We start from the raw sequence: 57,671 nt of genomic DNA on the forward strand, positions 1-57,671 counted from the left end.
GAAAAGAAAAAAGGGATTGAGCGTGACGAATTACTGTTTATGACAGACGATGAAGTAGAACATATTTATAATGTAACGTACTTTTTATATGAGGAAATTGCAGAGTAGTATAATAATCCCCACCTTATTAAAAATATAAGGTGGGGATTATTTCGTTATTTAGCCCACTATTTACAGGCAGTAAAACTCCCACCTTAAAATTCAGGTGGAGCAAGAAGTTAAGTTGAAGTCGCGCTTTCTATAAAGCTCAATTGCTTCAACTTTATACATGAGAATCATTTTCATGTATAATACTGTAAGATTGGAGGAATTTTACTATGAGTTCGTGGCTCTTATTTGCACTATTATCAGCAATTGCTGCTGCCCTTGTATCGATTTTTGGAAAGTTTGGTTTAGACGGCATCGATGCAAACGTTGCAACAACAATTCGATCTATTATTATGGCATTATTTATGATAGGCGTTATTATCATACAAGGTAAATTTCAAAATATCGGCGACGTACTGCTAAATAAAAAAGCACTGCTATTTATCACATTAAGTGGGGTTGCAGGTGCTTCGTCATGGCTATTTTATTTTCTTGCCCTCAAAACAGGAAAGGTTTCACAAGTAGCTCCTGTCGATAAATTAAGCGTCGTATTTTCTATCATTCTCGCTATGATTATCCTCGGTGAAAAGTTAAACTTTATGACCGGTGTTGGTGTAGTCTTTATTACAGCTGGTGTATTATTTATTGCTTTCAGCTAAAAAAACCGCTATTAGCGGTTTTTCTTTTTCTTTATGTACAACCATACAACACATGTAACAACTGCTGAAATTAATAAAATCCATATTCCATAATGATGTAAACTATACTCAACGAAGCGCCACTTCTCGCCTAACTTCCAGCCAAGCCCAATAAAAACACTTATCCAAATGAGCGCACCACCGTAAGCGTACAAACAAAAACGCCAAAGTGTCAAATTTGATACCCCAGCAAAATATGCCGTTAAATGACGTACTCCCGGTATAAAATAACCAATCATTAAAAGAAATGGCCCATATTTTTCAAATAAAATATGTGTTTTTTCAATGTGATGTTCTTTAATTCTAATTTTCGGCCCATATTTCTTTAAAACAGGGAGCCCAAGTTTTAAACCTAATATGTAGCTTAACGTGATCCCTAACATCGCACCAGCCATCCCACTTAAAAAAGCAGCAGTTCCTGACATAACTCCTTTTGAAACATTATAACCAACAAAGGTCAATAAAAACTCGTCTGGTATCGGTAATCCGACAATCCCACCAGCCAAAGCTATAACAATTCCAAAATAGCCATAATGCGCGATTAACTCGCCAATATGTTGTTCCATTCGGAAGACACATCCTATGCACGGTCGTTATTCCACATTGTACCCTTTCTATCTTTAAGGCAAACATGGTATACATATTCACTATACATTGTTTTTATAATGAACTCTACTTCTATTCTTTCCTTTAACAGAGATAAAGTAAAACTTTACTCAGTGGGAGTTTTGTTCATCCTCTACTAATTATTAACCTATGCCAATCTTACTTTTACAGACATCCCGACTCCCACATAACTCACTTACATTCACCAATTTTGAGATTAGATTCTTACTGCCCGCAAATAACCCGATAAAAAATAAAAATTCATATGCGTGTTTTTTTGTTACAATAAAGGAAAGTTACTTTTCGCAACGGTTTAACTCTCAAGAAAAATGATATATCTAGCAAAAACATAGTTTGGTCTATATAATGAAACTTTTACCTATTAAAAGAACATACACCCTTTTACATACAACATCATTTTTCTAAATTATACAGGGGGGAACGAACATGACCATTGAAAATCAATTTATTCAAAAAGTTTACTATAAAACATTTTTAACAGAAGAAACTTCTACTCCTGCATCGGAAGTACTCGGTGAAGCATATATAAATGAATCTAAAAATGAATTCTCCAACATTTCTAATATTCGATTTGCTCAAGGTGAATTTTATTATCAAAATAAAGATTTTGAAGCAGCTATATTTAAATGGGAAAAAGTAAATAATGCTCTTGCACTTTGGGCGACAAAAAATATTGCAGATGCTTATTTTGAACTAGGATTCTTACCAAAGGCAGAAGAAATTTATCAATCTATTCAAACGGAAGATACGACTCTTACGATGGAGGTTTCCTTACAACTTCTTTCTCTTTATATCGAACAAGATCGTTTAGGACTCGCTTTTAAGACGATTAGTGAAGCTGTTGCATTCCAACCGGATTACCCAAATATTACTGCAATTGCACGTTCTTTCTATGAAAAACAAGAAGATTGGAACAACGCTATCGAACTAGCTGTTCAAGAAGGTATCCGAACACAATCTTTACACTGGTTTGATACGTTAATAACTTACATAAACAAAGGATTTACAAAAAACATTAAGCCTGAATATTTCTATGAGTCTTTAAAAGCTCTATATGCTGTTGATCAAGCTCAATTTAAAGAACTTGTTATTGCTCTTTGGAATAGCTATCAACATGAATCCTTATACCTTCCTTGGATTCAAAGTATTAATCATTTATTCTTGCATATTGAAACAGACAATAATGACGATTGGAATGAAATTTCTACTCGCTACCAAGAAACATACTTTGCATTAATTACCGGAAATCATTTTATGCATGAATTAAACGGACTTGTACCAAATCTATTAACAAATTGGTTCAGTTTAACGAAAGCAAAAGATTCTCTAGTTGTCTCTGCAGCAGTGTTAGCATGGAATGAAGTCTCACCTACAACTTTAGAATCATTACTCGTAAAAAGTGCTGGATCCTTACTTTCTAATACATCAGCTGAAGCAGATGTAAATATGGAAACAGTTTCTCATTTATTCGAAACAATCGCTGTATGGGCTGAGAAAAATGATGTAGATTTAAGTCATCAATTTACGCTACTCGTCCATGAACTATGTGATTTAAATGTCACACCAATACTAATAGCTGGAACTAGTGACCATGATAAAACATCATTTGTTAATTCAATATTAGGAGAGAACATCTTAACTGAAAATTTAACAACTCCTATTCTATTTAAAGACGCTAGTCAAACTGAAATAACAGAATTTACCGAGTTAGATATAAGAAATATCCCTAACCTTGATGAATTCCATCAAATAACGACTACATCTGCTCAGTCAGAACTTGAGAAAAAATGTATAGAAATTAAGCTACCAAGTAGGTTTTTAAGAAAAAATAAGTTTACATTTCTTATTACACCATCCATTCAAGAACAATTGGATAAAAACAATGCATACTTTGAATACTTACAAGCAGCAGATAGCCTTGTATACGTATTAAATTCTTCTTCACCATTGCATAGTCAAGAAATTGATACGTTAATTTATTTACGTGAACAAGTACCAAACTTACAAATTCACTTCGTATCACACACAAATAATACGACTACTAATGAAAAACTAATTAGTAAACTTAAAGTACATTTTCCAGATGCACAATTCTTCCCATACTCTCCTTCGCAAGAGAGTAGCCAGCAACTTGGAGATGTAACAGAATCTATTCTTTCTAATCTTGCAAAACGCGATATAGAAAAAGAACGTATAGAAAAGCTAATATGGTTTACGCAAAAGACAATTGCTTATCTCATAAATGAACGTGTGGAATTAGAAAATACATTAGTAAAATCCGTACGCTGGAATAAACACATCTCAGTGAAACTTACTGGATTTATTAATAACCTTACTGCTCTTGAAAAAGATAAAATTCGCTCTATTACCGAATCCTATCTTTTAACGAAAGAAGAAATTACACGAGATATACATTCTCAAATCCCTGAATTATTACAGAGCTGCTCTGATCTTGTTCAAGAAGATAGTGATTTCAAACTAGTTCATGAAGAATTAAATGCTGCAATGAATGAACGAGTTCAAAAGCATGTACAACAGGTACTTCTTCCTAAATTTACTGGGTCTATTCAAGAATGGATTGAAACAGCACATAATGAATTTATTCAAGCTCAAGCTTATTTAGATGAAATGAGTGAAACGTTTAATAAATTATATAAAGAAGAACGTATGAAACTTCCTTGCGATTTCAAATTATTAGATGATTGGAATCGAGATGTTGTACGAATGACAAATCGAATTACAGTAACGAACATCAATATTTTATTACGCTTTACACCGACACAGTTTTTCTTAAAAAGTGCCGGAAAATTATTTGGTAATATGCAAAAAAACCAATCTATGCTCGCCAACAAATATAAACAATATATTGAAACAGAAGACTATACAGAAATTGCTCACACAATTTCAAAACAATTCTTCCTTCAATTTGAAGTATTTGAAGGTGCATTAGAACGTGATATCATGATGTTCTTCAAAGATCCACTTAATATATTGAAACAAAATGTAGATGCAGCTCAACTTGAGATAAAGGAAGACGAGCAAACATTAGCAACGCTAAGAAGCAATCCAGAAACATATCATGATCCTTTGGCGTTATTTAAACTACAATTGCTACAACATAAATTCGTTTTAAGTACTACAAAGAAACATGAAAATATGTTCGTATCTAACGAATCTTCTACTGTTTAACAAAAAAACCAAGCAAACTAAAATTTGCTTGGTTTTTTACTTTATTATTTTCATATGTTCAAACGGATAATAAATGCCTGCTAACTTTCCTAACACATCTTCTCTATCAATAAAACCTAAACCATTTCTACTATCTTTACTTATTAAGCGATTATCTCCCATAACAAAAATCTTATTTTTAGGAACTGTAATCGGTCCAAAGTCCTCTGTTAAATTCATAAGTTTTTTTTCTGCTTGTTTTTTATTACTATCCAAATACTCTTCATCTTTCACTTCAGAATTTACATATAATTGATCATTTCTCATCTCAATTATATCTCCAGATAATCCAATCACTCTTTTGACATAAAAATTATCTGTTTTCACAACAATAATGTCTTCTCTCCCATAGCTTTCAAATTGTTTTGCTAACTTATTAACAATTACCTTATCTCCATCTTGCAACGTTGGCCTCATAGATGCTCCTTTTACAGTCGTAGGGAAAAACACAAAAATTTTCGCCAAAAACACCAATAAACATGCAATTGCAATAGTTCCAAAGAATTCACGCCAACGTTTTTTCTTTTGCATCATTTCACCATCTCATCATCTTTTTACTTTTATTATAAATAATACAACCGATATTTTTCTACAAAATTATGAATTATAAAATTATAATATTAGAAATTTCAAAATGGTAATACTGATCAAATTAAACAAGCAAAAAAGATACTCTCAAAATAGTCTATCCACTATTTTGAGAGTATCTTTTTATAATCCCACATATACAATACACATTTGAGCAGCTACATATGTAAACCAAATCCAAAGTGGCTCATACTTCAATTTACGCCCTCCGATATCTGTCACGCCAATAATAAAATCAGAAATCACAAACAGTAAACCACCAAACGCTGGTATCCACCATATTCCTGTATTTTCATAATATAAGGCGAATGCAAAGCAAGCCATTCCTCCAACCCACAATCCGTAAATTAGAGCTCCTATCGTAAACAATTTATCCTGTTTATCATTTCGGATAAAGAAGAACCATCCTACAATTAGAAAGAGCCCATATACGAGTAAACCAATCCAAAAACCATTCCACGAAATTCCTGTTTGCAAAAATGCTTTTACATAAAAACAATGAGCAAGAGCGAAAGTAACCATCCCTCCAATTAACCTGTGACCAATTGGAATCAGCCCAGCCATAAACAAATCTCCCACAGTCGATAAAGTCATACCAAGTGCAACCCACGTACTATACTCTACAGATGGATCTTGTAACCATATCCAAATTGCACTACCTGTTAAAGAAAAACTAAGAATAAGACGGATTGCTAAAGGTAACGGCATATTATCTTTCGTTCTTTTTGTCTGCCGCATTGCATAAATTGCACCAATTAAAAAAAGAAGTATTTGCCCAATTAACACCACGTAAAGTAGATTCATAATATGTTCTCCTCAATAAATGCTTTTTGTATCTTTTTTCGTTACACTTAGTCTATTATCCTTTTTCTATAAAAAAAGAAGAACAGTACTGTTCTTCCATTGTAATCGCTTTTCTGCTTTCTATGCTACTTGTTTTTCTTTCTCTATTTTTTGCTTAGCTGGCGTCCGATTTACCACAATAATTCCCGCGGCTACACATGCTAAACCGAGTAGCACAAATGAATGAATTGCTTCACCTAAAATCATGCTCGATAATAACACACCAAATACGGGTATAAAGAACATATACATAGATACTTTTCCAACCTTGTTGTACTTCATAATTGTATTCCAAATGCAAAAACCAGCTGCAGATAAGAAAGATAAATAAATCAGCATAAGTAGTGCATGTAGACTAAATGTAAATGGCATGACTCCAACTTGTAAAGCCCCTATACATAATAATCCTATAGAACCAAACATCATTTGGTATGCTGTCATATAGCCAACATCTAATGTTTTACTACCTTCTTTTGCTAATATGTTTCCATATGAATACAGCATTGCTGCACTAAGAAGTAATAAGCTTCCGATTCCAAAATGAAATGATAAGCTACCATCACTCGGCACATTTACTAAAACGACGCCACAAAAACCAATCGATACCCCAATTATTTTTCTTATATTGAGAGCATCATCTTTATATAAAAAATGGGCGAGTAAAATTTGAAAGAATGATGATGTCCCTGAAATGATAGCTCCTTCAATTCCTGAACTATAACTCATTCCAATGTAAAAACAGATATATTGAAGAAACGTTTGGAATAAACCAATTTGTATTAACTGTTTCCCCGTTCCTTTTTTGAAGCTCATATCTTTTCCTAACACTTTAAAGAATAATAAGAGCATGACTCCAGATAACAAGAAACGATAACCGGCAAATAATATTTGTTCTCCAACTTCTTGTGGTTGAATTCCAAGTTCAGCATAACTTAACTTAATAAAAGGAAATGCGCTTCCCCATAAAAAAGTTGCTACTATTGCAGCAATAAATACGCCAATCGGATGGGTAAAAAATTTCTCTGTCTTCACTTGTTGTCTTCCTTTCCGACCTTTTTATGAACAATATTCATATATACCAAAGGAATTGCGAAAACACAAGTTTTCCGTTTATACTTGAAACAAAACCGTACCATCTCATAAAAACATATGATATACTATAGAATAATTACAACATAATAACTATTAAAAACAGATTCAACAGAAATGCTGCTATCCATTATGGATGGCAGCTTTCGTCGTTTTATAGGGGTTTCGATTTTGATTATTTTTCTCAATAAGAATTCGGAAGGAGCGAGTAGTAATGAACTCAGAAGTAAAAACGTTACACGCAAAAGAAACAATTTCTCATCCCTCTTTATGGGATACATTAAAAAAACATTATGAACTTGTATTTGCATTGGCATCTGGTATTTTTATTTTAGCTGGCTGGCTATTCACAAAGAACGATGCAATGAATGCAGGTATTACTTGCTATATCCTTGCTTATATAGTTGGTGGATATGCAAAAGCGAAAGAAGGAATTGAAGATACGATTGAAGAAAAAGAGCTAAATGTTGAAATGCTAATGCTCTTTGCAGCTATCGGTGCTGCAATTATTGGCTACTGGGCAGAAGGGGCTATTTTAATCTTCATCTTTGCGCTCAGCGGTGCTATGGAATCTTATACATTAAGTAAGAGCCAAAAAGAAATTTCCGCTCTTCTTGACTTACAACCCGAAGAAGCATTACGCATTTCCAACGGAACAGAGGAACGTATTCCTGTTGGAGAGTTACAAATTAACGACATTATTTTAATTAAACCAGGTGAACGTGTTCCTGCTGACGGTACGATTCATAACGGTGAAACAAATATCGATGAAGCAGCAATCACGGGAGAACCTATTCCAAATGAGAAAAGACATGGCGATGAAGTATTTGCAGGTACTGTAAATTTACGTGGTGCTATCGAAGTTAAAATTACGAAGCCGAGCGATCAAACATTATTCCAAAAGATTATCCGTCTCGTACAAAGTGCACAAAGTGAAAAATCACCATCACAACTATTCATCGAAAAGTTTGAAGGAACATACGTAAAAGGTGTACTACTCGTTGTTGCGCTTATGATGTTCGTTCCTCATTTCTTACTTGACTGGAGCTGGAATGAAACGTTTTATCGCGCTATGATCTTACTTGTAGTCGCATCTCCTTGTGCGCTCGTTGCTGCCATTACACCAGCAACGTTATCTGCAATTTCTAACGGAGCAAGAAATGGAATTCTCTTTAAAGGTGGCATACATTTAGAACGCCTCGCTTCAGTAAAAGCAATCGCCTTTGATAAAACAGGAACATTAACAGAAGGAAAACCTACCGTAACAGATATATATGTTCGAGAAAATATGACAGAAAAAGAAGTACTTTCTATTACAGCATCAATTGAAAGTCACTCTACACATCCTTTGGCTGAATCTATTGTTAAATATGCACAACATGCGTACGACATTACATTAAAAAAACCAGAAAAGGTTGAAGATGTAACTGGTTTTGGGCTAAAAGGAATATTCGAAAACAACGCTTATAAAATAGGTAAAGCTGATTTTATCGGTGAAGAAACAAAAACATTTCATAATGGTATTTCTGCCTCACTTGAAAAGGAAGGTAAAACTGTCGTTTATATTAGTGATGAGGGAGGCATTCTTGGACTTATCGCTTTAAAAGATACGCTTCGCCAAGAAACAATAGCTGCTATTCGTGATTTACAAAGCATTGGTGTCGAAGCAATTATGATTACTGGAGATAATGAAGAAACGGCAAAAGCAATTGCCTCTGAAAGTAATATAAAGGAATATTACGCATCATGCTTACCAGAAACAAAAGTTGAAACGATTAAAAAGTTAAAAGAAAAATACGGTACAGTAGCAATGGTCGGAGACGGTATAAATGATGCACCTGCACTAGCTACTGCTAGCATTGGTGTCGCAATGGGAGAAGGAACAGATGTAGCTTTAGAAACTGCGGATGTTGTACTGATGAAGAACGAACTATCTCGTCTTTCTCAAGCAATCCGTCTATCAAAACGAATGAATCGTATTGTGAAGCAAAACGTAATCTTTTCGCTAGCCGTTATTGCCATGCTAATTTGTTCAAACTTCTTGCAATTTTTAGCTCTTCCATTCGGTGTTATTGGCCATGAAGGAAGTACGATTCTTGTCATTTTGAATGGCTTACGATTATTAAAAGGAAGCAAATAAAACGGGTCCCTCATAGAGGACCCGTTTTTTTTAATGATAGCTATTATGACCGTTCGCACTGCTACTCGTTTTATGCTTTGGATGCGAACTGCTCTTTTGTTTATTATTACTTTTATTATTATGGTTCTTTTTATTATTACTCATGAAATATCCCCCCTGTTCCTTTTTATTATGGAACAAGAGCTCATTATTCATTACGGGAATTATTGTCACCGGTTCTATAATGGTGGAGTAAACCATTAATTTCACCGCCAAGTAAAATTACCCATCCAGTTAAGTAAAACCATAACATTAAAATAATGATACCACCGAGACCACCATATGTATTGGCGTAATTCGCAAACTTATCTACATAATAAGCAAATGAGTACGATACCACAATCCATCCTACAGTAGCAAATAACGCCCCTGAAATAACTTCTCTTCTTTTTAACTTTCGATCTGGTGCAAATGTATATAAGAAACTAAACAAAGCAAATAGCACGAAGAAACTCGCTACTAATCGTGTAATGCTCCATACGAAAGAAAAACTATCTGATAAACCGAGTGCTTTAAACACTGCTGCTCCAATAACTTGTCCGAATACCGGAACAATTAACGCAAAGACAATCATAAAAATAATAGCTAATGTAAACACAATTGATAACGCTCTTGTTGTAATAAAAGAACGTGTTTCCTTCACGTCATAAGCGCGGTTAAAAGCATTCATAACCGCATTAACACCATTTGAGGCAAACCATAACATGGATAATAAACCAAATGATAATAAACCACCATTTTGCTGGTTTACAACTTTATCTACATTTACCTCAATTAAGTTCATTGCATCATCTGGTACATAAACCTCTAATAAACTAAGCACATCCTCTGTTTGAATGGGAATAAATCCAAGAAGCGTAATTAAGAAAACGAGCCCAGGAAAAATTGCAAGCAAGAAGAAATAAGCGAGCTGTGCTGCCAAGCCCGCTACATCATCGCGCATCGTCCGGTCATATAAATCTTTACCAAACGAATAAGTACGATTTCTTCTCACCTTTTCTAAAATTTTTCTCATATATGTTTAAACGCTTTTCTTCTCTTCTTTATCTTGCTTTAACTCAATGTACGCTTCAGTTTTTTTTTCCACTGCATTTGAGTCTTTTATAAATAATTCACGCGCTTCTTTCATACCACCATCTTCAGCAACTACTGGCTCTTCTTCTGCTTTCAGCTCATCTACCTTTGGAGATACAGCTTGAATTTCAATCGTTTCTGGCTTTTCTTCTGGCTCAACTTTTTTCTTACTAAAAATTTCTTTCGTTTCTTTTAACGTCTCTACAACAGATGGCGTTAATTTTTTAATTTCTGCTACTTTCGCTTTTACCACATTGAAATCAGCAAGTTCGCGTCCTTTATCTGTAACAGTTTGCACTTTTTCTTTGATCTTTGCATTTTCGCCAATTTCAATCATCTTTGTTTTTGCTTTTTCTGCTGTATTTTTTACTTTTTCACGATTTTCTTTCTTCAACATAGATACAGCTACACCTGCAGCTACACCAATCGCAATGTTTCGAGCAATATTATTTTTCTTTGCCATATTCCTTCACCCTTTCATTTCTTATGTTAGAAAGTATTTCTTTCTAAGCTTCCTCATATTCCTTGTTCATTTCGAATGAAAGCTAATAGCTTTGCACACCCTTCTGTTACAAGGTCATATACTTCTTGGAAATTCCCTGTATAGTAAGGGTCGGGAACGTCTGTCCAGCCACCGTCTGGAACAAAATCGGACAGCCTACCAATATAGCCTCCAGTTTTACCTAAACTTTTTAAATCTGCTATATTCTTGTTGTCCATGGCAATAATATAATCAAACTTTGTTAAGTCTTCTTTTTCTACTTGCCTTGCTTTAATTCCTTCAAAAGTGACTGCATTTTCTTTTAAAATTTTTTGTGTTCCTTTATGTGGCGGATGGCCAACATGCCAATCTCCAGTTCCTGCAGAATCAATGACAATTTTCTCTTCGAGTCCCTCTTTTACGACAAGATCTCGAAAAATCGCTTCTGCCATTGGAGAACGGCAAATGTTCCCAAGACAAACAAACAATACTTGAACCATGTTTTTGTTTCTTCCCTTCTTGGTGCATTTCTTCATATATACTTATAGTATAAACAACCAATTATGAAATATAAAGGAAATCCCTACTAATTTAATAGGATTGAAAAGATTCATTAACGAAAATGATAAAAAATGTTAAGATAGCCTTATGTTATTTTAAAGGGGGACACTTCGGTGGATTTATCCGTAAAGTCAGAAGAAAACGTTGAATACATGGTCGAAGCTATTAAAGAAAAATTACGTATGGTTAATGCTGGAGCGATGAGAGCTGCTAGTTTTAACGAAGAAATGTACGAAGATTTACGTGACATTTATGATCATGTTATGAAACGTGAAACATTCAGCATTAGTGAAATGCAAGCTATTACAGAAGAATTAGGTACATTAATTAAAAAGTAAAAAAGCCTCTCTTATATGAGGCTCTTTTTTATTTCCAACAAATTCATGACAACTCTTCTCTTTCCCTCAACCAACTGTAAAATATTGTACAATAGAAGTAGAACCTCACCTTAGATTTTTTCTCCATACATACTACTCACAAATAATAGCAACACTACCATTGCTAACTGTTTTTACTGGAGGTGCTTACTTATGAGCAATTGGTACAGTAAGACGAAAGATCAAACATTAATTGACCTAGAAACAAACGAACAACACGGTTTAACAGATGAAATTGTAAGTGAACGTTTAAAGCAATACGGTTCTAATGAATTAGCTACAAAACAAAAACGCACTTTATGGCAGCGTATTTTCGCCCAAATTAATGACGTCCTCGTATATGTCCTTATTATTGCTGCCCTTATTTCTGCCTTTGTAGGTGAATGGGCGGATGCCAGCATTATCGCGCTCGTTGTAGTTTTAAATGCTGTTATCGGTGTTGTCCAAGAATCGAAAGCAGAACAAGCTTTAGAGGCATTGAAAAAGATGGCAACACCTAAAGCTATCGTCAAGAGAAATGGTGAACTAAAAGAAATTCCATCTGAGCACGTCGTTCCAGGGGATATCGTTATGCTCGACGCCGGACGATATATCCCATGCGATTTACGCCTTATTGAAACCGCAAATTTAAAAGTTGAAGAATCTGCTCTAACTGGTGAATCTGTCCCTGTTGATAAAGATGCAATCTACCACCCTTCCATGCAAAGTGATGAGCAAGTACCACTCGGCGATCAAAAAAACATGGCATTTATGTCCACTCTTGTAACATACGGAAGAGGCGTCGGTGTTGCTGTTGAAACTGGAATGAACTCACAAATTGGTAAGATTGCTACCCTTTTACATGAAGCAGACGATGATATGACACCACTTCAAAAAAGCTTAGCACAAGTCGGAAAATATTTAGGCTTTGTCGCTGTAGCTATTTGTATCGTTATGTTCCTCATCGGTTTTTTACAAGGCCGGGATACGTTAGAAATGTTTATGACTGCTATTAGTTTAGCCGTTGCAGCTATTCCAGAAGGCTTGCCAGCTATCGTTTCCATCGTTCTTGCAATTGGTGTGCAACGTATGATTAAACAAAACGTTATCATTCGGAAACTACCAGCTGTTGAAGCCCTCGGTTCTGTCACAATTATTTGTTCAGATAAAACAGGTACGTTAACGCAAAATAAAATGACCGTTACTCACTTTTATAGTGATAACACATACGATCGCTTAGAAAGTTTAAATGTAAATAATGATGCGCAACGTCTATTGTTAGAAAATATGGTGCTATGTAATGATGCTTCTTACAATAACGAATCACAAACGGGAGACCCGACTGAAATTGCACTTCTCGTTGCTGGAACCACTTTTAACATGCAAAAAGATCATTTAGAAAAAATACATGAACGTGTTAACGAAGTACCTTTCGATTCAGATCGTAAAATGATGTCAACCGTACATACATACGATGAAAGCTACTATAGCATGACGAAAGGCGCTATTGATAAGCTCTTACCTCGATGTACCCATATTTTTAAAAACGGCAAAATCGAGATTTTAACTGATTCTGATAAAAATCAAATATTAGAAGCTGCCGGAGCAATGTCTCAAGAAGCTTTAAGAGTACTTTCATTCGCATTTAAACAATACAATTCAAACGATGTGGATATAAATCATCTTGAAGAAAATCTTATCTTTATTGGTCTTGTCGGTATGATTGATCCACCACGAACTGAAGTGAAAGATTCAATTACAGAATGTAAAAAAGCCGGTATTCGCACAGTTATGATTACTGGTGACCATAAAGATACCGCCTTTGCAATTGCCAAAGAACTTGGCATTGCTGAAGAAATATCGGAAATTATGATTGGAACTGAATTAGATAACATTTCTGATACAGAACTAGCTAGCAAAATTAATCATTTAAATGTATTCGCTAGAGTCTCTCCAGAGCATAAAGTGAAAATTGTAAAGGCATTACGCGCGAAAGGAAATATCGTTTCTATGACTGGTGATGGCGTCAATGATGCACCATCTTTAAAGCAAGCCGATGTCGGCGTAGCGATGGGCATTACAGGAACAGACGTTGCAAAAGGGGCAGCGGATGTTGTGTTAACAGATGATAATTTTTCATCTATCGTGAAAGCTGTTGAAGAAGGTAGAAATATTTATCGCAACATAAAAAAATCAATTCTCTTCCTACTCTCTTGTAACTTCGGAGAAATTATCGCTTTATTTTTAGCAATTTTACTCGGCTGGGCAACACCACTACGACCTATTCATATTTTATGGGTGAATTTAATTACAGATACACTGCCTGCATTATCACTTGGGGTTGATCCTGAAGATCCAGATGTGATGAAGGAAAAACCACGACATGCAAAAGAAAGCTTATTTAGTGGTAGCGTTCCTTTCCTGATTTTCAATGGAGTTATCATTGGACTTTTAACGCTAATAGCTTTTATCGCCGGAGCAAAATTCTATACTGGAGATACAAATTTATTCCCTCTTTTCCCAGAGCGAATTGATGACGATGCTCTATTACACGCTCAAACGATGGCATTTGTCGTTCTTAGTTTTTCTCAGCTCGTTCATTCATTTAACTTGCGTTCAAGAACGAAATCAATTTTTTCAATTGGGATCTTTACAAATAAATATTTAGTTTTCTCCCTTCTTATCGGTGTTCTTATGCAAGTTTGTATCATCTCCATCCCGCCCCTTGCAAATATATTCGGTGTACATGCATTAACGATGCGAGATTGGGGATTCGTTCTCTTATTAAGTATCATTCCACTTGTTGTGAATGAGATTATTAAATTAGTGAAGAGAAACTAAAAAGGCAATGAGGAATATTCCTCATTGCCTTTTCATTTATCCTTGTAATTCTTTTTTGATGTTCTCTGTTAATGTAGCCATACGTTTGCGGCTTTCTTCACGCTCACGTTTGTTTTGCTCTTCAATTTGTTGTGTTTCTTGCATACCTCTTGAAATAATGTTCCAAGTTTCCTCAAGTGTTTCCATCTTAATACTAGAAGAACCTGATAATCTCGCTACTTCTACACTTTGCGTTGCGATATTTTGTGCATTTTTCTTAAGTAATTCATTTGTACGGCGATCCAGTTCAGCCATAGAATCCGCAACAAGCTTTTGACGCTTGGCATTTACCGCTTGAATGATACCATTTTTAAAGATAGGAATCGTTGTAATAAATGCTGTATTGATTTTACCAATTAATTTATTATTACCACGTTGAATCATACGAATTTGTGGTGCTGTAAGTAACGCAACCATACGTGCTTTTTCTAAATCGTCAATACGCTGTTCTAAAATTTCAACAGAGTTTTTAAGCGACTCTAATTCAATACCTGCTAATTGATCATTATTACGTACACGCTCTTCATACATCGGAACTAACTCTGTATTTAAACGCTCTAATAACATTTCTCCTGCTACTACGTACTTCTCTAAGTCTAGATAATATTTTAAGTTTTGCTCATACAAGCCATCTAACGTACCAATTGATTTTTTCATCTCATCTTGGTACTTCGTAATTTCCACATAAACTTTATCAATTTCACGGCCCATCGTTTGATACTTGCTAAAAATTTGTTCAATCATTTTATCCGCTTTTTTAAACATACGTGAGAAGAAACCGCTTTTCTCTTCCGCAAAGTCTTTACTATCGAATCGGTCCATAATTTTACCAAGCTGTTTTAATAATTCACCAGAATCTTCTATCTTTGATAATGACATTGTATGTAAAATTTGATCAGCAAAACGTGAAATTTCCATAGAAGGTTCTTTTCCAAGTTCAATTAATTCTAATTGATCTTTAATATCTACCGCATTATAAATACGTTGTACATCCGCATCTTGTCTAAGTTGTAAGCGAACATCTTGTGCTGTTTGTTCATTTAATTCTGTTTTCGGATCTAGTACGACTGGGTTATTCATATGGTATTCTCCCTTTCCTTATAAAAATGGACGAAATAGTCCTTTTATTGTTTGTGATAAATTTTTATAGGCTGATGAACCATGAAACTCAAGATCGAAATTAACCTCCTCAAGCCAATGTGAATCAAATGCCCCCGCTTCAATATACGGTTCAATATCGTTTCTTCCCGTTGGATTGAAATGAAATACATCTACTCCAATTTGATTCAAAAATAGTAATAAAACAGCATCAGAACGAGTTAACTCTCCACTCTTCTCATTATTAAATATAACAATTTTCGGTACATCTTGTGAATAATCAAATTTCTCAAGCTGTTCTAAAATATTCGGTGGTATTTGAGAAAGTTGCGCGAAAACATATAGCGCTACATCTTGTTTCGTCTCTTTCGCAATTGGTTTACACATTTCACTTTCACACGTATGGATAATCGCTTCTGCAATTCCATGCTGTAAACCTTCCGGTAAACGCTTATGCGGCCACCAATGGCTATTCATAATTAGATCAGGATGCAATTTCCCAGCTCGGTCCAATGCATCTCGATAATGATATTGGAAGTTTGCTTTTTGCTCTTTCGTAAATGGGAATGTATTAATTAATAAACTGTTATCAAATGATGTAACAGCCTTTAATCGTTGAAAATATTCTTTATCATTCTTTGAAACGCCTGATATTTTCGCAAATAAAGAAGGAATATAAATGTGTTTATTTTCAACAAAGAATGTCGGGCGTACAAACGCCTTTTCTTTCGTAATTAAAAAGAGTTCATCATATGTTGTTTTTAGTGTACGAGCTACAGGCGTATAGGAACGGAATTGCCACGGCTTGTACAGCAGTGAATTATCGTGGTGAAGTACTTGTTCAATTTCTTTCGAAGCTTGATACGCTACTGTTGCAACACGCTCACGGCGACGATCAGGGAATGGTTCAAGCGAAATGCGACTTGAATGAGATACAACAAAAGTTCTTCCCTCTTCATCAATATTTTCAAATCCATCTTTTCCTTCTGGGTGATAATAAAGCACATCACAACCGAGCATAATAAGAAAGTATAAGAAATATATACGGCTTTCCTGTGCATCACCGTACCAAATGATACGCGGCATTTGTTTCTTATAATTAATCGTAGAGAACCACTTCGCTACGTAATTTTCGCTTAGTTTAATTATGTCGATTAAGAAACGACGGAAGCCTTCTGTCTTTAACGACTGATTATGTTGCTTCTCATATAATTTCAATAGTGAAATAAACGTCGTATGTATGTAATGCTGTAAATCAGGATTGTCTACTTTCGGTAAAAGTTGTTTCCCAGATAAGTGTGCAACTAGCCTATTTACTGTCAGACCATTTGGTGCTTCTTGATGTAATCCGAACACTTCTTGAATATGACGAAGCTTTTCCGAATCAATCACTTTGTTTAAATTTTGTTCGTGTAAAACTTCGATTCCTTTCGCTTCACTATAATCAAACAGTTCATTAAAATATTCATCTACATCATTAGGAACACCAAGGATTCGACATGCTATATAACTAAATTTCATCTCATTCTCTGTTAGCTCATATTGTGGGCGTTTTTCTAAAAGCGTTTCAAATTGCTTTAAATCTGATTCATCTTTTAATGCATATGGTTGAAGTGTAAAACGTGAAAACACAACAGTTCACCTCCAAAAACATTTACGTTTTTTCTAAGTCCTTCTTCTATTATAAACTATTTTTGGTTATAAAAAATGGGCGCTCGCAAAACGAGCAAACCCATTTCAATTATTTATTGTCTTCTTTAGTAGCTGCAACTTCTTCTCTAGCTTGTCCAGAATTCTTCATGTAGTGAAGTATAAATGTTGCTCCAAATGCTACAACTAAAATAATAAAGAATAGTGTATGACTAATCTCAATCTCGATTAAAGACAGTAACATTTTTGCTGCAATAATTAAGATTAAAATGTATGCTGTCGTTTCAAGCTCTGGAATACGCTCTAACAATTTTAAGAATACACCAGCAATACCACGCATCATTAAAATACCTAGCATTCCGCCTAATAGTAAAATCCAAACTTCATTAGATACACCAAATGCAGCAAGTACGCTATCTACAGAGAATGCGATATCCATTAATTCAACCATCGCAACTGTTCCCCAGAAGACACCAAACATTCTAAAGAGAATACTATTTTGATTCATACCGTGAGCTTCGTCTTCTTCACTTGCACCTTTACGCTTATCAATAAAGTATTTTACTGATAACCAAGCAAGGTAAAGTGCACCAAGAAGTTTTACCCACCATAATTTAATTAAGAACATTCCGATTCCAATCGCAATAAAGCGGAACACATAAGCTCCAATAAGTCCATAGAATAATGCTTTTTTACGTTTTTCTTCCGGAAGATGTTTTACCATTACCGCTAACACAAGTGCGTTATCAGCAGATAATAATCCTTCAAGTACAACAAGTGTACCAATTAATCCCCAAGATACTGGATCCTGCAACACTTTAATCCACATGTCCAAGTCGAAAAACTGAGCATACGTATCAAGGATTCCTTGCAAAATACTCATCTTACCTTTATCCCCTATTCTTTGCTAGATTTATAGAAAGGTCAAAAAAAGGAAACGAATATCGTTTCCTTTCTATGCATCCAAGCCATACGCTCTTACAAGCGCACCTAAACCACCTTGGAATCCACTTCCTACTGCATTAAACTTCCACTGTCCATTATGACGGTATAATTCACAAAAGACAACTGCTGTTTCGATGGAGAAATCTTCCCCTAAATCAAAACGAAGAACTTCTTCACTCGTTTCTTCATTCGCTAAACGAACAAACGCATTTCCTACTTGCCCAAAGTTTTGACTACGGCCTTCTGCATCATAAATCGTAACTGTAATAGCAATTCTGTGCACATCTGCTGGAACTTTCTTCAAGTCCACAACAAGTTGCTCATCGTCACCTTCACCTTCACCTGTACGGTTATCTCCTGTATGTAAAACAGATCCACAAGGAGACTGTAAATTATTATAGAAGATAAAATCAGTTTCCTTCGTACATTTTCCGTTTGCATCTAATAAAAAGGCAGATGCATCTAAATCGAAATCGGCTCCGCCGTCATAAGATTTAATATCCCATCCAAGACCAATTACTGCTTTTGTTAAACCAGGGCTTGTCTTACCTAAATCGATTTTCTGGCCTTTTTGTAATTGAATAACCATCTATATTCACCTCTATATTTTTATCTTTAAAAATATATCCATCAGTAAACATACATTTCACCGATGGATATATAAATCAAATCTATTACTCTACATCTAAACCAAAGTTATTACATAGAGACGCTAATCCACCTTGGAATCCACTTCCGATTGCATTGAATTTCCAATCACCTGCATGACGATATAATTCACCTACTACTACGGCTGTTTCAATAGAGAAATCTTCTCCTAAATCGTAACGAATTAATTCTGCATTCTTTTCTTCATCAAGAATACGTACGAAAGAATTAGAAACTTGTCCGAAGTTTTGGCTACGGCCTTCTCCATCATAAATTGTAATTGTGAAACAAATACGTTCGATGTGAGCAGGAACATTTTTCAAATCTACTTTAATCGCTTCGTCATCGCCTTCACCTTCACCAGTGCGGTTATCTCCTAAATGCTCCACAGCACCATTCGCACCTTTTGGATTATTATAGAAAACGAAATCTTCAGCTCCTGAAACTTTACCATTCGCGCCTACTAAGAAAATACTAACATCTAAGTCGAAATCGTTTTGTCCGTCATAACGATTCGTGTCCCAACCAAGTCCTACAAGAACTTTCGAAAGACCTGGATTCGTTTTTGTTAAGTCTACCTTTTGTCCCTTTTTCAATGAAATTGATGCCATATACAATTCCTCCTCGGTTATTTTATTGATAACGTGATACAATCTCACTTAAGTTTTTATCTTGCGTGCCTTCTCCAACTGCTGAAAACTTCCATTCACTTCCGTGACGATACATTTCACCTGCAATTAGAGTTGTTTTGCCAGCATAATTATCCGATAAATTATAGCGTGCTAATTCTTCACCAGTTTGCGGGTTTTGAATACGAATATATGCATTACGAATCATCCCGAAATCTTGACGACGATTTACACAGTCATAAATATTTACAACGAATACTAAACGATTAATACGGCTTGGAACTTTATGTAATTCTACGAAAATTGTTTCGTCATCACCAGCGCCTTCACCTGTTAAATTATCTCCTGAATGAATAATACTACCACAAGTAGAAAGTTTATTTCCGAAGTAAACTAAATCATTTTTGTTTAAAAAACGATCTCCTTCTAACATAACAACAGATGCATCACAATCTACATTTGGTTTACTTCCAAATAATGAAGACAGAAATCCACCTGATTGCCCAATTGGATCCCAGCCTAAGCCAACCTGTAGTTTTGCTACTTTTGGTTGTCCTTTCGTTAAATCGATCTTTTGACCTTTTTCTAAAATAATAGGCATGAAGTTTCTCCCTTTCTACAAAGCATTTTCCAAATCGGAAAATATTGTATTCTTCTCTTATATTGTAGCATTATTTACCTAGCGATAAAAAGGATAAATTCTCAGTTATATGAAAACATTCATATAATTTACTTATGATGATGTAAGAAGTGGTAAATAGCACCAATCATTCCTGCACAATTACCGTTTTGCGCAAGTTCAATCTCACAATTATTATAAATCTCTTGATTTAAGTATTTACTGACCTCTTCTTTTACTTCTTTTAAAAACTCATTTCCTCTATCGGTAATTCCTCCACCAATAATAATCGTTTCTGGATTAAAAATATAAGCAAGATTACTAATTCCGATTGCCAAATGTTTAAAGAAAATCCCAACTGCTTGAGCAACTTCCCGATCTCCTTTATCATACAACTCGAAAATTCTTTTCCCATTCCACTTGCCTTTGCCTTTATATTTGCTTACAAGTCGAATTAATCCTGAAATCGAAGCAACCTCTTCAAACGTTTTTCCTTCTATTAACATATTCCCCCATTCACCAGCACTAAATGAATGTCCTCGGTACAATTTTCCATCTATAAAAATTGCTCCCCCAATCCCTGTTCCAAGGGTGAGCATAATAAAGTTATCTTTCTCTCTTCCACTACCATTCCACATTTCTCCAAACGCTGCACAATTCACATCATTGTCAATCGATACTGGAACTTTTAATATCTCTTGCAATCTATCAATAATAGGAATAGTACTATATCCCGGAATATGATCCGCACCTCCCGTCACAATTCCTTTATTAATATCAACAATTCCCGCAGTGCTAATACCGATTCCGGCAATAGTATGTTCATTCATTATTTTTTTGGATACATATATAAGTTTTTGAATAATTTGTTCTCCGCCTAAATGAATTTCTGTTGCAACTGTTTGACGCTTTAATACTCTCCCTATTTCTGAAACAATACCATACTTAATTTGCGTACCGCCAATATCAAACGCTATATACTCTTTCATCTGCTGCCACTTCCTCTACCGTTATGAATGTAAATTCTCCCCCTCTACTATTTGTAGGAAATCTACATTAACTCTTTTCTGCTTTGACAAATACACCACCTTTTTCTATATATAGTTTTTTTTGCATAAAACTCTTTTTCCTAAGAAATATTACAAAGGGATGTATTTTAGATGGAACATTAATCTCTTAGGAGGAAAACCATGACGAAAATCTTCATTTTAGCATCAACACTCTCTTTATCTTTTTTTAGCGGTTTAAATATCGGTAATGCTGCAACTGAAAACTTCCAACCATTAACAAACGCTATTGTACAAAATAGCGATCATTTTGCAGAAGGAAACTCAAAGGATAATAATATACCTCCAGGAAATAACGGTTCTCAGGACGATACTGGTTCTGGTGACAATGGTTCTGGCGGTAACGGTTCTGGTGGCAGTGGCTCTGGTGGCAATGGTTCCGGCGGTAACGGTTCTGGTGGCAGTGGCTCTGGTGGCAATGGTTCCGGCGGTAACGGTTCTGGTGGCAATGGTTCTGGCGGTAACGGTTCTGGTGGTAGTGGCTCTGACGACAGCGGTTCCGGTGGCAATGGTTCTGGTGGCAACGGCTCTGGCGGCAGTGGCTCTGGTGACAACGGTTCTGGCGGTAACGGTTCTGGTGGCAATGGTTCTGGCGGTAACGGTTCTGGTGGCAGTGGCTCTGGTGGCAATGGTTCTGGTGGCAACGGCTCTGGCGGCAGTGGCTCTGGTGACAACGGTTCTGGCGGTAATGGTTCTGGCGGCAATGGCTCTAGTGGCAATGGTTCTGGCGGTAACGGTTCTGGCGGTAACGGTTCTGGCGGTAACGGTTCTGGCGGTAACGGTTCTGGCGGTAACGGTTCTGGCGGCAATGGCTCTCAAGGCGGCAATCGTGTTAAAGGTGATAGCAGTTCTCAAGGGGGTAATGGCTCTCAAGGTGGCAATCGTGTTAAAGGCGATAGCAATTCTCAGGAGGGCAACGGTTCTCAAGGGGGTAATGTAAAAGGTAATACGAAAAAACAAGGTGATAAATTACCTAATACTGCAACGCATTACCCTATATCTATTTTAATGGGGCTTTCAACATTCCTAATTGGTATGTTACTGTTTATTCGTCGTAAAAACGTAAAATAAGAACAACATCCTTCCATCTAAAAAGTACATGAAATACTGTATAAAACTAAAAAGGACTTTGGATTACATTTTATTATGCAGCCCAAAGTCCTTTTATCACCTATCAGAAAAAGTATTAATACGCTTTTCCCCAATACACCATTTGTTTAGCTTCTTTACCACAACAAATACATTCTTCAGCTAAATGCTCTTGCTCAAAAGGCATACAACGTGAAGATACGCTAACTTCTTCTTTTAGTTTTTCTTCACAAGCTAATTCCCCGCACCACATTGCCTTAATAAAGCCTTGCTTTTCGTCAGCTATTTTTTTCATCTCTTCGAAATTTGTCGCAACATACGTATTCTCATCGCGAAATGCTTTTGCTTTATTAAATAAAGCAATATGAATTTCTTCAAGTAATGCTGGAATACGTTCTTCTAATTGATCCATTGGTACAAACTCTTTTTCCTTCGTATCTCTTCTTACAAGTACAACTTGATTCTTTTCAATATCTTTAGGGCCAACTTCTAATCGAATTGGAATCCCCTTCATTTCATACTCATTAAATTTCCAGCCTGGTGTTTTATTACTAGCATCTATTTTTACTCGTGCAACCTTTTGAATATGTGCTTGTAACTCTGTTGCTTTTGCTAAAACTCCTTCTTTATGCTGCTGAGCAATTGGTACAATAACAACTTGCACTGGAGCGACTTTTGGTGGCATTACAAGTCCATTATTATCACTATGAACCATTATTAGCCCGCCTATCATTCTTGTTGATACACCCCAAGATGTTTGGTGCACATATTGCCACTTACCGTTACGATCTAAAAACTTAATATCAAATGCTTTAGAGAAATTCGTTCCAAAGTTATGAGAGGTTCCTGTTTGAAGTGCTTTTCCATCATGCATTAAACTTTCAATTGTATAAGTTGCCTTTGCTCCAGCAAACTTCTCTTTTTCTGTTTTTTGTCCTTTAATAACTGGTATTGCTAAATAATCCTCACAGAAAGAAGCATATAAGTTTAAAATATTTAATGTTTCAGCCTGCGATTCTTCTGCCGTTTCATGGATTGTATGACCCTCTTGCCATAAAAATTCAGTCGTACGAAGGAATGGCCTAGTTGTCTTCTCCCAACGAACTACTGAACACCACTGATTATATAACTTTGGCAAATCATTATAGGATTGCACAATTTTTGAAAAGTGCTCACAGAATAAAGTTTCAGATGTAGGACGTACACAAAGTCTTTCCGCTAACTTTTCATCTCCGCCATGCGTAACCCATGCTACTTCAGGAGCAAATCCTTCAACATGATCCTTCTCTTTTTGCAATAAACTCTCTGGGATAAACATTGGCATATATACATTTTCATGGCCAGTTTCTTTTAACTTCTCATCCATCACCTTCTGCATATTCTCCCATAAGGCATAACCATACGGACGTAAAATCATGCATCCTTTTACACTTGAATAATCAACAAGTTCGGCTTTTTTTACAATATCGGTATACCACTGCGCAAAGTCCTCTTCCATCTTCGTAATGGCTTGCACTTGTTCTTTTGCCATAGTCAGTCTTCCTCCTTCTAGAAAATACAAAAAAGCCCGCGTCCCTAAATAGGGACCGAGCTTTGTCGGCGTTACCACCCTGATTCATGCACAAAAATTGCGCATGCTCTCTTTTTGATAACGGGAAATTCCCGCTGCATATGCAGAACTCAAAGGCAGGTTCCATATTGCCTTTCTAAGAATCTTTCAGCCTGACGGATTCTCTCTCTGCTAAAAAGGTTGAACATGTACTAGTCCTTTTTCATCGTTATAACGAAATAAATTTGTTGATTATCATAATACAAATTCTTTTTTAAAACAATAGCTAATTTTCTTATTTTTATATATTCTTTTCATTTTTTGCAGTTTTATACGTAGCTTTTCCGCGTAATTTTCACAAGTTGATGTGCAATCATACCGATAAGTGTACCAAGTAGGACGAAGAAACCAATAAATCCATATCCCATTCCTTCCCACCCACCAATAACAATCATTGTAACGGGAAAGGACGCTAAGCAAAGAAGTATTAAACTAAGTGCAAATATAATATCGAACTGTTTGTCTGGAAACCGTTTCTTTAGTAAATATGAAATAGCAAATACAAGGATAATCGTGACTCCGCCAATGATGTAAAAGATACCAAATCCATCTAACCAATCCATAGTGTTTCCTCCTTCCATAGATTCCCTTATACTTAATTATATGTTTAATTTTTCTGAAAATAAATAATAAATTTTCACATAGAAATATATTTTTATTACTAGGTATTAATAGTAATATATAAGAATAGGTTTTATATAATCAGGAGGGAACTTTATGGATAAAGCATTAACAAACCATGTCATTATTTTATCATTCGACTGTTTATCAGCTTTAGATTTTCCTATACTACAAAAACTACCTCATTTCCAATCTCTAATAAAAAAGGGCACGGTTGTCGAAAAAGTAGAACCAATTTATCCTTCTGTAACATATCCAAGCCACTCAACAATCGTAACCGGTAATTACCCTAACAAGCACGGTGTTGTTAGCAATACGTTACTTCAACCAGGGCGTGAATCACCTGATTGGCATTGGTACCGAAAATCAATAAAAGGAACAACATTGTATGATGAAGCGCGCAAAGCAAATTTAACGACAGCTGCCCTTCTATGGCCTGTTACTGGAAGAGCGAACATCGATTACAATTTACCAGAAATTTTCCCCAATAGACCTTGGCAAAATCAAGTGTTAGTTTCCTTATTTAGCGGTAGCCCACTATACCAATTAGATTTAAATCGTCGTTTCGGCCATATAAGAAATGGTTTATCACAACCAGAACTGGATGATTTCGTCCTCGCCTCTGCTGTGCATACAATCCAGACGAAAAAGCCTAATGTCATGTTTGTACATTTCACCGATTTAGACACACAAAGACACTATCACGGCTTTGAATCTAACGAAACAATAGCTGCTATCCAGAGACACGACGAACGTCTAGGGAAAATTATTCAAGCACTAAAAGAAAGTGACTTATACGAAGAAAGTACAATTATTGCCCTTGGTGATCATAGCGCTTTAAGTGAAAACAAATCCATCCAATTAAATGTGCTATTCCATCAAAGAGGACTTATATCTCTTAATAAAAAAGGAAAATTAGTAGACTGGAAAGCCTTTTGCCAAAGTTGCGACGGCTCTGCCTATGTATATGTAAAGGACAAAAATGATACGGATACAATTCGGGAGGTACAACTACTCCTTGAAGAACTACTTCAAAATAAACAAAACGGAATTGAATTTATACTTCATGATGAAGCTGCCAAAGACTGCGGTGCAGACGGTAATTGTTTATTCATGTTAGAAGCACAAGAAGGGTATTATTTCACTGAAAACTATACAGGAGATTTTATAAAAGAAATTACCGAAAAAGATGTTACGCCTAGTAAAAAATATACATTTGGTACGCATGGATACTCTCCAACAAAACCTAACTATGAAACAATTTTTATCGCTGCTGGGAAAGGGATAAAAAGCGGCATTACCATACCGTATATGAGACTTATTGATGAGGGCCCAACTATCGCTAGACTACTCGGTTTACACTTAGGTGAAACAGACGGATCAATTGTAGAGGATTTACTCCAATTGTAAAGAACTGTGTATATATGTAAAAGTTATGTAAAATTCATCATTGTTTCTCTTTTTATAATTTTTATTTTTGTACACTGTTAGTAAAACAAATTTGAGGGGGAACATTATATGAAAAAAATGTCCAGACAAGAAAAAAGCTGGATATTATACGATTGGGCGAACTCCGTATATTCGCTCGTCATTACAACTGCATTATTTCCAATTTACTTTAAAGCAGCTGCAAAAGAAGCGGGTTTATCTGGGGCAACTTCAACAGCATATTGGGGATATGCAAACTCATTCGCAACACTTTTAATTTCTATACTTGCTCCTATTCTTGGCACAGTTGCTGATTATAAAGGATTTAAAAAACGTTTTTTCACATTCTTCTTTGGACTCGGTATCGTATTTACAAGTATGTTAGCAGTCGTTCCAACCTCTCAGTGGTACTTATTGCTAGGGTGCTATATGCTCGCCTTAATCGGCTTTGCTGGAGCAAACATTTTTTATGATGCATTTTTAGTAGATGTCACTTCTGAAGATAGAATGGATCGAATTTCTACGAGAGGTTTCGCTTTAGGCTATATTGGGAGTACTATTCCATTTATCGGTTGTATCACTCTTATCATTCTTGCTCAAAAAGGAACTATCCCTTTATCAGTTGGCATTGCTAGTCAAATTTCATTCGCGATAACAGCTCTTTGGTGGGGGTTATTTACAATTCCAATGCTAAAAAACGTAGAGCAAACGCACTATATTGAACGTCATCCAAGACCTATTAGAATGAGCTTCAAACGCCTTGCTGATACTTTTAAAAATATTAAAGAATATAAAACTGTATTTATGTTTCTAATCGCTTACTTTTTCTATATTGACGGAGTCGATACGATTATTACTATGTCTACCGCTTACGGAACCGATCTCGGTATTAGTGCAACGAATCTATTAATCATATTATTTGTAACACAAATTGTCGCTTGTCCATTTGCTTTACTATATGGAAAACTATCTGAAACATTTACTGGTAAAAAAATGTTATATGTCGGTATCATTATTTATATCATTATTTGCACATATGCTTATTTCTTAAAAACGACACTTGATTTTTGGATTTTAGCAATGTTAGTTGCTACATCTCAAGGTGGTATTCAAGCACTAAGTCGTTCATACTTTGCAAAACTAGTACCTAAAGAATCTGCAAATGAATTCTTCGGATTTTATAATATATTTGGCAAGTTTGCCGCGATTATGGGTCCAGTATTAGTCGGTGTTACAACCCAATTAACAGGAAAAACAAACGCTGGTGTTCTTAGTATTATTGTTCTGTTTATTATCGGAGGATTTTTACTAACTAGAGTTCCAGAAAATAATACATCCGTTACACCACCTAGTCCAAAGACTAAAACGCTATAAGAAAAGATCCTCTTCTCATAAGAAGAGGATCTTTTTTATTTTTAAAGGTGCGACTTATAATGAACGACTCTACTGCTTGTACAAAAATAATTTATCAACAGTTGTTCCTAATACTTCAGCTAAACGGAATGCTAACGCTAAACTTGGATCATATTTATTATTCTCAATTGCATTTATCGTTTGTCTAGAAACCTTACATTTATCAGCTAATGCGCCTTGTGAAATATTATTTTCAGTGCGTAATTCATAGATTTGATTTTTCACACCATTGCTCCTAACCTGTAAAATCGTTTTTACAACATCAGTATATAATTGGCTCATATAGTTGTCAAAAGTTCCTCAAAGAAAAAGGGAGCAATATTGCTCCCTTACAATAGTTATTTCGAAGCTAACGAATTTGTTAGTGCCTCTTTATTAGCAACATCTTCTTTTTTTATTTGCATACGTAGAACTGGCCCTATCGCTAATAAAATAAGTGCCATTGCTATACAAAACACGGTAACTAGTGAAGTTAGTTCCTTTAATCCTCCAGCTAGTGAAGTTCCAATTAGCATTGCCCCCATAAACAGTGGTAAAATCGTCCCATTTACTCTTCCAACCATATTTTCTGATACAAGTTGAATCATAAGCGTACCGACAACAATATTAACACAAGCTAAACAAATACCTGTTCCAAACCTCATGAAACTAGTAATCCAAAATGATGTAGATAGCCCTTCTACTAAAAATGACATTGCTAATATGCCCATACCGAATACAAACATTTTTTTCGGATTCACTTTTGAAGCGAAAATTGCAGCAACAATACCACCAATTAACATACCTATTCCATCAGCTGCAGCTAAATATTGAACTGCTTCCTTTTCCATTCCAAGGCGTTCTATTACAAGAAACACCTCTAATGGAGTTGTTAATCCAACAGCTAAGCCTATAATGGTGAAAGTGATCGTAATCATACGTAAATTTTTCGTATGAAGAACATACTTCCAACCTTCTTTTATATCATTTTTTAATGAATCTCTCGCCACTTGCTCTTTTTCAACCCATTTTGGTAAAAATGAAAGGGCGATAGCAGATAACAAAAATAAAATGATTAAGCTATATAGTGACGTAAATAAACCAAGTTGTGTATACACAAGCGATCCTACCACTGGTCCAAAAATCAGAAATAATGACTGTAATGTTTGGTTAAATGCAATTGCATTTGCTACCTCTTCTTCTTTTACATAGCGCTTAAATATGCGCGAAGATGAGGGCTGAGAAAACTGGCCTACAATCGCGGAAATGAGTGTTGCAAAAAATATAGCCTGCCAATAATCCAGCTTTAACAACAGGACAATTCCTATAATAGACAGTACACTTAATACATCTCCAGCGACCATTGTTCTTTTCGGATTCCAGCGATCAGCTAGCGCACCACCGATAAACGAGAAAATAAAAATAGGTGCATATTCCATAACTGATAACAAAGAAACAGAAACCGGATCATTATTCGTTCGCTCCATTATGAAATATAAAAGAGCCATATTTCTGATCCAAATTGCAAATTGTTGTAAAATATCAGATGCCATAACGAGCATAAATGCTCGGTTTTTAAATAAAGCGTTCATTTTCATCCCCCTTTTACAAACCGACCGTTCGGTCTATTTTATTTTGTAAGAAAAGCAACTGACCTATTATTCAGCTGCCATTCCTTTTAACAATACACCTATTGCCTTTTTATAAATACGCTTCAACTCTTTATAATCTAGCTCGTAGTAAAGTACTCCAAGCCCTGATAATAATCCATTCACAATATACATAAGATCACGAGTATTATCTTCACGGAACTCTCCAGACTGTATACCTGCTTCAATTAATTTCTCAAACATAACATATGATTCTCTAGTTAAAGCTAATAGTTCCTCCAAAATCTCTTTACTTACAACTTGACTCATAGAGAATTCCTCTATTGCATTTGAAATTGGTTGCTGTATGTCCTCTACATGATATTCCGCGAGACCATATAGTTTTTCAGTACTAGTGCTATACAACTTCTCTTTTTCATTCCATTTTTCAACCCAATCATACGTATGCTGTTTCACTACAAATAAAAATAATTCTTCTTTACTTTTAAAGTGATAATAAATGCTTCCTTTACTTCGCTCTGTAATTTCACAAATCTCTTCCATAGATGTAGCTGCGTAGCCTTTCTGTGAAAATAGACTTTTTGCTTTATATGCAATTTCTTTCTTTATCTCTTCTGCGCTTCTTCTCATATTCACACCTCTTTAAACCGACCGTTCAGTTTAATAATAACAAATCAAAAACCTCTATCGCAAGAGGCTATATTCCTTATTTAAGAAAACGTACTTTCAAACCAAGTTCGAATCATATGTATGGTTCCAAACTTAAATGCTAATTTAACAAAAAACACGCCTCCCGCAGCTAATAAAAATAACACTATTTTCCCCTTATTTTTCACTTTCGGTTCCCTTTTCATTTCCATTCCCCTTAGTATGTTAAAAATATTAATCAAACGTTTGTTTAACTGTGTTTATGCATATGTAAGCCAACTAATCAAACGTTTGTTTAAAAAGAAATACGCCTATATAAGGCGCATTTTCATCAATCACCACCGCCACCGCAGCTTCCCCCGTTATCTCCCCCAAAAGACCCTCCACAATCATGTGAACCGCCATCATGCGAGCTATCATTATCCGATCCAGCAAAGAAAAATAATGGTGATGAGCTGTTAGATGAATTATGTATGTTATTTTGTTTCGCCAAGTTCACCTTCTTTTTGTTCGATCGAACTGCTGTTACGATTATTCCAACTACAACAAATAATAGTATGACAATAATAAATCCCATATAAAAGCCTCCCCTATTCCTCGAATAATTGAATGATTCTCTCTAGATTTTCAAGTGAAATGAAGCGTGATTCACGAAGAATTTCTTTTCCATTATGAAATAATAAAATTGTTGGCCCTGTAAATACTCCATATCGCCCCGCAATCTCTTGCATGTCTTGTAGTAATATCTCTATTTTCTCTACGTAATCATAATTCTCTAATACGCAATTTACTTTTCTTAGCATAACATCACAAACACCACAATTTTCCGTTTTAATAAACAGAAGTACCAATTGTTGTTCTTCGATATAGTTCGCTAATTCTTCTATCGTTTTAAATGTAATCATCTTATCCCTCTTAGCGTAATTTACGAAATACTTTGTCTTGATACATACGAAAAGCTGAACTATCTTTAATCTTTCTCTTTTCCATTACCTGCTGAAAACGAAGCGTTTTTGCTGTTAACTCTTCTCGTAATTTCTTTCTCTCTTCTTCATCATAACAGCAAGCAATTAGATCCTCTATTTTTAATATATCTTTTTGTAGTTCCATTTCTGGTGGAATCATTCCCGCATTTTTTAAAATTTTATAACTCATTCTAAGTTCTGGAGGTACCATTGAAAGATCTTCTAATTGTAGTGGTTTTCCTTTTCCCGGAAGATAATCAAGATCACCATTCCGTATTGCTTGTCGAATTTTTTCTTCAGCAATGTTCAAAAACACATCCACACTATTCCCTCCTTTACATATTTTTACTATTATTTTACATGATATTTCCTTATCTTTCTACGTCTTTAATAATTGGCTCCATACAATTTTTTCTCAAATTTATTTATAATGAGCTTTTTCCTCCCATACCGATTTTTCGTTTTCATATATAGTTTGTATTTAAGCCTTTTTGTATTGAGAAAGTCTTTTTCAACTTAATAAAGCGTTTACACTAAATCTTACATTTGTTACGATTTAATCACCCCCAGCTCCCTTGTATAGACTTCGTGATGTCTGATCATTTTATCTAGACGTTTCACACGTCTAGATTCATTTTGATTTATTGGCGTATGCCTTTAAATATATCTTTTATTTTGAAAGGAGAAATGGCTATGAGGTCTCAAAAATTCACACTGCTATTACTATCCCTACTACTTTTCTTACCTCTTTTTCTCACAAATTTTATTACTCCAAATCTCGCATTAGCAGATTCACCAAAGCAAAGTCAAAAAATTGTTGGGTACTTTCCTTCGTGGGGCGTTTACGGACGTAATTATCAAGTTGCTGACATTGATGCATCAAAGCTTACTCACCTTAACTATGCTTTCGCGGATATTTGTTGGAATGGAAAACATGGAAACCCTTCTACTCATCCTGATAATCCAAATAAACAAACGTGGAACTGTAAAGAATCTGGTGTACCATTGCAAAATAAAGAGGTTCCTAATGGTACTCTCGTACTCGGTGAACCATGGGCTGATGTTACCAAATCGTATCCTGGCTCAGGGACAACTTGGGAAGATTGCGATAAATATGCCCGTTGCGGAAATTTCGGGGAACTAAAACGATTAAAAGCTAAATATCCTCACTTAAAAACAATTATTTCCGTTGGTGGCTGGACTTGGTCTAACCGCTTTTCTGATATGGCCGCTGATGAAAAAACAAGAAAAGTATTTGCTGAATCTACAGTAGCTTTTCTTCGCGCATATGGGTTTGATGGCGTAGATTTAGACTGGGAATATCCGGGCGTTGAAACGATTCCTGGTGGTAGTTATCGTCCTGAAGATAAACAAAATTTCACTCTCCTTCTTCAAGATGTCCGAAATGCTTTGAATAAAGCAGGTGCTGAAGATGGCAAACAATATTTACTAACAATCGCTTCAGGCGCAAGCCAACGCTACGCTGATCATACAGAGCTAAAGAAAATTTCTCAAATACTCGATTGGATTAATATTATGACATATGATTTCCACGGCGGATGGGAAGCTACTTCTAATCATAATGCAGCTCTATATAAGGATCCAAATGACCCAGCAGCAAATACGAATTTTTACGTAGATGGTGCTATAAATGTTTATACAAATGAAGGTGTTCCAGTCGATAAACTAGTATTAGGCGTACCCTTTTACGGACGTGGCTGGAAAAGTTGTGGCAAAGAAAATAACGGACAATATCAACCTTGCAAACCAGGTAGTGATGGGAAACTTGCTTCTAAAGGTACTTGGGATGATTATTCTACCGGTGACACAGGTGTGTATGATTACGGTGATTTAGCAGCCAATTACGTTAATAAAAATGGTTTTGTACGCTACTGGAATGACACAGCTAAAGTACCTTATTTATATAATGCAACTACAGGCACATTTATTAGCTACGATGACAATGAATCTATGAAATACAAAACAGACTATATAAAGACGAAAGGTTTAAGTGGAGCAATGTTTTGGGAACTAAGCGGAGATTGCCGTACAAGTCCAAAATATAGTTGCAGTGGTCCAAAATTACTTGATACGCTAGTAAAAGAATTACTTGGTGGACCTATTAGTCAAAAAGATACTGAGCCACCAACGAATGTTAAAAACGTTGTAGTTACGAATAAAAATTCAAACTCAGTTCAATTAAACTGGACTGCATCTACTGATAACGTAGGAGTTATGGAATATGAAATTACTGCTGGAGAAGAGAAATGGAGTACAACAACAAACAGCATTACAATTAAAAACTTAAAACCTAATACGGAATACACATTTTCAATAATTTCCAAAGATGCTGCTGGAAATAAATCACAACCTACCGCTCTTACTGTCAAAACGGATGAAGCTAATACGACACCTCCTGATGGAAATGGTACTGCTACATTTTCAGTCACTTCGAATTGGGGCAGCGGTTATAACTTCTCGATTATAATCAAAAATAATGGAACGACTCCTATTAAAAATTGGAAATTAGAATTTGATTATAGCGGTAATTTAACACAAGTTTGGGATTCTAAAATTAGTAGTAAAACAAATAATCATTATGTAATTACGAACGCAGGATGGAATGGTGAAATTCCTCCTGGTGGATCTATTACAATTGGCGGTGCAGGAACAGGTAATCCTGCCGAACTTTTAAATACCGTCATTAGCGAAAACTAGACGTAATATCCATTAATTAATTCACTAAAGTTTGAATTTAGGTTTGAGCAATACCTCCTAAATTCAAACTTTTAATTTTACGAAAAATCAAAAATATCATAATAACCTATTATGATTATATTTAATTTCTAATATGAAGTTTATATGAAGTTCATTTGAATTTTACATGAATTTCCTTTAATTTCTATTGTCTTCCTATAATATCCATATTATCCTTTACATAAAGGAATTATTTTCATTCCATTTTGAACTATCTATATATATAAAGAAAGATAGTCACCTGTTAGGGAAAGGCTTTCGTATTATAAATATAACAAAAGAAAAAGCACGCTTATAAGCGCACCATAAGAGTGCTTCTTCATACAATTCTCATGTAAGAGTTCTCGAAAATCATGTTAATCACAAAGAAAAGGCATTAGCTCCTAAAAGCTAATGCCTTTTCTTTATTCATATTGTTCAGTATTCCAATCTTCTATATTCCATACTTTTGTTATCCACGATTCATAGAAAGAAGGTTCATGTGAGACAATTAAAACCGTTCCTTTGTATTGTTGTAACGCTTCCTGTAAAGCCATCTTAGTTTCTACATCCAAATGATTAGTCGGTTCGTCTAAAATTAAAACATTGCTTTTCGTTACGATAAGTTCACATAAACGCACTTTCGTTTGCTCTCCACCGCTTAATAAACGAATAGGTTTTAATACGTGTTCTTCTTTCAATCCACACTTCGCTAATGCTTGGCGCGCTTCTTTCTTTGTCATATCTGGTCGTTCTGCCCAAACTTTCTCTAACGGTGTTATTTCTGAAGCAAACTCTTCCTGTGCAAAATAAGCAGGATTTACTCGTTCCCCAACAAAAATTGAACCGCTTAGCGGCTTTATTTGACCTAATAACGTCTTTAACATTGTCGTTTTTCCAATACCGTTATGACCAACAACAGCTATCTTTTCTCCTTTTTTCACTTGTAAATTCAAGTCTGGAAATAACGGCTCACTATAACCCACTCTTAGTTTCTCAGCCTGTAATATACGACTTACTGGTTCATTATAAACAGTAAAAGCAAAACGGGACCGAGGTATATTATTAACCTTTTCAACCCTTTGCATTTTCTCCAATACTTTCTCTCGACTTTTTGCCTGTTTTGCTTTTCGAATCTTATTTTTTTGAATAAATGTTTCTAACTGAGCAATTTCTTTTTGTTGTTTCACATACGCCGATTGTAATTGTTTCCTTTGTACTTGGTAACTTTGTAAAAACTTTTCATAATCCCCTACATATCGCTTAACTTTTCGTTCTTCTAGATGGTAAATGACATTCGTAATATTGTTCAAAAATACTTCATCATGCGAAATGATAATATAAGCTTTTTCGTACAGCTTCAAGTACGATTGCAACCATTCTATATGTGCTGTATCTAAATAGTTCGTTGGTTCATCTAGCAATAAAACATCAGCTTTTTCTAGAAGAAGCTTTCCTAGTAATAACTTTGTCCGCTGTCCTCCACTTAACTTTGAAACATCCTTTTCCAATCCTATTTCAAACAGCCCTAAACCAATTGCCACTTCTTCAATTTCTGTATGAATTTGATAGAAATTAGAGTTTTCCAATATAGTTTGTAACTCTCCATACCTTACTAACAATTTTTCTACTTCTACTGCTTCAGCCATCTCTTCTGCAATTTTTAACATTTCGTATTCAATCGCATACAAGTTAGAAAATGCACTTTGCAAGTATCCTTCAATTGTTATTCCTTCTTGTAAATCTATATGCTGCTGCAAAAATCCAACCTTCACATGTGGAAACCATTCAATGTTCCCATCATCATGTATAAGTTCTCCTGTTAAAATTCTTAGCAGTGTTGATTTTCCAATCCCATTTTTCCCTACTAACCCAACATGCTCCCCCTTTAATAATCGAAAGCACGCATTATATAAGATGGTTTTCTCACCATACGAATGACTTAAATTTTCTACTATTAATATACTCATTTTTTTCTCTCCTTTACTTATCGTCCATAAGCTAAATAGAGAGACCAACAGTATGAAGCCTTATTTAATTATGCATATAAAAATGGGTAAGGTGAATACACCTTACCCATTACATATTATCGTAAAAAAGGATTAAGGTTCTTTACCTGCTGTCTTCAATTTAGCTTAATCTTAAAAAATGGGCAGACTTCTCCCATATCAAGCTAAAACCATTTGAAGAACAGTTGATAAAGTCATTTTATCCTTTCACTCCTTTAACATTTGTTATATTAAGAGTATAAACTACTCTGTTATATTCTATTCTCTATTTTCCCTTTTGTTCCTTCTCCATCTTTTCATATTCTAAAAAAAGCCTCTTAACAGTAATTATACTAAAAACTGTTAAAAGGCTTTTTCTATTTTTTCATATAAGGAGCTAACACACTTAAAATCTCTTCTTTATCCTTTTTTAATTCGAGTGATGTTAACATATCCATCGTTCTCGGCCTAGGTAATTTCACTTGTACCTCGCCAACTATTGACGCTGGTCTTTGAGATAAAATAAATACGCGATCTGAAAGCAAGATTGCCTCATCTAAGTCATGTGTCACCATAACGATTGTTTGCTTTTCTTGATGCCAAGAGTTTAAAAGCCAGCTATGTACTTCCATTTTTGTAAATGCATCTAATTTACCAAAAGGCTCATCCAGCAGCATAATTGGCTTTTCACATAAATATGTGCGCAGAAAACTAATTCTTTGACGCATACCACCAGATAATTCATCTGGATAATGGTCTGCATATTCATCTAGTTGGAACTGCTTTAATGCTTCCATTCCTTCTGTCAGCCTTTGTTTTTTCGGCTTTCCTTCAATTTCTAACGGAAGAACGATATTTTGCAAAGCTGATCGCCACGGTAGTAATAAATCTTGTTGTGGCATATAACTAACAACATCTTGCTCTTGTACTTGCTTATCGTTATACGTTACGTTCCCGCTTGTTGGTTTTTCAACATTTGCAATCATGTTTAATAATGTGCTTTTCCCGCAACCACTCGGTCCTACAAAGGAAACAAACTCTCCCTCTTGTATAGAGGCACTAATATTCTCTAATACATTCTTTCCGTCAAAAGATTTCACTATATTTTTTATTTGTAATCCGCTCATTTTTCACTTGGAAGGAATTCATTTGTAAAAGCATCTTTTACATCGATTTTCTTTTTAATAACTTTGTTGTCATATAAGAAATTCATGTAATTCGTCCAAATTTCTTCCTTCTGTACTCCCCATGCTTTAGCATCATCTTGATACTTCGTACTTAACCATTTTTGGCTTTCTTGAACTAAATCTTTATTTACATCTGGAACAGCTTTAATTAAAATATCAGCAGCCTCTTTCGGTTCCTTAATTGCAAAATTATAACCTTCTGTCGTTGCACTCATAAACTTTTTCACAAAGTCTTTATCTTGCTTCGTATGTTTTTCACTCGTAATAATAACAGGACTATAGAAATCAAGCGCTGGATCTAAGTCCTTCACCATAATCGTATTTAACTCTTTTCCTTGGCGCTTCGCTTCAATACCATCCCAACCGTAATAAATCCATTCGAAATCTGCATCACGACCGATTGATTTAAAGAAATCTGTTTGTCCTAAGATGATTTTTTCAACTTTATTAAAATCAGCTTGATGTTTATCCATAATCGTCTTTAATGTCGCTTCTTCCGCTGGTCCTCCCCAGCCGCCGTAACGTTTACCTTCAAAATCTTTCGGTGACGTCATATTATCTTTCTTAAGCGATGCAAACGCTGAAGTGTTATGCTGAATAATCGCTCCTACAGATACAACAGGAATTCCTTCCACACGAGCTAACGTTACATTTTCTTGTGCGCTTATTGCGAAGTCTGCTTTTCCTGATGCTATCATTTGCTCTGCTGTTACATTGTCACCTGGTTGAATAATTTCTACATCTAATCCTTGCTTTTTGTAATAATCTTTCGTTTGCGCTACATACAAGCCAGTATGATTCGTATTTGGAAACCAATCTAATACTACTTTTACTTTTTGATCTTTACTTGCACTTTCTTCTTTCTTCGCCGGATTACATCCAGCCACACCTACCGCTACTAAGGCAGCTAACATAACTTTCAAACCTTTTTTCATTTTCTGCCGTCCTTTCTATATATCCATGGTGCTGTTATTCTTGCCATAAACTCTACGATAAAATACAGGCATAATGTCACCATAACGATGATTGCTGCAACACCAAATACTCGGGCAGTCAAAAAGGATTTTGTAGCCCTCGTAAGCATAACGCCTAATCCTTCACTTGCACCGAGCCATTCTCCGATAATTGCCCCCATTACGCTATATGTAACTGCAATTTTTAAACCTGAGAAAAAGTATGGAAGCACTGCTGGAAATTTTACTTTCTGGTAAACTTGCCATTTTGTCGCCTTCATTGTTTGTAACAGTTTCAACATGTTTTTATCTACTGTTTGAAAACCTTCTAAAATACTAAGCGCAATTGGGAAGAAACAAACGAGTATTACGACCATTACTTTCGGCAACATCCCATATCCAAACCAAATAATAAATAGCGGTGCAAGTACAACAATTGGAATTGTTTGCGAAATAACGAGCAATGGATTTATTAAAATACGAAATAACGGTATAACGTCCATAATAATTGCGATGCTCGTCCCCAATAAAATTGCAAAGAATAGTCCAATTATAACTTCCTGCAGTGTTTGCATCGTATTTGGTAATAGTAAATCTTTCATCCCAATTAATTCTTGAACAATGGCAGAAGGCTTTGGTAAAATCCACGGTTCGATTTTAAATAATGAAACAGATCCTTCCCATATCGCAATGAGAAGGATAAGCCAAATAGTTGTAATAAGTTTAGATTGCTTCTGGTTTTGCATATTCATCACGGTACTTCCAAACCTTTTCATCTATCGTTACACCAGTGCTTGGACGATAATGGATTTTAATAGAAGTAATCACTTCTTCTGCTCCAGCATCGACGCAAGCTTGTTGCGCACGTTTAACGACATCAAGAAGTACATCTAATTCTCCTTCCAAAGTTGTTTCCATTGCCCCTACTTCATAACGAACTCCCGATTGTTGCACAACTTCAATTGCTTTATCGACAACAGAATATACATCTTTCGTTTTTGCTTGTGGTACTACTGAAAATGACATTGTAACTTGTTGTGACATAATAAAATCCCCCTTATAAAAATAAATTTCAAAAATAAGAAAAGGCTTTCCTACTGCGTAGGAAAGCCTTGTATGCAAGTTATTACAGAATAACATATGCTACATCACTTTAAGTAACTCCCTACGCTGGCATTATCCAGATCAGGTTGAGGGTCGATGTTTACTTACATCCTCTCAGCCAATTGGCTCCCCGGTCCTTAATTCGTTTTCATTGTAGCATGATTTATTTTATTGAACAAACAAAAGCATGCATAATCATTTCATTATTTTTGGAAAATAACCAACTTTTTCACCATGAGCTAATAACTGCTGAATAAATTCTTTATTAATTGCTGGTACTATCAATTCTTTTTTCTTAATCCATTTATTCGTTCTACGCGTACCCATTACAATTTCAGATTGCTGCGCTCCATCTCCTGCAACTTGAGAAGCAATTAACTCTGCTATTACTTCATTTCCCTTCGCTAATGCAAGTCCGGTATTTACATATTCTGAAAGTGGAACCATTTCAAGATTGTATCCACACTCTCCAATTAGCTGTATAAATTGTTCAAACTCAATTTGATGTGGATGACAAATATGTAACGTCTCTCCTATAATTTGCGCATCTTGCAAATACGATACAATTGATTTACTAGCAAAATCAATTGGTGTGAAATCAACTTTCCACTTCACATTTGGTGCTTTCCCAATTAATAGCATTGTTTTAATAAGACGATAAAATGCGTTTCCTTCAATATTTTGTTGGAACGAACCTGTTTCTGAATGACATGCTAAATTACCTGCACGATAAATATTTCCACGCAAACCATTTTTCATTGCTTCACGAACAATGTTTTCCGCTTGTAGTTTACTATTTGAATATACATTCTCTAAGTCTACACTGTAATTAAAATCACCAGTTTTCATGTATGTATCCCATTGATCTACCGCTAATTCTAACGGGATACCAATTGTAGAAATAAAATGGAATGTAGCACCTTTCTCCGCTAATGTTAGCATACGGCTAGTTCCTTGGACATTTATATTTTCAAATTGTTTTACATCTCCAAAATGTCTTACATCTGCACCGCAATGAATTATCGTATCCATCTTAGAACTGATGAACATAAATTCTTCTTCGCTCATCCCAAGATACTCTTCTCCCAGATCACCAGCTACGGCCTGTATACGCTGTAACCATTCTTCACATATATCATTAAAGTAGCCTGTTAATGTATCTATAATTCTTTGCTGCACATCTTTAGTTGGTCTTACTAAACAATAAATAGTAGCAGATGTATCTCTCAACAATTCATATAATATGTGTGATCCTAAATAACCAGTAGCTCCTGTTAAAAAGACATTTGAAATCTGGTTTTCTTCCAAAACGTTTGCATACGTGATAGTATCTGGTTCGTGAATCACTTTATATTCACGAAATACTTCTTCTTTCTCTACTTTTACTTCTCGCTCAATTCGAGCTAACCCATATATCGTTCTTTCTTTAAAGAAATCTTGAATTGTTAAATGTGAGAAATCTTCTTTTAACAATGTTAAGACTCGTAATACTTTTAATGAATGTCCACCAATTGTAAAGAAATCATCATGCACTCCAACTTTTGAAATTCCTAATACTTCCGCCCAGGCGTTCGCTATTTGTTTTTCTGCTTTATTAGAAGGTGCAACATATTCTTGTAGCCGAACCGGTTCATACTTTTCTTCTAACTGAGCTAACTTCTTAACATCAATTTTTTTATTAGGTGTAAGTGGTAATTCATTAATATAAATTAGTTTAGATGGTACCATATAATCTGGTAATTGCTCTTGTAACTGATAAACTAATTCTGGTATTTCTTTTTTATTTAAAGTTGTATAGAACGCGATTAAATATTGGCTACCTTCCTTACTCTTCTTAGCAAAAACAGCATTTTCTTTTATATTATGATTTTGAGAAATTTTACTTTGGATTTCGCCTAGTTCAATACGATGTCCTCTAATTTTTACTTGATCATCTTTCCGATGTAAAAACTCTATATTTCCATCCTCTAGCAACTTAACGATATCACCTGTTTTATATATATTAACTATAGGATTAAAAGGGTTCGGAATAAAAGCTTCAATTGTTTTATTAGGCTTATTAAAATACCCTTTTGCTAATCCCACTGAATCTATATATAATTCACCAGGTACACCAATTGGACAAAGATTCATATTCTCATCCAAAATCATAACTTGATAATTAGCACATGGTTTACCAATGGGAATACTCGCAACATCCTCATTTAACTGACTAGGTATTTTATAGGTTGTCGTCACTACAGTACATTCTGTCGGTCCGTATACATTATGAATTTCAACATTTGTACCTATTCTTTCTCTCCACAATTTAATAACCTCTACAGGCAACATTTCACCGCCAATCGCAATTCTTTTTAGGGAAGCTAGCTTATATATATCTTCTTCTGCTAAATAAGTTGCTACTTGTCGAACAAAAATTGTTGCTAATGCCAAGATTGAAGTTGCTTTCACTTTATAGATTGCATTTGCAAATGCTTCTACAGACAATCGCTCTTCCTCTAATAGTACATATAAGTTTCCTCCACAGAATAAAGAAGCAAATGACTCCCATACAGAAGCATCGAAACTAAAGGAAGGAAATTGGGCAAATACATCCTCTTCTGTCAATTCATATTGCTTTTTCATCCAAGTATACAGATTAACAACGCCTCTATGAGCTAACATCGTTCCCTTTGGATTCCCTGTTGAACCAGATGTATAAATCATATAAGCTACATCATCACAATGAATAGACAACTTTACATCTGTATCTTCATAAGTTTCACTATCATACATTGAAACTGTTTGAGCCCCATCACATGTTATAGGCGTCTCTTTCATCAATATAACTTTCGCTTGGCTATCTTGAATAATGTACTGTATTCTACTTTCCGGATAATCTGGATCAATCGGAACATACGCTGCACCAGCTTTTAATATAGCTACCATACTTACTACTGTGTCTATGCTACGTTTCATAAATATTCCAACATAGTCTCCTAATTGGACGCCGTTTTTAATTAACATATGAGCTATTTGATTACTTTTTTTATTTAGCTCCTCATAAGTTAAAGTACCTTCCCTTGAAGATAAAGCTATACGATTTGGAAATTGAGTAACAGTATTATAGAACATATCGACGATACTTTTCTCAGGATATACTGCTGTCGTATCATTCACTTGACTATAAAGTGCCATCTCGGCCTCTGTAATAACATTAAAATTATTTATATGATTATTATTATTTTGTGATTTATTAATTAAAACACCTTGTATTTGTTGTGCATAACGAGTAATTGTTGTCTCTTTCCAATTAACACTATTAAATATTATTTCTACACTTTGCATATTTTTACTAAATACAAATTGTAATGTATTCGTGTCTTTTAGCTCATAATATGTTTCACCAATAATAATAGGTGACATTTCATATAACGTATTACCGTTTTGAAACTCTTCTATTTCTTCCTCATTCATTTCTTTAATTTGCTCCAGTTGCTCTTCAATTTGTAAATTTAAACTTTCATAGGAGAGAAAATTAGAAACTTCAATAGTAATCGGAAATAAATTTCCTCTTACATGATAAAGCACGACAATATGTTTTTCTTTAGAAATATGATATAACCACGTTGCAGTCGCTCCTATTAAATCTACAATGTGAGTCAAATTTGAAAACAGTTCCGTTTTCCTTTTTATCCTAAGTTCTGTTCCTTGCACATCTTTAGGTATTTTAATACTTCCTTCTACTTTTCCTAAAAATTCTTTTACCATCTCACTATAAGAAATTTCTAATTTCATATTTATGTAAATTCCTCTCTTAAATATAATAAAGGTGTGAAAATTCACACCTTTTTTATCCCTTATTAAAGGGCAGATTCGTTCAATTCATAATCAGTAGCGGAGATACGCCCTTGATTAGAATTGAACTTTCTCCTTATTCGCTTTTAAACTCACCAATAAGCTCTTGTAATTCCTGAGAGAGCCAACTTAAAGAAGTCGCTAATTCTGCAATATCTTGTACTGATATTTCTTGCTCTTTCATGCTTTCTTCAACATTACTACTGCTGTTGGCATAAGTATTTGCAATATGTGATAATTCATTTACGACTTGAACAATATTCTGGCTATTTTGTAAAATATCACTCGAATTACCAGAAACAGCTTTTACTTGATCTGTAACAGATTGCGCTGATTTGGAGATTTTTTCAAAGAAATCTCCGCTACTTTGAACAAGCGAAATTCCAGTTTCTACTTCTTTTGAACCTTTTTGCATGGAAACTACAGCATCTTCTGTCTCAGCTTGTGTTTCACCAATTAATTTCGCTATATCTTTAGCAGACGCTTCCGTCTGTTCTGCTAATTTTCGTACTTCATCAGCAACAACTGCAAATCCTCTTCCAGCTGCTCCAGCACGTGAAGCCTCGATAGAAGCATTTAAAGCTAATAAATTTGTTTGATTTGAAATGCCTGTAATTACAGTTACGATATCACTAATTTCTTTTGACCTTGTTTCTAACGAATAAATGATGGAAGATAAATCTTGTACTGCATTTTGGATTAAACTCATTTGATTAATAATTTGTCCAATCACTTCATTACCTTCAATTGAATGTTGTTCCATACCTTCAGAAGCAACCGCAACTTGTTTTGCAGCCCCAGTTATTTCTTCTACCTTATCTTCCATTCCATGTACAATTCCTAAACATTGTTGTACTGAAGTTTTTTGAGACTGTGCCCCTACTCTTAAACCTTCAATAGAACTTGCAATCTCTTGAACTGCCATGCTGTTTTCCTCTGTACTCGCCGACAATTCTTGTGAAGAAGAAGAAACTTGCTCAGCAGTTTGCCTTACTTTATCTATAATCCCTTTAAATTTTTCAATCGTGTTATTGAAATAAACATTAATAATTCCAATATCATCTGGTCTTTCTTTTAATTTAATACTTAAGTCACCTTCACCAATTTTACGTAACCCTTCTCGTAAATCTTTTAATGGAGCTAACGAGTGACGCACGATAAAGAATTGAGTAATAGTCGCAATTGCTAATGAAATAATGATAAAGAGTAAGCCCTGTATCATAAACTTCTCTTTTGTAATAGGAACAATGGAAGCATCTAAGTCAGCCGCAACAATTGCAACAATATTGTTTTCTCCATCTGTAATTGGTTCTAATATTGTCACCCACGAACCTATTTCATCTTCATATACTTCTGTCATTTGAGCCTTTTTCGTATCAATCACTTTATCGTATGCCTTCATCCAATGAGCGGGTTGTTCATAATAATCTCCCGGCTTTATAGGAAACGCATTTGTTAACTCTGTAGTCAAACCAACGAGTTGTAATTCTCGCTTTTCATTCGGCTTTGCTCCTGTAACATACGTTTGTCCAACGCTTTTCAATTCTTTTGACACTTCATCTAATTTCTCTGTTAACTTTTCTTTTTTCACTTTTTCGGCTGTAGGATCTTTCGCCATGTCTCTAACTAATTCTACATCCAGTTTTTTCAATACTATTTCTCCTGTTTCAATAGACTGCCTTTCAAATAAAGACATCATACTATTTTGAAACATATTGAAACTTAATGCACCCATACTTCCAACAAGTGTCAAAATAACTAATACGGTTAATAAGACGTTCTTTTGAAGGAACGATAACTTATGCCAATATTTTTTCATTAATATCCACCTTCCTTAATCAACACAAACAAAAAAACAAAATATATGGATATTTTGTTTGAAAATGTTTCTCAATATGTTCGAGAATAAAAAAAAGCCAATGTAAAAGCATTGGCCAAGACCAACCCTATCCGTCCGGTAACTGGCTAGCGTAGCCTTTCGACCTTAGCTCCTGTAGTTTTGCGTCCTCATGTTTCCATCAGTTTGCCTTTCTCGCTGAACGAGTTGAACGATATGGGAGTTCTATGAGAATTAATTTATTCTCTTTCAAAGATTACAACATATAAATCAAAATGTCTACTTATTTAGAGATATAAATACAAATTTTTAATGCATTGCTTTTTCAAAATAATTTCAAAAAGTACGTGAATGTTACTTTTTTTGTGTTATATAATAAAAAATGTATAAATAACAAGGATTTCTTCGGGTATTTATTTAATTTTCATTCAAATTAAACTATTCGAATATATCTTAACTAATGAATTTCGGAGGTAGTTTATCATGTTTTGGCTACAATTTCTTACCTTGTTACTCTGTATTTTTATTGGTGCACGCCTAGGCGGAGTTGGTTTAGGAGTAATGGGTGGAGTTGGTATGGCAATACTCGTTTTTGTCTTCCACCTACAACCAACCGCGCCTCCTATCGATGTAATGCTTATGATTTTGGCAGTAATTACAGCTGCTGGTGCTTTACAAGCTGCTGGAGGAATGGACTATCTTGTTCATCTAGCTGAAAAGGCATTACGAAAAAATCCAAAGCGTATTACTTTTTTTGCTCCAATTGTTACTTATTTATTCACACTATGTGCAGGTACTGGTCACGTTGCCTATTCTGTACTTCCTGTTATTGCAGAAGTCTCTCGTGAATCAGGGATTAGACCGGAACGCCCAATGTCGATTGCCGTAATCGCTTCTCAACAAGCAATTACAGCTAGTCCAATTTCAGCTGCCACAGTTGCTCTTTTAGCAATGTTAGCTGACTATAAAATCACTTTATTAGATATTTTAAAAGTGAGTATTCCTTCCACTTTCATTGCTTGTATGTTAGCAGCATTCGTTGCTAGTAAGATGGGAAAAGAATTAAATGAAGACCCTGAATACTTAAAACGATTAAAAGAAGGAATGATTCCTAAGCTTGAAGAGAAAAAAGAATTTGTAGGTGTAAAGGGCGCAAAATTATCAGTTATCCTTTTCCTTGTAGGAACCTTCCTTGTTGTACTTCTTGGTTCATTTGAAGCACTTCGTCCAGGATGGATAGTTGATGGGAAGTTAGCCCGTCTTTCCATGCCGAATACAATTGAGATGGTTATGTTAACTATCGCGGCTCTTATTATTATTTTCTGTAAACCAAATGTAGAAAGCATTGTGTCTGGTAACGTCTTTAAAGCGGGGGCAACAGCAGTTGTTGCTATTTTCGGTATCGCTTGGATGGGAGATACTTTCTTTAATGGAAACTTAAATATGATTCAAGGATCCATTCAGCATTTAGTAACAAGTGCACCTTGGCTATTTGCCATCGCACTATTCATTCTATCTATTTTACTGTACAGCCAAGCAGCAACTGTTCGTGCCTTAATGCCACTTGGACTATCTCTTGGCATTCCACCAGCGCTACTGATTGCGATGTTCCCTGCAGTAAATGGATATTTCTTCATTCCAAACTATGGAACAATCGTTGCTGCCATTAACTTTGATCGTACTGGTACAACAGGTATCGGTAAATACGTATTAAATCATAGTTTTATGATTCCTGGCCTAATTGCAACATTTACTTCTATCGGAATTGGAATGCTCTTAATTTCAATTATGTTTTAAAGAAAAAGCACAAACCTTTATTTAAAAAGGTTTGTGCTTTTTTAATCAAATGTTTGTTTAAATTTTGGGGCAGTCTATTTCTCCATGTAGCACTTAAAATACTACACGTCCTTCCCTACAAACTTCTCTTTACTTCTTCAGCTAATTTTCTCGTACTTTCATACGCAGATTCAGCTAAACTAATTGCTGAAATAACTGAAACACCGTCCGCACCCGCTTCTATAACTGCCGCTGTATTTTCAATTGTAATCCCACCAATACCAACGATTGGCACTGTAATTCCTTGTTCTCTAAAATAGGCTAATCCTTTCGTTCCTTGAACCGCTTTCGTATCTTTTTTCGTACTCGTTGGGAAAATAGGTCCAACGCCTAAATAATCTGCTCCATTTTCGATTGCAAAGCGTGCTTCTTCAATTGTATGAGCAGATACGCCGATAATTTTATCTCCCATTTTTTCACGAACAGATGTAATTCCTTCATCATCTTGTCCTACATGAACACCATCTGCATCTAATTCAATGGCTAATTCTACATCATCATTTACAATGAAAGGAACACTATATTCCTTACAAAGCGTCTGCAATTCTTTTGCAAAGCGCACTCTATCTTCTCCGATTAAAGAACCTTCCCCCTTCTCGCGAAACTGAAAAATTGTCACTCCACCATCTAACGCTTCTTTCAATACAGCTAAAGGATCCCTCGTGCAGTTATTACTTCCCATAATAAAATACACTTGCAATAGCTTAGACATTTTATCTATTTCAATGCGTGCCATTTCTTTCACTCCCTCTTACTCTAACTCCTCAATCTTTCCATATTTCTCAATATCACTAGAAGTAGTATTCGCTAACTGATTTAAAAATTCAATTTGGAAACTACCAGGTCCTTTTTCTACCGTTTTAACCGCTGCTAGTTCCGCTGCTACTCCATAAAATGTTAATGCGGCTACTGCTGCTTTTACATAATCTTTTTCCACTGCTACAAATGCTCCTATTACAGAAGTTAGTAAACAACCAGTTCCCGTAACTTTCGTTAAAATAGAGTGACCATTTCGAATAACAATCGTTCTCTCTCCATCTGTAACAACATCTTCTTCTCCAGTAATTACTGCAACTGTATTTAGTTCATCTGCTGCCTGCTTTGCAATACTTACGACATTGCCATTTCCAGCACCAGCGTCTACCCCTTTAATTTCCCATCTCTCATTAATAACGTTCGCTATTTCAGCTGCATTTCCGCGAATACTCGCTAATTCAATTTCAGCCGGAATATGTCTCGCAACTTCTGTTCGATACGATGTTGCTCCTGCACCAACTGGATCAAACAGTACTGGTACATTGTTCACATTTGCTGATTTACCGGCAAGTAACATCGCTTCTACTTCTTCCGGACGAAGTGTTCCCATATTTAATACTAACGCTCCAGCAATGCTAGCCATTTCTGCCACTTCTTCTTTTGCATACGCCATTACAGGCGATGCCCCTAACGCTAACAAACCGTTAGCTGTAAAATTTGTTACAACAACATTTGTAATATTATGAACGAGCGGATTAGATTCTCTCACTAAATCCACTACTTTACTAATTTCTTTCATATTCATCCTTCTCATCTCCTAACTATAGTTATGGGAGATACACAAAAAGGCACTTTGCGCGTACGCAAAGTGCCTGAACATGTGCTTTTACACTCTCCCTACGCTGGCATTATCCAACAGGTTCAAATGGTCAATGACGGACTAGTCATACTCTCAGTTTGTATCCACAAACTCCCATGTGTTTAGTATTCTTCTACTTCAAAGTCTACTCTTATTCTAGTAAAATAACAAGTTCTTTACTTTTCTATTTAATATAGAAGCAACTAATAAAACAATACGCATAATAACTATCTATTTCTCACAGTCTCATCATGGTGCATATTATGTTCTGTCACGATCATTCACTTTCAAACAGATGTTATCCCATTAAAAACCGTTCAAATATGGAGCGAAACTGAATCTCAAGAAGATGTATGCTATAGTTAACGTATGGAAATTTGAAAGGATGTTTTAAATATGTCAAAAAGCGTTGTAATCGCTGAAAAGCCTTCCGTTGCACGAGATATTGCACGTGTACTGAAGTGCGATAAAAAAGGAAATGGCTACCTTGAAGGTAGTAAATATATTGTAACTTGGGCTTTAGGTCATCTTGTTACATTAGCAGATCCAGAAAGCTATGATGTGAAATATAAAAAGTGGAATTTAGAAGATTTACCGATGCTACCTGAGCGTTTGAAATTAACAGTTATTAAACAAACTGGGAAACAATTTAATGCTGTAAAAAGTCAGCTTCTTAGAAAAGATGTAAATGAAATTATTGTAGCGACAGACGCTGGACGCGAAGGAGAATTAGTTGCTCGCTGGATTATTGATAAAGTTCGAATTAACAAACCAATCAAACGTCTATGGATTTCATCTGTTACTGATAAAGCAATTAAAGATGGTTTCGCAAATTTAAAACCAGGTAAAGCATATGACAATTTATACGCTTCAGCTGTCGCACGTTCAGAAGCTGACTGGTATATCGGTCTTAACGCGACTCGCGCTTTAACGACTCGCTTTAATGCCCAGCTAAACTGTGGCCGTGTGCAAACACCTACTGTCGCTATGATTGCTAATCGCGAAGATGAAATAAAAAACTTCAAAGCTCAAACTTACTACGGCATTGAAGCTCAAACGACGAATCAGTTAAAACTAACGTGGCAAGATGCAAACGGCAATAGCCGCAGCTTCAATAAAGAAAAAATTGATGGTATTGTAAAAGGTTTAGATAAGCATAATGCTACTGTTGTGGAAATTGATAAAAAACAGAAGAAATCATTCTCTCCTGGTCTTTACGATTTAACTGAATTACAACGTGATGCCAATAAAAAGTTCGGTTACTCTGCGAAAGAAACATTAAACATTATGCAAAAATTGTATGAACAACATAAAGTGCTAACGTACCCTCGTACAGATTCACGCTATATTTCATCTGATATCGTTGGAACACTTCCAGAACGTCTAAAAGCATGTGGTGTTGGAGAGTACCGTTCCTTAGCACATAAAGTATTACAAAAGCCTATCAAGGCTAATAAATCATTTGTTGATGATAGTAAAGTAAGTGATCATCACGCAATTATTCCGACAGAAGGATACGTTAACTTTTCAGCCTTCACAGATAAAGAACGTAAAATTTATGATTTAGTTGTAAAACGTTTCTTAGCTGTTTTATTCCCAGCATTCGAATACGAACAACTAACGTTACGCACAAAAGTCGGTAATGAAACGTTCATTGCACGCGGAAAAACAATTTTACATGCAGGTTGGAAGGAAATATATGAAAATCGCTTTGAAGATGATGATGTAACTGATGACGTAAAAGAGCAACTTCTACCTCGCATCGAAAAAGGCGATACATTAACTGTAAAGTTAATTATGCAAACATCAGGTCAAACGAAAGCACCTGCACGTTTTAACGAAGCAACTTTACTTTCAGCAATGGAAAATCCTACAAAATATATGGATACGCAAAATAAACAACTTGCTGATACGTTAAAATCGACTGGTGGATTAGGTACTGTAGCGACACGTGCAGACATTATCGACAAGCTATTCAATTCATTCTTAATTGAAAAACGCGGTAAAGATATTCACATTACTTCAAAAGGTCGCCAGTTACTTGATTTAGTACCAGAAGAATTAAAATCTCCTACACTAACTGGTGAATGGGAACAAAAACTTGAGGCTATCGCAAAAGGTAAATTAAAAAAAGAAGTATTCATTTCTGAAATGAAGAACTATACGAAAGAAATCGTTTCTGAAATTAAATCGAGCGATAAAAAATATAAACATGACAACATTTCAACGAAGTCTTGTCCAGATTGCGGTAAACCAATGCTAGAAGTAAACGGCAAAAAGGGAAAAATGCTCGTATGCCAAGATCGTGAATGTGGTCATCGTAAAAATGTATCTCGTACAACAAACGCTCGCTGTCCGCAATGTAAGAAGAAACTAGAATTACGTGGTGAGGGTGCAGGACAAATCTTTGCATGTAAATGTGGCTATCGCGAGAAATTATCAACATTCCAAGAAAGACGTAAAAAAGAATCTGGAAACAAAGCCGATAAACGCGACGTTCAAAAATATATGAAACAACAGAACAAAGAAGAAGAACCATTAAACAACCCGTTCGCAGAAGCATTAAAAAAATTAAAATTTGATTAAACAAAAAGGTTCCTACCTCTATCGGTAGGAACCTTTTATTTTAGTGAATGATTTTACTTCCTTTTGCATTCTCAACAAATTTTTCACTTGATTTGTTAATTGGTGTTTTCAGTAATAACGCAGCAACAATCATAACTACTACGAAAGCACTTAACACAAGTAAATCTCGCGTTACGATATCCCAAAGCATTCCGCCAACTGTTTCACGAATTGCGCTAATTGCGTATGTGAATGGTAAGAACGGATAAATCGCTTGGAAGAACGCTGGTGTCATTTGGATTGGGAATGTTCCGCCCGATCCTGCTACTTGTAGTACAAGTAAAATGATCGCCATCGATTTCCCAACGTTTCCGAAAATAGAAACGAGTGAGTATACGATACAAACGAAGACTCCTCCAATAAATAAACTAAATAACACAAACCAGAACTTATCGACTACGTACGTACCGAGTAAGAATATATCTCCCATCGATACGATAAACGCTTGTGAAAGACCTATCGTTAAGAATGTTAATAAACGTCCGAAGTAAATTTCATGGCTCTTATAATTCGCGCCCTCTTCGTGTACTTCTACCGTTAATAATGAAACCATTAATAATGCGCCTACCCATAATGCAAGCACTGTATAGAATGGTGACATCGCTGAACCGTAATTCGGCATCGCAAATAATTTATTTTCTTTTAAATTTACTGGATTCGCAAAGTAATCGCTTTGCTTTTCAACATCATTTTTCAATAAACGTATGATGTCTTTTAAATCCTCTTCAGATTCAAAATCACGAATTTTATCTGCTAATTCTTTAATCTTTTTCTCAGTCTCCGGCATTTCAGCTTTAATATCTGCTAATTTCTTTTTCCCGTCTACTAAGCCTTTTGATGAATCTTCTAGTAATTTTTTAACATCTGGAAGCTTTTTGTCTGCATCATTTAAAATTTGAGTTGTATTTTTCGACATCTCTTTTGTACGAGCAATTGCTGTATTGAAATTAGGTACAATTTCTGAATCATACGTCGATAATACATCTGTTAATTGAGCTGATCCGCCCTTCGCAGCGTTGTTAATACTTTCAATTACATCTTTTGTAGGTTTCTGGCCATTGTTAAGAAGTGTAATCCCCTTATTCGTTGCATCTACACCTTTTTGCAGACTACTTTTCGCTTTGTTTAATTTTGCAATTCCATTATTAAGGTTTTTATCACTATTTACATCCGCTAAAACCTTATTTGTACTTTCTAGAACTGGAATCATATCATCAATTAAACCGATTCCAGATTGGAATTGACCATTTAAGCTATTTAAAGCTACTTTCGTTGAATCTAAACCGTTAATACCTCTATTTTGTACATCTTCTTTTGCTTTCTGTAAATCTGCTTTTGCACCCTCAATACCATTTTTTACTTTATCGTAATCTGCTTTTGCATTATCATATACTGCATTTGCATCAACTTTAGCTTGATCGACTGTGCTAACTGCTTTTTTATAATCTGCTACAAACGTTTCATTATAATCTTTTTCAGCTTGATCAATTAATCCATTTGCTGCATCTAATTTTTGATTCGCTACATCTGTTACATCTTTCTTTACTTCTTGTCCTTTGCCAATAACATTTACAATATCTTTAATACCGTTATTCGCATTTTCCATACCTTTTTTAACATTAGTTAAGTGATCCACTCGCCCTTTGAAAAAGCTTTGACCAAAATCAGTAGTCGCCGATTTTTGAAGTTCAGTAAAGAAATTAATAAGATATGAAATACCATCTGTACCAGTTTGTAATCGTTCTGATACCGCATTTAAATCTCTCTTTGCTTGTTCTGGATCAAACTGACCATTTTGCAATCCATTTAAAACACTTTTCCCATAAGCTGTTCCTGCACGTGATGAACTTAAAACATTATTTACTGTTTGATTAATATTTTGCGCTATACTCTTATAACCATCACTATTCAACTTAGAAAGATCTGGTCTCGCTGGGAATTCAGGTAATCCATTCATTCCAGACAAGTCAGGAATATTTAGTTCTACACCTGGATTCATTAAAAAGTCAGTAAATGCAGCTGCACTATCCATAACGCCTTTTGCTGCTACTAAATCATTTCTTATCGTCCCTGGAGCATTTTTTAATGTTTGATCTTGTCTTGCAAAGAACTTATCTAAATTCGCTAACGCTTCCTGTCCATCATTTATTACACTCTCTACAACAGGTAAATCTTTCTGCGCTACTTTCACAACATCTTCTGCTCGAGTTGCATCATCTAACGCCTTATCCATAAGTGTATTCATTTCTGGGAACTGCGCTTCTAACTTAAATACAAGATCTTTTACTTTTTCGATACTTGGTAAGTTTGTTTCTAAATCGATTCCAAGATCATTGAAAATTTTAAAAATCTCACCGTTTGCTGTTTTTACAAAGTTTTTACTAATTTCTTCTGTAATACCTGATGCACCTTTTGCTGTAATTTTCGGTGCAATCGCATTTACCTTTTCATTTACATAGTAATCAAGTTCTGGTTTTTTAGGATTTTCATCCAGAACAGTTGCAATTTTTTCAGAGAAATCTTTTGGAATCGTAATACTTGCATAATAATCTCCACGCTCAACTCCGTAAATTGCTTGTTTTTCATCTACAAATTTCCAGCCAAGATTTTTGTTTTTCTTAAGGGAGTCTACAATCTCTTTCCCGATATTAATATCTTTCCCTCTTAAATTAGAACCTGCATCTTGGTTAGAAACTGCAATGGGAACCTCTTTTGTATTTCCATATGGATCCCAAGAAGCTTTAATGTTAAACCATGCATATAACGATGGTAAAATCATTAATCCTAAAACAATAACAATTGCAGCCCAATGTTTGGCTACATTCCGTAAATCTGTCTTATAAATACGCCAAATCTGTTTCATAGAAGTTATCACCTAATTATATATTTTTCCTTCTTTAGAAAATGATACATACATTTTGCAATTATATCACTTTCTACATCGTGTATTAACCAAAAACGTACTATTTTTTCCCATTAACTTTCACTTACTTCATTATATAACGAAGTGAGTCAAAGTATGAATACAAAATGACCAAATCGGTTTTACATTCAATAATAACAAATATATATGAAATGTCATAAAAAATACAAGTATTTTCTCTTGGAAATACTTGTATTCCTAAAAAAAATCCTCACAGCTTTTATTCTCTGTGAGGATTTCTTCTATTATATATCCAATTGAACCTCTACACCGAAATGATCTGAAATTACATTTCTGTTTGTACCATTAAAAATAACTTTTGAAGAATGAACTTTTTTACTTTGGTTACACAATATTAGATCGATTCGCAAATTATGTTTATTTTCATCCCAACCAGCAATCTCGCCTTGGACAGTCGTTCCTTCATCCTTCTCTATTGCTAATTCATATGTGTCATACAACCCTTTTTGCATCATATACTCATAACCTTCGCCTTTCAATCGAGCATTGTTATTAAAATCCCCCATTAAGAAGGCGAGCTTATTGCTATCTACACGCTCCATCAAACGATCGACTTGACCTTTGAATGACTCTTCTTCATCATTCCACCAACCGAGATGACAAGAGTAAAACGTTATATCCTTACCATTATAAGCAATTGTTGCACTTACAATTTTACGCGTTTTCCAATACGTTGTATCCTCGTTTTCTGAAATGAAGAACGTATCTTCTTTTATAATATTATGCTTCGTTATAATCGCTAATCCTTCTTCATACACGTCATAACCAATATGAGAGAAATCCCAAGTAATATTGTAATCTTTTACATGTAGCGCTTTTAACTCTTCTAATAGTAAAAGTCCAAAATTATCTTCTTTCTTGTTACCGCATACATTTTCAGCTTGTATGGACTGACTTACTTCTTGCAATGCGATGACATCGTACTCTTCTTCTTGAATTACTTTAGCAAGGTATTGTATCTTTTCTATTTGATTCTCTTCTTGCCAAGAATGACAGTTTAAAGTTAGCAATTTCATATTATTACGCACCTAACATATCTTGAATGTCTGACTTTAATACGTCAGCTTTCGGACCATATACCGCTTGTACACCTTTATCTTTTACAATAAGCCCTAAAGCACCATTTTGTTTCCACTGTGCTTCTGGTGCAACAACATCTAAATCTTTTACTGTTACACGTAAGCGTGTCATACAAGCATCTACGTCAGCAATATTTTCTTTTCCACCTAATAAATCGATAACTTTTGTTGCTAATGAACCGTCTTGTACATTTCCTGTTCCTTCTGATGCCTCATCTTCATTATCAATATAGTTACCTGCACGCCCTGGTGTTGGTAAATTGAATTTTTTAATTAAGAAATTAAATAGTGTAAAGTTAAGACCGAAGAACACTAATGAAACAATAACAAAGTTGATTAAGTCTCTTGTTAAACCTGCGTTAACCATCATTGGCGTACGAGTAATTAACTCAATAAATCCAAATGCATGAACACGTAAGTTAATTAAATCAGCTAGCGCGAATGCAAGTCCTGTTGTAATAGCATATACAACATATAATACTGGAGCAATAAACATGAACATGAATTCAATTGGTTCTGTTACACCTGTTAAGAATACTGCTAATGCTGCTGATAAAAACATTGGTTTATATTTTGCACGCTTTTCTTTATCAACGTTACGGAACATCGCAAATGCAATCCCCATTAACGCTGCTGTTGAGCCGATAACTTGTCCAGCTTTGAAACGAGCTGGTACAACGTTATTTAATAAATCGTTATATGCCTTCGTATCTCCATTTGCTAATAAATTATTTAAATCTGTAATCCATGCAAGCCATAATGGATCTTGCCCTGCTACAACTTGTCCAACTTTTGAACCAGTTAGCATCGTATATGTTCCGCCTAGCTCTGTATAGTTCATCGGAATCGTTAACATATGGTGTAAACCAAATGGTAATAATAAACGCTCTAACGTTCCATATACAAACGGTGCAACAACTGGTGCACTATCTTTTGAAGCTGCAATCCAGCGACCAAATTCATTTAACCCACTTTGGATGAATGGCCATAGAAGTGATAATACAATCGCAGTAACTGTAGACCAAAGAATTACAACGAATGGTACAAATCGTTTTCCATTAAAGAATGCTAATGCCTGTGGCAGTTTATTATAGTTATAATATTTGTTATATAAAGTAGCTCCTAAGAAACCTGTGATAATCCCTACGAACACTCCCATGTTTAATGCAGGTGCACCAAGTACAGAAGTAAAGTAATCTTTTACAATTAAATCTCCCGCTATTACTGAAGAAACTTTCGCTTTTGAATCCGCTAACATTTCAGCGTTTACCCCAAATATAGCTCCTGTAATTCGGTTTGTTAAGACGAATGCTAATAGCGCTGCAAATGCACCACCCGCGCGATCTTTTGCCCAAGATCCCCCAATTGCTACTGCGAATAAGATGTGTAGATTTGTAATGATTGCCCAACCGATGTCTTCCATTACGCGAGCGATTGTATGAACTGCGTTAACATCCCCAGCAGACATACCAATTAACTTACCGATGGAAATCATTAAACCAGCTGCTGGCATTACGGCTACAACAACTAATAACGCTTTCCCGAACTTTTGCCAAAAATCAAAAGACGTAATTTTCATCTGTTCTTCCTCCCCTTTATTTATAAAAACATAGTGATTTAAATTATAATTTCTGTTCCCTTTATGAAAACGATTCCTTATGTTACTTTATTTTTATCTTTACGCAACCGTTTTCATAAATCTATTTTAATAAAAGCGTTTTCACTTTGCAATAGAAATTTATTTTTTTTCATAAAAAAAGATGCTCAAAGAGCATCCTTTTTTATTATGAAATGCGATAAACCCTTGTTTCATAAGGCTTTAAAGCAATTGTTGTTACTTCTTCATGTTCCGCAACTTCATAGTTATTTAAAAGCAAACGTTTGCGTTCTAGTGCAAATGAACCCTCATTATACACAGCTTCCTCTTTTGAGATATTACTAATTACAATGACTTTTTCATCCTGTAACGTACGTGTATATGCATAAATTTGTGGATCGTCTTCTAAAAGTAAATCGTACGTGCCATAGTTCAGTACATCGTGCTCTTTTTTCAGGGCAATCATTTTCTTATAGAAATTGAAAATAGACTTTTCTTCATTTTTTTGCTTCTCAACATTAATTTCTTTGTAATTTGGATTCATGCTAAACCAAGGTGTACTTGTTGTGAAACCAGCATTCATCTCATCATTCCACTGCATAGGTGTACGTGAATTATCGCGGCAAGAAGCCCATATAATCTCCATCATATCTTGATGTGGTACGCCCTCTGCAATTTTCTCGCGATATAAATTTTTAATTGCTACATCATCGTAATCTTCAATATTTGGTAACTGAACATTTGTCATACCAATTTCTTGGCCTTGATAAATAAAAGGTGTACCGTGCATAAAGAAATACATCGCCCCTAGAGCTGTTGCACTTTCACGCCAATATTGTTTATCATCTCCCCATGTTGAAACGATACGTGGTTTATCGTGATTCTCAATATATAAAGCGTTCCATCCTTTATTTTCTAATCCTTTTTGCCATTTCGTTAATACTTTTTTCAATCCTACAACATCAAGGTCTTTCTTCTTCTCTGCATCCCATAAACTTAAATGTTCAAATTGGAATACCATATTGAACTTACCTTGCTCTTCTCCAACCCAAAGCTCAGCATCTTCAATCTTAACACCATTTGCTTCACCAACAGTCATAATATCGTACTTAGAGAATGTATTTTCTTTTAGCTCTTCTAATAAAGGTTGAATACCTTTCACATTCATATGTTTATCAAAAGATGGCACATATTTTAACCCTTTTGGATTTGGCATATCCTTGAGGCCTTCTTCTTTTTTAATATGACTGATCGCATCAACGCGGAAACCATCAATACCTTTATCAAGCCACCAATTAACCGTATCGTATAGTACTTCGCGAACTTCTTTATTCTCCCAGTTTAAATCTGGTTGTTTACGTGAGAATAAATGTAAATAATATTGTTCTGTTTCTTCATCATATTCCCATGCCGAACCATTAAAAATACTTTCCCAGTTGTTTGGCTCCGCACCATCTTTACCATCATGCCAAATATACCAATCACGCTTCGGATTATCTTTAGATGAACGTGATTCAATAAACCATGGATGTTCATCACTCGTATGATTAATAACTAAATCAATAATAAGCTTCATATCACGCTTATGAACTTCATCTAGTAAAGCATCAAAGTCTGCCATTGT

48 protein-coding genes, 3 riboswitches and 1 other annotated feature (2 of these 52 cut by a window edge) are annotated in these 57,671 nt (G+C 35.1%); of the genes, 12 read left to right on the top strand and 36 right to left on the bottom strand.

What is annotated here, in order from left to right; translation table 11 throughout:
- Both ACTFP3_RS24060 and ACTFP3_RS24065 read left to right on the top strand, forming a co-directional pair.
- A protein-coding gene (locus ACTFP3_RS24060) for a BH0509 family protein (protein ID WP_000817786.1) crosses the window boundary here: on the top strand, positions 1–108 show its 3' portion. The gene continues 39 nt to the left of window position 1, outside the view; 108 of the gene's 147 nt are visible here — the last part of the coding sequence; the start codon falls outside the window, past its left edge; its stop codon occupies positions 106–108.
- A gap of 209 nt (positions 109–317) precedes the next feature.
- Positions 318–746 carry an EamA family transporter gene (locus ACTFP3_RS24065; RefSeq protein ID WP_000100296.1) on the top strand — a complete coding sequence of 143 codons (429 nt, stop codon included), beginning with the start codon at positions 318–320 and terminating at the stop codon, positions 744–746.
- 11 nt (positions 747–757) lie between these two features.
- Here ACTFP3_RS24065 and ACTFP3_RS24070 read toward each other — a convergent pair whose 3' ends face one another.
- Positions 758–1,351 (bottom strand): DedA family protein, encoded by a 594-nt coding sequence (locus ACTFP3_RS24070; protein WP_000434878.1) that lies wholly within the window; start codon positions 1,349–1,351, stop codon positions 758–760.
- Between the two features lie 487 nt (positions 1,352–1,838).
- Here ACTFP3_RS24070 and ACTFP3_RS24075 point away from each other — a divergent pair, with 487 nt between their 5' ends.
- A complete protein-coding gene (locus ACTFP3_RS24075) occupies positions 1,839–4,601 on the top strand; it encodes a tetratricopeptide repeat protein (RefSeq protein WP_440011436.1) in 2,763 nt (920 codons plus the stop codon).
- 36 nt (positions 4,602–4,637) lie between these two features.
- Here ACTFP3_RS24075 and lepB read toward each other — a convergent pair whose 3' ends face one another.
- From lepB to ACTFP3_RS24090, 3 genes are all read right to left on the bottom strand, one after another.
- The gene (gene lepB, locus ACTFP3_RS24080) at positions 4,638–5,174 is read right to left on the bottom strand and encodes a signal peptidase I (RefSeq protein WP_000983310.1); all 537 of its coding nucleotides are present in this window, start codon (positions 5,172–5,174) and stop codon (positions 4,638–4,640) included.
- 177 nt (positions 5,175–5,351) lie between these two features.
- Complete coding sequence (locus tag ACTFP3_RS24085; RefSeq protein WP_001051080.1) at positions 5,352–6,032, bottom strand: lysoplasmalogenase; 681 nt, start codon at positions 6,030–6,032, stop codon at positions 5,352–5,354.
- 120 nt (positions 6,033–6,152) lie between these two features.
- On the bottom strand, positions 6,153–7,103 hold the full coding sequence (locus tag ACTFP3_RS24090; RefSeq protein ID WP_000845697.1) for a DMT family transporter: 951 nt from the start codon (positions 7,101–7,103) through the stop codon (positions 6,153–6,155).
- Positions 7,104–7,374: 271 nt separating this feature from the next.
- Between ACTFP3_RS24090 and ACTFP3_RS24095 the strand changes: the two genes are divergently transcribed.
- Complete coding sequence (locus tag ACTFP3_RS24095) at positions 7,375–9,300, top strand: heavy metal translocating P-type ATPase (RefSeq protein WP_006927450.1); 1,926 nt, start codon at positions 7,375–7,377, stop codon at positions 9,298–9,300.
- A 187-nt stretch (positions 9,301–9,487) separates the two neighbouring features.
- Here the strand turns inward: ACTFP3_RS24095 and ACTFP3_RS24100 are convergent, their stop codons facing one another.
- Genes ACTFP3_RS24100 through ACTFP3_RS24110 form a run of 3 tightly spaced genes read right to left on the bottom strand, consistent with a single transcriptional unit; the run spans position 9,488 to position 11,394 of the window.
- Entirely contained in the window at positions 9,488–10,354 is an 867-nt protein-coding gene (locus ACTFP3_RS24100) for a YihY/virulence factor BrkB family protein (RefSeq protein ID WP_001226536.1), read from the bottom strand.
- A 6-nt stretch (positions 10,355–10,360) separates the two neighbouring features.
- The gene (locus tag ACTFP3_RS24105) at positions 10,361–10,876 is read right to left on the bottom strand and encodes a DUF4075 domain-containing protein (protein ID WP_001085387.1); all 516 of its coding nucleotides are present in this window, start codon (positions 10,874–10,876) and stop codon (positions 10,361–10,363) included.
- Positions 10,877–10,929: 53 nt separating this feature from the next.
- Positions 10,930–11,394, bottom strand: a complete 465-nt coding sequence (locus ACTFP3_RS24110; protein WP_000250910.1) for a low molecular weight protein-tyrosine-phosphatase — start codon at positions 11,392–11,394, stop codon at positions 10,930–10,932.
- Between the two features lie 174 nt (positions 11,395–11,568).
- Here ACTFP3_RS24110 and ACTFP3_RS24115 point away from each other — a divergent pair, with 174 nt between their 5' ends.
- Together ACTFP3_RS24115 and ACTFP3_RS24120 are read left to right on the top strand one after the other, a co-directional pair.
- A complete protein-coding gene (locus tag ACTFP3_RS24115) occupies positions 11,569–11,793 on the top strand; it encodes a DUF1128 domain-containing protein (protein WP_000366196.1) in 225 nt (74 codons plus the stop codon).
- Positions 11,794–11,985: 192 nt separating this feature from the next.
- Entirely contained in the window at positions 11,986–14,652 is a 2,667-nt protein-coding gene (locus ACTFP3_RS24120) for a cation-translocating P-type ATPase (protein WP_440011439.1), read from the top strand.
- A 36-nt stretch (positions 14,653–14,688) separates the two neighbouring features.
- On the opposite strand, the gene ACTFP3_RS24125 is transcribed toward ACTFP3_RS24120, so the two are convergent.
- From ACTFP3_RS24125 to ACTFP3_RS24155, 7 genes are all read right to left on the bottom strand, one after another.
- Positions 14,689–15,771 carry a toxic anion resistance protein gene (locus tag ACTFP3_RS24125; protein WP_001064409.1) on the bottom strand — a complete coding sequence of 361 codons (1,083 nt, stop codon included), beginning with the start codon at positions 15,769–15,771 and terminating at the stop codon, positions 14,689–14,691.
- An 18-nt stretch (positions 15,772–15,789) separates the two neighbouring features.
- Positions 15,790–17,421 carry a YceG family protein gene (locus ACTFP3_RS24130; protein ID WP_000492859.1) on the bottom strand — a complete coding sequence of 544 codons (1,632 nt, stop codon included), beginning with the start codon at positions 17,419–17,421 and terminating at the stop codon, positions 15,790–15,792.
- A 109-nt stretch (positions 17,422–17,530) separates the two neighbouring features.
- Complete coding sequence (locus ACTFP3_RS24135) at positions 17,531–18,322, bottom strand: TerC family protein (RefSeq protein WP_000025704.1); 792 nt, start codon at positions 18,320–18,322, stop codon at positions 17,531–17,533.
- Positions 18,323–18,394: 72 nt separating this feature from the next.
- Positions 18,395–18,973, bottom strand: coding sequence for a TerD family protein (locus tag ACTFP3_RS24140; protein WP_000236643.1), 579 nt, complete (start codon positions 18,971–18,973; stop codon positions 18,395–18,397).
- 85 nt (positions 18,974–19,058) lie between these two features.
- Positions 19,059–19,643, bottom strand: a complete 585-nt coding sequence (locus ACTFP3_RS24145) for a TerD family protein (RefSeq protein WP_000146726.1) — start codon at positions 19,641–19,643, stop codon at positions 19,059–19,061.
- A 22-nt stretch (positions 19,644–19,665) separates the two neighbouring features.
- Positions 19,666–20,262 (bottom strand): TerD family protein, encoded by a 597-nt coding sequence (locus tag ACTFP3_RS24150; protein WP_001121586.1) that lies wholly within the window; start codon positions 20,260–20,262, stop codon positions 19,666–19,668.
- Between the two features lie 128 nt (positions 20,263–20,390).
- Positions 20,391–21,269, bottom strand: coding sequence for an ROK family protein (locus ACTFP3_RS24155; RefSeq protein WP_059304172.1), 879 nt, complete (start codon positions 21,267–21,269; stop codon positions 20,391–20,393).
- A 201-nt stretch (positions 21,270–21,470) separates the two neighbouring features.
- Here ACTFP3_RS24155 and ACTFP3_RS24160 point away from each other — a divergent pair, with 201 nt between their 5' ends.
- The gene (locus tag ACTFP3_RS24160) at positions 21,471–22,418 is read left to right on the top strand and encodes an LPXTG cell wall anchor domain-containing protein (protein WP_440011441.1); all 948 of its coding nucleotides are present in this window, start codon (positions 21,471–21,473) and stop codon (positions 22,416–22,418) included.
- 115 nt (positions 22,419–22,533) lie between these two features.
- Here ACTFP3_RS24160 and proS read toward each other — a convergent pair whose 3' ends face one another.
- Both proS and ACTFP3_RS24170 read right to left on the bottom strand, forming a co-directional pair.
- The gene (gene proS, locus ACTFP3_RS24165) at positions 22,534–23,967 is read right to left on the bottom strand and encodes a proline--tRNA ligase (RefSeq protein WP_440011443.1); all 1,434 of its coding nucleotides are present in this window, start codon (positions 23,965–23,967) and stop codon (positions 22,534–22,536) included.
- Between the two features lie 47 nt (positions 23,968–24,014).
- Positions 24,015–24,221: a binding site (T-box leader), on the bottom strand.
- A gap of 93 nt (positions 24,222–24,314) precedes the next feature.
- Positions 24,315–24,608: a YesK-like family protein gene (locus ACTFP3_RS24170; protein ID WP_016121786.1), complete on the bottom strand. Its 294-nt coding sequence runs from the start codon at positions 24,606–24,608 to the stop codon at positions 24,315–24,317.
- 154 nt (positions 24,609–24,762) lie between these two features.
- On the opposite strand from ACTFP3_RS24170, the gene ACTFP3_RS24175 reads away from it, so the two are divergent.
- Both ACTFP3_RS24175 and ACTFP3_RS24180 read left to right on the top strand, forming a co-directional pair.
- Positions 24,763–26,076: an alkaline phosphatase family protein gene (locus tag ACTFP3_RS24175; RefSeq protein WP_440011445.1), complete on the top strand. Its 1,314-nt coding sequence runs from the start codon at positions 24,763–24,765 to the stop codon at positions 26,074–26,076.
- 108 nt (positions 26,077–26,184) lie between these two features.
- Positions 26,185–27,468: an MFS transporter gene (locus ACTFP3_RS24180; RefSeq protein ID WP_000738816.1), complete on the top strand. Its 1,284-nt coding sequence runs from the start codon at positions 26,185–26,187 to the stop codon at positions 27,466–27,468.
- A gap of 69 nt (positions 27,469–27,537) precedes the next feature.
- Here ACTFP3_RS24180 and ACTFP3_RS24185 read toward each other — a convergent pair whose 3' ends face one another.
- From ACTFP3_RS24185 to ACTFP3_RS24215, 7 genes are all read right to left on the bottom strand, one after another.
- Positions 27,538–27,789: a helix-turn-helix transcriptional regulator gene (locus tag ACTFP3_RS24185; RefSeq protein WP_002023181.1), complete on the bottom strand. Its 252-nt coding sequence runs from the start codon at positions 27,787–27,789 to the stop codon at positions 27,538–27,540.
- A gap of 56 nt (positions 27,790–27,845) precedes the next feature.
- The gene (locus ACTFP3_RS24190; protein ID WP_242285494.1) at positions 27,846–29,078 is read right to left on the bottom strand and encodes an MFS transporter; all 1,233 of its coding nucleotides are present in this window, start codon (positions 29,076–29,078) and stop codon (positions 27,846–27,848) included.
- Positions 29,079–29,144: 66 nt separating this feature from the next.
- On the bottom strand, positions 29,145–29,726 hold the full coding sequence (locus tag ACTFP3_RS24195) for a TetR/AcrR family transcriptional regulator (protein ID WP_242285496.1): 582 nt from the start codon (positions 29,724–29,726) through the stop codon (positions 29,145–29,147).
- Positions 29,727–29,806: 80 nt separating this feature from the next.
- Entirely contained in the window at positions 29,807–29,950 is a 144-nt protein-coding gene (locus tag ACTFP3_RS24200; RefSeq protein WP_000817973.1) for a hypothetical protein, read from the bottom strand.
- Between the two features lie 125 nt (positions 29,951–30,075).
- A complete protein-coding gene (locus ACTFP3_RS24205) occupies positions 30,076–30,321 on the bottom strand; it encodes a hypothetical protein (RefSeq protein WP_242285499.1) in 246 nt (81 codons plus the stop codon).
- Positions 30,322–30,334: 13 nt separating this feature from the next.
- A complete protein-coding gene (locus ACTFP3_RS24210) occupies positions 30,335–30,649 on the bottom strand; it encodes a thioredoxin family protein (RefSeq protein ID WP_242285501.1) in 315 nt (104 codons plus the stop codon).
- A gap of 10 nt (positions 30,650–30,659) precedes the next feature.
- Complete coding sequence (locus ACTFP3_RS24215; RefSeq protein ID WP_000382375.1) at positions 30,660–31,031, bottom strand: J-domain-containing protein; 372 nt, start codon at positions 31,029–31,031, stop codon at positions 30,660–30,662.
- 371 nt (positions 31,032–31,402) lie between these two features.
- On the opposite strand from ACTFP3_RS24215, the gene ACTFP3_RS24220 reads away from it, so the two are divergent.
- On the top strand, positions 31,403–33,427 hold the full coding sequence (locus tag ACTFP3_RS24220) for a glycosyl hydrolase family 18 protein (RefSeq protein ID WP_242285504.1): 2,025 nt from the start codon (positions 31,403–31,405) through the stop codon (positions 33,425–33,427).
- A 443-nt stretch (positions 33,428–33,870) separates the two neighbouring features.
- Here ACTFP3_RS24220 and ACTFP3_RS24225 read toward each other — a convergent pair whose 3' ends face one another.
- The 7 genes from ACTFP3_RS24225 to ACTFP3_RS24255 form a co-directional block, all read right to left on the bottom strand.
- Positions 33,871–35,415: an ABC-F family ATP-binding cassette domain-containing protein gene (locus ACTFP3_RS24225; RefSeq protein WP_242285507.1), complete on the bottom strand. Its 1,545-nt coding sequence runs from the start codon at positions 35,413–35,415 to the stop codon at positions 33,871–33,873.
- Between the two features lie 395 nt (positions 35,416–35,810).
- Positions 35,811–36,560, bottom strand: a complete 750-nt coding sequence (locus ACTFP3_RS24230) for an ABC transporter ATP-binding protein (RefSeq protein WP_000016088.1) — start codon at positions 36,558–36,560, stop codon at positions 35,811–35,813.
- Positions 36,557–37,555, bottom strand: a complete 999-nt coding sequence (locus tag ACTFP3_RS24235; protein WP_000715573.1) for an ABC transporter substrate-binding protein — start codon at positions 37,553–37,555, stop codon at positions 36,557–36,559. Before ACTFP3_RS24235 ends, ACTFP3_RS24230 begins: the two co-directional genes overlap by 4 nt.
- Entirely contained in the window at positions 37,552–38,325 is a 774-nt protein-coding gene (locus ACTFP3_RS24240; protein WP_001057166.1) for an ABC transporter permease, read from the bottom strand. Before ACTFP3_RS24240 ends, ACTFP3_RS24235 begins: the two co-directional genes overlap by 4 nt.
- Complete coding sequence (locus ACTFP3_RS24245; protein WP_000082906.1) at positions 38,297–38,617, bottom strand: MTH1187 family thiamine-binding protein; 321 nt, start codon at positions 38,615–38,617, stop codon at positions 38,297–38,299. The genes ACTFP3_RS24240 and ACTFP3_RS24245 overlap by 29 nt, the downstream gene beginning before the upstream one ends.
- 101 nt (positions 38,618–38,718) lie before the next feature.
- Positions 38,719–38,820: riboswitch (TPP riboswitch) on the bottom strand.
- 52 nt (positions 38,821–38,872) lie between these two features.
- On the bottom strand, positions 38,873–42,454 hold the full coding sequence (locus ACTFP3_RS24250) for a non-ribosomal peptide synthetase family protein (RefSeq protein ID WP_440011451.1): 3,582 nt from the start codon (positions 42,452–42,454) through the stop codon (positions 38,873–38,875).
- Between the two features lie 136 nt (positions 42,455–42,590).
- Positions 42,591–44,333 (bottom strand): methyl-accepting chemotaxis protein, encoded by a 1,743-nt coding sequence (locus ACTFP3_RS24255; protein WP_000761084.1) that lies wholly within the window; start codon positions 44,331–44,333, stop codon positions 42,591–42,593.
- 134 nt (positions 44,334–44,467) lie between these two features.
- A riboswitch (cyclic di-GMP riboswitch) is annotated at positions 44,468–44,552 on the bottom strand.
- A 282-nt stretch (positions 44,553–44,834) separates the two neighbouring features.
- On the opposite strand from ACTFP3_RS24255, the gene ACTFP3_RS24260 reads away from it, so the two are divergent.
- Positions 44,835–46,148 (top strand): anaerobic C4-dicarboxylate transporter family protein, encoded by a 1,314-nt coding sequence (locus tag ACTFP3_RS24260; protein WP_000498704.1) that lies wholly within the window; start codon positions 44,835–44,837, stop codon positions 46,146–46,148.
- A gap of 115 nt (positions 46,149–46,263) precedes the next feature.
- On the opposite strand, the gene thiE is transcribed toward ACTFP3_RS24260, so the two are convergent.
- Together thiE and thiM are read right to left on the bottom strand one after the other, a co-directional pair.
- Positions 46,264–46,923, bottom strand: a complete 660-nt coding sequence (gene thiE / locus ACTFP3_RS24265; protein ID WP_000090960.1) for a thiamine phosphate synthase — start codon at positions 46,921–46,923, stop codon at positions 46,264–46,266.
- A 15-nt stretch (positions 46,924–46,938) separates the two neighbouring features.
- The gene (gene thiM / locus ACTFP3_RS24270; RefSeq protein ID WP_326036184.1) at positions 46,939–47,748 is read right to left on the bottom strand and encodes a hydroxyethylthiazole kinase; all 810 of its coding nucleotides are present in this window, start codon (positions 47,746–47,748) and stop codon (positions 46,939–46,941) included.
- Between the two features lie 72 nt (positions 47,749–47,820).
- Positions 47,821–47,930: riboswitch (TPP riboswitch) on the bottom strand.
- A gap of 268 nt (positions 47,931–48,198) precedes the next feature.
- On the opposite strand from thiM, the gene topB reads away from it, so the two are divergent.
- Positions 48,199–50,388 carry a DNA topoisomerase III gene (topB, locus tag ACTFP3_RS24275; RefSeq protein WP_440011452.1) on the top strand — a complete coding sequence of 730 codons (2,190 nt, stop codon included), beginning with the start codon at positions 48,199–48,201 and terminating at the stop codon, positions 50,386–50,388.
- Positions 50,389–50,428: 40 nt separating this feature from the next.
- On the opposite strand, the gene ACTFP3_RS24280 is transcribed toward topB, so the two are convergent.
- The 4 genes from ACTFP3_RS24280 to ACTFP3_RS24295 all read right to left on the bottom strand — a co-directional run.
- Positions 50,429–53,290 (bottom strand): YhgE/Pip domain-containing protein, encoded by a 2,862-nt coding sequence (locus ACTFP3_RS24280; RefSeq protein ID WP_000810081.1) that lies wholly within the window; start codon positions 53,288–53,290, stop codon positions 50,429–50,431.
- 305 nt (positions 53,291–53,595) lie between these two features.
- Entirely contained in the window at positions 53,596–54,387 is a 792-nt protein-coding gene (locus tag ACTFP3_RS24285; RefSeq protein ID WP_000771986.1) for an endonuclease/exonuclease/phosphatase family protein, read from the bottom strand.
- Positions 54,388–54,391: 4 nt separating this feature from the next.
- A complete protein-coding gene (locus ACTFP3_RS24290) occupies positions 54,392–56,029 on the bottom strand; it encodes a PTS transporter subunit IIBC (protein WP_000705560.1) in 1,638 nt (545 codons plus the stop codon).
- 205 nt (positions 56,030–56,234) lie between these two features.
- Positions 56,235–57,671, bottom strand: the 3' portion of a protein-coding gene (locus ACTFP3_RS24295; protein WP_001044710.1) for a glycoside hydrolase family 13 protein. It continues 228 nt past the right edge of the window; only the last 1,437 of its 1,665 coding nucleotides appear in the window; its start codon lies off the right edge, out of view — the gene reads right to left on this strand; the stop codon is at positions 56,235–56,237.

It is taken from the genome of Bacillus cereus group sp. MYBK5-2, assembly GCF_051915685.1.
Classification (GTDB): domain Bacteria; phylum Bacillota; class Bacilli; order Bacillales; family Bacillaceae_G; genus Bacillus_A; species Bacillus_A cereus.

What these genes read in the sequence shown, in the direction of transcription:
- ACTFP3_RS24065 (WP_000100296.1), top strand. Translation starts at nt 318, where the DNA reads ATGAGTTCGTGGCTCTTATTTGCACTATTATCAGCAATTGCTGCTGCC.
- ACTFP3_RS24070 (WP_000434878.1), bottom strand. Translation starts at nt 1,351, where the DNA reads ATGGAACAACATATTGGCGAGTTAATCGCGCATTATGGCTATTTTGGA.
- ACTFP3_RS24075 (WP_440011436.1), top strand. Translation starts at nt 1,839, where the DNA reads ATGACCATTGAAAATCAATTTATTCAAAAAGTTTACTATAAAACATTT.
- lepB (WP_000983310.1), bottom strand. Translation starts at nt 5,174, where the DNA reads ATGATGCAAAAGAAAAAACGTTGGCGTGAATTCTTTGGAACTATTGCA.
- ACTFP3_RS24085 (WP_001051080.1), bottom strand. Translation starts at nt 6,032, where the DNA reads ATGAATCTACTTTACGTGGTGTTAATTGGGCAAATACTTCTTTTTTTA.
- ACTFP3_RS24095 (WP_006927450.1), top strand. Translation starts at nt 7,375, where the DNA reads ATGAACTCAGAAGTAAAAACGTTACACGCAAAAGAAACAATTTCTCAT.
- ACTFP3_RS24100 (WP_001226536.1), bottom strand. Translation starts at nt 10,354, where the DNA reads ATGAGAAAAATTTTAGAAAAGGTGAGAAGAAATCGTACTTATTCGTTT.
- ACTFP3_RS24105 (WP_001085387.1), bottom strand. Translation starts at nt 10,876, where the DNA reads ATGGCAAAGAAAAATAATATTGCTCGAAACATTGCGATTGGTGTAGCT.
- ACTFP3_RS24110 (WP_000250910.1), bottom strand. Translation starts at nt 11,394, where the DNA reads ATGGTTCAAGTATTGTTTGTTTGTCTTGGGAACATTTGCCGTTCTCCA.
- ACTFP3_RS24120 (WP_440011439.1), top strand. Translation starts at nt 11,986, where the DNA reads ATGAGCAATTGGTACAGTAAGACGAAAGATCAAACATTAATTGACCTA.
- ACTFP3_RS24125 (WP_001064409.1), bottom strand. Translation starts at nt 15,771, where the DNA reads ATGAATAACCCAGTCGTACTAGATCCGAAAACAGAATTAAATGAACAA.
- ACTFP3_RS24135 (WP_000025704.1), bottom strand. Translation starts at nt 18,322, where the DNA reads ATGAGTATTTTGCAAGGAATCCTTGATACGTATGCTCAGTTTTTCGAC.
- ACTFP3_RS24140 (WP_000236643.1), bottom strand. Translation starts at nt 18,973, where the DNA reads ATGGTTATTCAATTACAAAAAGGCCAGAAAATCGATTTAGGTAAGACA.
- ACTFP3_RS24145 (WP_000146726.1), bottom strand. Translation starts at nt 19,643, where the DNA reads ATGGCATCAATTTCATTGAAAAAGGGACAAAAGGTAGACTTAACAAAA.
- ACTFP3_RS24150 (WP_001121586.1), bottom strand. Translation starts at nt 20,262, where the DNA reads ATGCCTATTATTTTAGAAAAAGGTCAAAAGATCGATTTAACGAAAGGA.
- ACTFP3_RS24155 (WP_059304172.1), bottom strand. Translation starts at nt 21,269, where the DNA reads ATGAAAGAGTATATAGCGTTTGATATTGGCGGTACGCAAATTAAGTAT.
- ACTFP3_RS24160 (WP_440011441.1), top strand. Translation starts at nt 21,471, where the DNA reads ATGACGAAAATCTTCATTTTAGCATCAACACTCTCTTTATCTTTTTTT.
- proS (WP_440011443.1), bottom strand. Translation starts at nt 23,967, where the DNA reads ATGGCAAAAGAACAAGTGCAAGCCATTACGAAGATGGAAGAGGACTTT.
- ACTFP3_RS24170 (WP_016121786.1), bottom strand. Translation starts at nt 24,608, where the DNA reads ATGGATTGGTTAGATGGATTTGGTATCTTTTACATCATTGGCGGAGTC.
- ACTFP3_RS24175 (WP_440011445.1), top strand. Translation starts at nt 24,763, where the DNA reads ATGGATAAAGCATTAACAAACCATGTCATTATTTTATCATTCGACTGT.
- ACTFP3_RS24180 (WP_000738816.1), top strand. Translation starts at nt 26,185, where the DNA reads ATGAAAAAAATGTCCAGACAAGAAAAAAGCTGGATATTATACGATTGG.
- ACTFP3_RS24185 (WP_002023181.1), bottom strand. Translation starts at nt 27,789, where the DNA reads ATGAGCCAATTATATACTGATGTTGTAAAAACGATTTTACAGGTTAGG.
- ACTFP3_RS24190 (WP_242285494.1), bottom strand. Translation starts at nt 29,078, where the DNA reads ATGAACGCTTTATTTAAAAACCGAGCATTTATGCTCGTTATGGCATCT.
- ACTFP3_RS24195 (WP_242285496.1), bottom strand. Translation starts at nt 29,726, where the DNA reads ATGAGAAGAAGCGCAGAAGAGATAAAGAAAGAAATTGCATATAAAGCA.
- ACTFP3_RS24200 (WP_000817973.1), bottom strand. Translation starts at nt 29,950, where the DNA reads ATGAAAAGGGAACCGAAAGTGAAAAATAAGGGGAAAATAGTGTTATTT.
- ACTFP3_RS24205 (WP_242285499.1), bottom strand. Translation starts at nt 30,321, where the DNA reads ATGGGATTTATTATTGTCATACTATTATTTGTTGTAGTTGGAATAATC.
- ACTFP3_RS24210 (WP_242285501.1), bottom strand. Translation starts at nt 30,649, where the DNA reads ATGATTACATTTAAAACGATAGAAGAATTAGCGAACTATATCGAAGAA.
- ACTFP3_RS24220 (WP_242285504.1), top strand. Translation starts at nt 31,403, where the DNA reads ATGAGGTCTCAAAAATTCACACTGCTATTACTATCCCTACTACTTTTC.
- ACTFP3_RS24225 (WP_242285507.1), bottom strand. Translation starts at nt 35,415, where the DNA reads ATGAGTATATTAATAGTAGAAAATTTAAGTCATTCGTATGGTGAGAAA.
- ACTFP3_RS24230 (WP_000016088.1), bottom strand. Translation starts at nt 36,560, where the DNA reads ATGAGCGGATTACAAATAAAAAATATAGTGAAATCTTTTGACGGAAAG.
- ACTFP3_RS24235 (WP_000715573.1), bottom strand. Translation starts at nt 37,555, where the DNA reads ATGAAAAAAGGTTTGAAAGTTATGTTAGCTGCCTTAGTAGCGGTAGGT.
- ACTFP3_RS24240 (WP_001057166.1), bottom strand. Translation starts at nt 38,325, where the DNA reads ATGAATATGCAAAACCAGAAGCAATCTAAACTTATTACAACTATTTGG.
- ACTFP3_RS24245 (WP_000082906.1), bottom strand. Translation starts at nt 38,617, where the DNA reads ATGTCACAACAAGTTACAATGTCATTTTCAGTAGTACCACAAGCAAAA.
- ACTFP3_RS24250 (WP_440011451.1), bottom strand. Translation starts at nt 42,454, where the DNA reads ATGAAATTAGAAATTTCTTATAGTGAGATGGTAAAAGAATTTTTAGGA.
- ACTFP3_RS24255 (WP_000761084.1), bottom strand. Translation starts at nt 44,333, where the DNA reads ATGAAAAAATATTGGCATAAGTTATCGTTCCTTCAAAAGAACGTCTTA.
- ACTFP3_RS24260 (WP_000498704.1), top strand. Translation starts at nt 44,835, where the DNA reads ATGTTTTGGCTACAATTTCTTACCTTGTTACTCTGTATTTTTATTGGT.
- thiE (WP_000090960.1), bottom strand. Translation starts at nt 46,923, where the DNA reads ATGGCACGCATTGAAATAGATAAAATGTCTAAGCTATTGCAAGTGTAT.
- thiM (WP_326036184.1), bottom strand. Translation starts at nt 47,748, where the DNA reads ATGAATATGAAAGAAATTAGTAAAGTAGTGGATTTAGTGAGAGAATCT.
- topB (WP_440011452.1), top strand. Translation starts at nt 48,199, where the DNA reads ATGTCAAAAAGCGTTGTAATCGCTGAAAAGCCTTCCGTTGCACGAGAT.
- ACTFP3_RS24280 (WP_000810081.1), bottom strand. Translation starts at nt 53,290, where the DNA reads ATGAAACAGATTTGGCGTATTTATAAGACAGATTTACGGAATGTAGCC.
- ACTFP3_RS24285 (WP_000771986.1), bottom strand. Translation starts at nt 54,387, where the DNA reads ATGAAATTGCTAACTTTAAACTGTCATTCTTGGCAAGAAGAGAATCAA.
- ACTFP3_RS24290 (WP_000705560.1), bottom strand. Translation starts at nt 56,029, where the DNA reads ATGAAAATTACGTCTTTTGATTTTTGGCAAAAGTTCGGGAAAGCGTTA.